53 protein-coding genes (1 of these 53 only partly in view) are annotated in these 56,981 nt (G+C 69.9%); 33 read left to right on the forward strand and 20 right to left on the reverse strand.

Annotation, left to right across the window (positions count from 1 at the left end):
• Window positions 1–128: 128 nt before the first annotated feature.
• From ACFU9P_RS07175 to ACFU9P_RS07215, 9 genes are all read right to left on the reverse strand, one after another.
• Complete coding sequence (locus tag ACFU9P_RS07175) at window positions 129–1,703, reverse strand: hypothetical protein (protein WP_384078141.1); 1,575 nt, start codon at window positions 1,701–1,703, stop codon at window positions 129–131.
• Between the two features lie 474 nt (window positions 1,704–2,177).
• Window positions 2,178–2,816, reverse strand: a complete 639-nt coding sequence (locus tag ACFU9P_RS07180; protein ID WP_376378010.1) for a hypothetical protein — start codon at window positions 2,814–2,816, stop codon at window positions 2,178–2,180.
• Window positions 2,803–4,383: an extracellular solute-binding protein gene (locus tag ACFU9P_RS07185; protein WP_384078376.1), complete on the reverse strand. Its 1,581-nt coding sequence runs from the start codon at window positions 4,381–4,383 to the stop codon at window positions 2,803–2,805. Before ACFU9P_RS07185 ends, ACFU9P_RS07180 begins: the two co-directional genes overlap by 14 nt.
• Window positions 4,384–4,424: 41 nt before the next feature.
• The gene (locus tag ACFU9P_RS07190; RefSeq protein WP_384078142.1) at window positions 4,425–5,618 is read right to left on the reverse strand and encodes a toxic anion resistance protein; all 1,194 of its coding nucleotides are present in this window, start codon (window positions 5,616–5,618) and stop codon (window positions 4,425–4,427) included.
• Between the two features lie 57 nt (window positions 5,619–5,675).
• Window positions 5,676–6,779, reverse strand: a complete 1,104-nt coding sequence (locus ACFU9P_RS07195) for a hypothetical protein (protein ID WP_384078143.1) — start codon at window positions 6,777–6,779, stop codon at window positions 5,676–5,678.
• Between the two features lie 94 nt (window positions 6,780–6,873).
• Window positions 6,874–8,316 carry an aldehyde dehydrogenase gene (locus ACFU9P_RS07200; RefSeq protein ID WP_384078144.1) on the reverse strand — a complete coding sequence of 481 codons (1,443 nt, stop codon included), beginning with the start codon at window positions 8,314–8,316 and terminating at the stop codon, window positions 6,874–6,876.
• Window positions 8,317–8,374: 58 nt separating this feature from the next.
• Window positions 8,375–8,797 carry a hypothetical protein gene (locus tag ACFU9P_RS07205; protein WP_384078145.1) on the reverse strand — a complete coding sequence of 141 codons (423 nt, stop codon included), beginning with the start codon at window positions 8,795–8,797 and terminating at the stop codon, window positions 8,375–8,377.
• 94 nt (window positions 8,798–8,891) lie between these two features.
• The gene (locus tag ACFU9P_RS07210; RefSeq protein ID WP_217306891.1) at window positions 8,892–10,103 is read right to left on the reverse strand and encodes a pyridoxal phosphate-dependent aminotransferase; all 1,212 of its coding nucleotides are present in this window, start codon (window positions 10,101–10,103) and stop codon (window positions 8,892–8,894) included.
• A 193-nt stretch (window positions 10,104–10,296) separates the two neighbouring features.
• Window positions 10,297–11,154, reverse strand: a complete 858-nt coding sequence (locus ACFU9P_RS07215; protein WP_384078146.1) for a helix-turn-helix domain-containing protein — start codon at window positions 11,152–11,154, stop codon at window positions 10,297–10,299.
• Between the two features lie 195 nt (window positions 11,155–11,349).
• Here ACFU9P_RS07215 and ACFU9P_RS07220 point away from each other — a divergent pair, with 195 nt between their 5' ends.
• From ACFU9P_RS07220 to ACFU9P_RS07230, 3 genes are all read left to right on the forward strand, one after another.
• Window positions 11,350–11,697 (forward strand): DoxX family protein, encoded by a 348-nt coding sequence (locus ACFU9P_RS07220; RefSeq protein ID WP_376378027.1) that lies wholly within the window; start codon window positions 11,350–11,352, stop codon window positions 11,695–11,697.
• Between the two features lie 108 nt (window positions 11,698–11,805).
• A complete protein-coding gene (locus ACFU9P_RS07225) occupies window positions 11,806–12,048 on the forward strand; it encodes a type II toxin-antitoxin system Phd/YefM family antitoxin (RefSeq protein ID WP_384078147.1) in 243 nt (80 codons plus the stop codon).
• A complete protein-coding gene (locus ACFU9P_RS07230; RefSeq protein ID WP_384078148.1) occupies window positions 12,036–12,461 on the forward strand; it encodes a PIN domain-containing protein in 426 nt (141 codons plus the stop codon). The genes ACFU9P_RS07225 and ACFU9P_RS07230 overlap by 13 nt, the downstream gene beginning before the upstream one ends.
• A gap of 99 nt (window positions 12,462–12,560) precedes the next feature.
• Here ACFU9P_RS07230 and ACFU9P_RS07235 read toward each other — a convergent pair whose 3' ends face one another.
• Together ACFU9P_RS07235 and ACFU9P_RS07240 are read right to left on the reverse strand one after the other, a co-directional pair.
• Window positions 12,561–14,189 carry an amidohydrolase family protein gene (locus ACFU9P_RS07235; protein ID WP_384078149.1) on the reverse strand — a complete coding sequence of 543 codons (1,629 nt, stop codon included), beginning with the start codon at window positions 14,187–14,189 and terminating at the stop codon, window positions 12,561–12,563.
• A 10-nt stretch (window positions 14,190–14,199) separates the two neighbouring features.
• Window positions 14,200–15,627 (reverse strand): amino acid deaminase, encoded by a 1,428-nt coding sequence (locus ACFU9P_RS07240; RefSeq protein ID WP_384078150.1) that lies wholly within the window; start codon window positions 15,625–15,627, stop codon window positions 14,200–14,202.
• 276 nt (window positions 15,628–15,903) lie between these two features.
• Between ACFU9P_RS07240 and ACFU9P_RS07245 the strand changes: the two genes are divergently transcribed.
• From ACFU9P_RS07245 to ACFU9P_RS07260, 4 genes are all read left to right on the forward strand, one after another.
• Window positions 15,904–16,956: a sugar kinase gene (locus ACFU9P_RS07245; protein WP_384078151.1), complete on the forward strand. Its 1,053-nt coding sequence runs from the start codon at window positions 15,904–15,906 to the stop codon at window positions 16,954–16,956.
• Window positions 16,953–17,720 (forward strand): IclR family transcriptional regulator, encoded by a 768-nt coding sequence (locus tag ACFU9P_RS07250; RefSeq protein ID WP_384078152.1) that lies wholly within the window; start codon window positions 16,953–16,955, stop codon window positions 17,718–17,720. Before ACFU9P_RS07245 ends, ACFU9P_RS07250 begins: the two co-directional genes overlap by 4 nt.
• A 7-nt stretch (window positions 17,721–17,727) precedes the next feature.
• The gene (locus tag ACFU9P_RS07255) at window positions 17,728–18,153 is read left to right on the forward strand and encodes a RidA family protein (protein WP_384078153.1); all 426 of its coding nucleotides are present in this window, start codon (window positions 17,728–17,730) and stop codon (window positions 18,151–18,153) included.
• Window positions 18,154–18,322: 169 nt separating this feature from the next.
• Complete coding sequence (locus tag ACFU9P_RS07260; protein ID WP_384078154.1) at window positions 18,323–19,795, forward strand: GntP family permease; 1,473 nt, start codon at window positions 18,323–18,325, stop codon at window positions 19,793–19,795.
• A 64-nt stretch (window positions 19,796–19,859) separates the two neighbouring features.
• Here ACFU9P_RS07260 and ACFU9P_RS07265 read toward each other — a convergent pair whose 3' ends face one another.
• Window positions 19,860–21,992, reverse strand: a complete 2,133-nt coding sequence (locus tag ACFU9P_RS07265; RefSeq protein WP_384078155.1) for a serine/threonine protein kinase — start codon at window positions 21,990–21,992, stop codon at window positions 19,860–19,862.
• Between the two features lie 265 nt (window positions 21,993–22,257).
• Here ACFU9P_RS07265 and ACFU9P_RS07270 point away from each other — a divergent pair, with 265 nt between their 5' ends.
• Window positions 22,258–23,652: an Nramp family divalent metal transporter gene (locus ACFU9P_RS07270; RefSeq protein WP_384078156.1), complete on the forward strand. Its 1,395-nt coding sequence runs from the start codon at window positions 22,258–22,260 to the stop codon at window positions 23,650–23,652.
• A 115-nt stretch (window positions 23,653–23,767) separates the two neighbouring features.
• On the opposite strand, the gene ACFU9P_RS07275 is transcribed toward ACFU9P_RS07270, so the two are convergent.
• From ACFU9P_RS07275 to ACFU9P_RS07295, 5 genes are all read right to left on the reverse strand, one after another.
• Window positions 23,768–25,483, reverse strand: a complete 1,716-nt coding sequence (locus tag ACFU9P_RS07275) for a chitinase (RefSeq protein ID WP_376378059.1) — start codon at window positions 25,481–25,483, stop codon at window positions 23,768–23,770.
• A 136-nt stretch (window positions 25,484–25,619) separates the two neighbouring features.
• Window positions 25,620–26,063 (reverse strand): hypothetical protein, encoded by a 444-nt coding sequence (locus tag ACFU9P_RS07280; protein ID WP_376378062.1) that lies wholly within the window; start codon window positions 26,061–26,063, stop codon window positions 25,620–25,622.
• Window positions 26,064–26,199: 136 nt separating this feature from the next.
• On the reverse strand, window positions 26,200–26,622 hold the full coding sequence (locus ACFU9P_RS07285) for a DUF3592 domain-containing protein (RefSeq protein WP_376378065.1): 423 nt from the start codon (window positions 26,620–26,622) through the stop codon (window positions 26,200–26,202).
• Between the two features lie 12 nt (window positions 26,623–26,634).
• On the reverse strand, window positions 26,635–27,204 hold the full coding sequence (locus ACFU9P_RS07290; protein WP_384078157.1) for a hypothetical protein: 570 nt from the start codon (window positions 27,202–27,204) through the stop codon (window positions 26,635–26,637).
• Between the two features lie 554 nt (window positions 27,205–27,758).
• Entirely contained in the window at window positions 27,759–28,874 is a 1,116-nt protein-coding gene (locus tag ACFU9P_RS07295) for a hypothetical protein (RefSeq protein ID WP_384078158.1), read from the reverse strand.
• 347 nt (window positions 28,875–29,221) lie between these two features.
• Here ACFU9P_RS07295 and ACFU9P_RS07300 point away from each other — a divergent pair, with 347 nt between their 5' ends.
• The 18 genes from ACFU9P_RS07300 (at window position 29,222) to ACFU9P_RS07385 (ending at window position 45,500) form a co-directional block, all read left to right on the forward strand.
• On the forward strand, window positions 29,222–30,100 hold the full coding sequence (locus ACFU9P_RS07300) for a hypothetical protein (RefSeq protein WP_376378073.1): 879 nt from the start codon (window positions 29,222–29,224) through the stop codon (window positions 30,098–30,100).
• A 211-nt stretch (window positions 30,101–30,311) separates the two neighbouring features.
• Complete coding sequence (cpaB, locus tag ACFU9P_RS07305; protein ID WP_376378076.1) at window positions 30,312–31,022, forward strand: Flp pilus assembly protein CpaB; 711 nt, start codon at window positions 30,312–30,314, stop codon at window positions 31,020–31,022.
• A 38-nt stretch (window positions 31,023–31,060) separates the two neighbouring features.
• Window positions 31,061–32,317, forward strand: a complete 1,257-nt coding sequence (locus ACFU9P_RS07310; protein ID WP_376378079.1) for a CpaE family protein — start codon at window positions 31,061–31,063, stop codon at window positions 32,315–32,317.
• A 35-nt stretch (window positions 32,318–32,352) separates the two neighbouring features.
• The gene (locus ACFU9P_RS07315; RefSeq protein ID WP_384078159.1) at window positions 32,353–32,790 is read left to right on the forward strand and encodes a TadE/TadG family type IV pilus assembly protein; all 438 of its coding nucleotides are present in this window, start codon (window positions 32,353–32,355) and stop codon (window positions 32,788–32,790) included.
• 2 nt (window positions 32,791–32,792) lie between these two features.
• Window positions 32,793–33,194 (forward strand): TadE family protein, encoded by a 402-nt coding sequence (locus ACFU9P_RS07320; RefSeq protein ID WP_376378085.1) that lies wholly within the window; start codon window positions 32,793–32,795, stop codon window positions 33,192–33,194.
• An 87-nt stretch (window positions 33,195–33,281) separates the two neighbouring features.
• Window positions 33,282–34,622: a CpaF family protein gene (locus tag ACFU9P_RS07325; protein WP_376378088.1), complete on the forward strand. Its 1,341-nt coding sequence runs from the start codon at window positions 33,282–33,284 to the stop codon at window positions 34,620–34,622.
• Window positions 34,623–34,715: 93 nt separating this feature from the next.
• A complete protein-coding gene (locus ACFU9P_RS07330) occupies window positions 34,716–35,657 on the forward strand; it encodes a type II secretion system F family protein (protein WP_376378091.1) in 942 nt (313 codons plus the stop codon).
• 16 nt (window positions 35,658–35,673) lie between these two features.
• Window positions 35,674–36,561, forward strand: coding sequence for a DUF5936 domain-containing protein (locus ACFU9P_RS07335; protein WP_376378094.1), 888 nt, complete (start codon window positions 35,674–35,676; stop codon window positions 36,559–36,561).
• An 89-nt stretch (window positions 36,562–36,650) separates the two neighbouring features.
• The gene (locus tag ACFU9P_RS07340; protein ID WP_384078160.1) at window positions 36,651–37,991 is read left to right on the forward strand and encodes a sensor histidine kinase; all 1,341 of its coding nucleotides are present in this window, start codon (window positions 36,651–36,653) and stop codon (window positions 37,989–37,991) included.
• Between the two features lie 86 nt (window positions 37,992–38,077).
• The gene (locus ACFU9P_RS07345; protein ID WP_384078161.1) at window positions 38,078–39,178 is read left to right on the forward strand and encodes a response regulator; all 1,101 of its coding nucleotides are present in this window, start codon (window positions 38,078–38,080) and stop codon (window positions 39,176–39,178) included.
• 194 nt (window positions 39,179–39,372) lie between these two features.
• Window positions 39,373–39,609, forward strand: a complete 237-nt coding sequence (locus ACFU9P_RS07350; protein ID WP_376378103.1) for a hypothetical protein — start codon at window positions 39,373–39,375, stop codon at window positions 39,607–39,609.
• Between the two features lie 5 nt (window positions 39,610–39,614).
• Window positions 39,615–40,304 carry a pilus assembly protein TadG-related protein gene (locus tag ACFU9P_RS07355; RefSeq protein ID WP_384078162.1) on the forward strand — a complete coding sequence of 230 codons (690 nt, stop codon included), beginning with the start codon at window positions 39,615–39,617 and terminating at the stop codon, window positions 40,302–40,304.
• A 30-nt stretch (window positions 40,305–40,334) separates the two neighbouring features.
• A complete protein-coding gene (locus ACFU9P_RS07360; RefSeq protein WP_376378108.1) occupies window positions 40,335–40,922 on the forward strand; it encodes a hypothetical protein in 588 nt (195 codons plus the stop codon).
• Window positions 40,922–41,584, forward strand: coding sequence for an OmpA family protein (locus ACFU9P_RS07365; protein ID WP_376378111.1), 663 nt, complete (start codon window positions 40,922–40,924; stop codon window positions 41,582–41,584). Before ACFU9P_RS07360 ends, ACFU9P_RS07365 begins: the two co-directional genes overlap by 1 nt.
• A 205-nt stretch (window positions 41,585–41,789) precedes the next feature.
• Complete coding sequence (locus tag ACFU9P_RS07370) at window positions 41,790–43,403, forward strand: Hint domain-containing protein (RefSeq protein WP_384078163.1); 1,614 nt, start codon at window positions 41,790–41,792, stop codon at window positions 43,401–43,403.
• 7 nt (window positions 43,404–43,410) lie between these two features.
• Window positions 43,411–44,034, forward strand: coding sequence for a hypothetical protein (locus ACFU9P_RS07375; protein ID WP_384078164.1), 624 nt, complete (start codon window positions 43,411–43,413; stop codon window positions 44,032–44,034).
• 188 nt (window positions 44,035–44,222) lie between these two features.
• On the forward strand, window positions 44,223–44,660 hold the full coding sequence (locus ACFU9P_RS07380) for a hypothetical protein (protein WP_376378119.1): 438 nt from the start codon (window positions 44,223–44,225) through the stop codon (window positions 44,658–44,660).
• A 33-nt stretch (window positions 44,661–44,693) separates the two neighbouring features.
• A complete protein-coding gene (locus tag ACFU9P_RS07385; RefSeq protein WP_384078165.1) occupies window positions 44,694–45,500 on the forward strand; it encodes a hypothetical protein in 807 nt (268 codons plus the stop codon).
• Window positions 45,501–45,503: 3 nt separating this feature from the next.
• Here ACFU9P_RS07385 and ACFU9P_RS07390 read toward each other — a convergent pair whose 3' ends face one another.
• A complete protein-coding gene (locus ACFU9P_RS07390) occupies window positions 45,504–45,935 on the reverse strand; it encodes a DUF192 domain-containing protein (protein ID WP_384078166.1) in 432 nt (143 codons plus the stop codon).
• Window positions 45,936–46,061: 126 nt separating this feature from the next.
• Between ACFU9P_RS07390 and ACFU9P_RS07395 the strand changes: the two genes are divergently transcribed.
• On the forward strand, window positions 46,062–46,988 hold the full coding sequence (locus tag ACFU9P_RS07395; protein WP_384078167.1) for a prepilin peptidase: 927 nt from the start codon (window positions 46,062–46,064) through the stop codon (window positions 46,986–46,988).
• Window positions 46,989–47,357: 369 nt separating this feature from the next.
• Here the strand turns inward: ACFU9P_RS07395 and mgrA are convergent, their stop codons facing one another.
• Window positions 47,358–48,395, reverse strand: a complete 1,038-nt coding sequence (gene mgrA / locus ACFU9P_RS07400) for an L-glyceraldehyde 3-phosphate reductase (RefSeq protein ID WP_384078168.1) — start codon at window positions 48,393–48,395, stop codon at window positions 47,358–47,360.
• A gap of 185 nt (window positions 48,396–48,580) precedes the next feature.
• On the opposite strand from mgrA, the gene ACFU9P_RS07405 reads away from it, so the two are divergent.
• From ACFU9P_RS07405 to ACFU9P_RS07425, 5 genes are all read left to right on the forward strand, one after another.
• Window positions 48,581–49,342 (forward strand): isoprenyl transferase, encoded by a 762-nt coding sequence (locus ACFU9P_RS07405; RefSeq protein WP_376378374.1) that lies wholly within the window; start codon window positions 48,581–48,583, stop codon window positions 49,340–49,342.
• Between the two features lie 395 nt (window positions 49,343–49,737).
• Entirely contained in the window at window positions 49,738–51,063 is a 1,326-nt protein-coding gene (locus ACFU9P_RS07410; RefSeq protein WP_079023754.1) for a PhoH family protein, read from the forward strand.
• Between the two features lie 383 nt (window positions 51,064–51,446).
• Window positions 51,447–52,145 (forward strand): transglycosylase SLT domain-containing protein, encoded by a 699-nt coding sequence (locus tag ACFU9P_RS07415; RefSeq protein WP_046508293.1) that lies wholly within the window; start codon window positions 51,447–51,449, stop codon window positions 52,143–52,145.
• A 163-nt stretch (window positions 52,146–52,308) separates the two neighbouring features.
• Entirely contained in the window at window positions 52,309–53,715 is a 1,407-nt protein-coding gene (locus tag ACFU9P_RS07420; protein ID WP_384078169.1) for an AI-2E family transporter, read from the forward strand.
• Window positions 53,712–54,656: a hypothetical protein gene (locus ACFU9P_RS07425; RefSeq protein WP_384078170.1), complete on the forward strand. Its 945-nt coding sequence runs from the start codon at window positions 53,712–53,714 to the stop codon at window positions 54,654–54,656. Before ACFU9P_RS07420 ends, ACFU9P_RS07425 begins: the two co-directional genes overlap by 4 nt.
• Before the next feature lie 227 nt (window positions 54,657–54,883).
• Here the strand turns inward: ACFU9P_RS07425 and ACFU9P_RS07430 are convergent, their stop codons facing one another.
• Window positions 54,884–55,417 carry an alkyl hydroperoxide reductase gene (locus ACFU9P_RS07430; protein ID WP_384078171.1) on the reverse strand — a complete coding sequence of 178 codons (534 nt, stop codon included), beginning with the start codon at window positions 55,415–55,417 and terminating at the stop codon, window positions 54,884–54,886.
• A gap of 252 nt (window positions 55,418–55,669) precedes the next feature.
• Between ACFU9P_RS07430 and ACFU9P_RS07435 the strand changes: the two genes are divergently transcribed.
• Window positions 55,670–56,981, forward strand: the 5' portion of a protein-coding gene (locus ACFU9P_RS07435) for a transglycosylase domain-containing protein (protein ID WP_384078172.1). The gene runs 932 nt beyond the window's last position; only the first 1,312 of its 2,244 coding nucleotides appear in the window; its start codon is at window positions 55,670–55,672; the stop codon falls past the right edge of the window.

The following is a 56,981-nucleotide window of genomic DNA, read 5'->3' on the forward strand; positions in this document are numbered from 1 at the left end:
TCGTGGGTTGTGGGGGGGGGGGAAAAAGGCGAAGAAGAAGAAAGACGAAAAAAAGGGGAAACGCTCCCCACTTGGGGCCAAAACACCCAACCCCTGGGGCCGGGCTCCTCAAGGAGGTCCCCCGACCGTCAGGTGGGGATGGGCTTCGTCTGGGTGCAGTTCTTCCATTCGACCCAGGGGCGGGTGCCGCCGCTGGTGGGGGCGGTGGCGTAGGTCGGGTCGCCGGTGATGGTCTGGTTCTTGCTTTCGTGGGTGATCTCGATGCCGAAGAGCTTGAAGCCGAGGGAGAACTGTCCGGCGGAGACGCCGTAGCCGATGCCGAGGGAGGCGTTCCACCAGTCGGTGTTGGCCTTGTAGTCCAGCTTGGAGAGCTTTCCCTTGTCGTGCAGGAGGCGTTCGAGGGGGCTGGCGTCGTCGTCCGGCGCTTCGGCGGCGTCCGAGGGGGAGGGCAGCGGGTTCTTGGCGGGGTCGTCGCCTCTGCCGCGCAGCCAGTCCTCGACGCTGGTGCTGTCGGCGTCGTTGTCGAGGATCAGCTCGGCCGTCTCGGTGTGGATCTCCGTGTCGTAGCTGCCGCCGCCACCACCGACATCGATGGTCACGGGACCGGCGTTGGCGCCGACCTCGCCCTTGAAGCCGCCGCCGCCCCCGGATTCCTGGCTGGTCGTGATGACGAGCTTCTCGGGGTGGTGGTCGGCGCCGTCCGCCTCTTCCTGGTCGTACGCGGCGGCGTCGTACGTGACGGCCACCTGCTGCATCCGCTCGCCCGTGGCCTGGCCGCCCGCGCCGGCCGTGCCCTTGACGGTGAAGGTGTAGATGAAGGTGATCTTCCCGGCGTTCATACCGGAGTTGTGGCGCATGACCACGACATCCTCGGTCATCGTGCCGGAGACGATTTCGCCCGAGATCTTGCCGAGGTCCTTGGGGCCGTCGCTCTTCCCGGAGTCCTTGCCGGTTTTGCCGTTGCCCTTGAACTTCCCGCCGAAGCTGGCGCTGCCGGATGCTTCGACGGTGGTCTTGGTGATGTCGACGTCGGGCGCCAGTTCCGGTTCGAGGTCGGGTTTCCTGGAGGCGGCGTCCTGCTGGCAGGCTCCCATGTTCGCGCCGGGGTTGTAGCCGGCCTGGTAGCGGCACCCCTCGTTCTGTTTGAGGTACGCGGCGAACTTCTGCGCGTCCGCGAGGTTGGCCTCCAGGTCCGCCTGGGGGTTGCCGGTCTTGTTCCCGTTGAAGAGCCACTGGCCGCCGCTGCCGCTGCCCGCCAGGTACGTACCGCTCAGCTTGGCGCTGCCGCCCCAGTCCTTCAGACCCGGGATGCCCGCGGAGATGCTCGCGGAGACCCCGCCCGCGTTGTCGTGCACCCGCTCCAGGGTGACCGTACCGTCCGACCACTGCTGGAGCTTGACCGTCTCCGAACTGCTGATCTTGATGAAGACGATCTGGATGACAACGGTGTCCTTGGTCTGATCCTGCGAGAGCAGACACCGCGCGGGCTCGAACGGGTCGTCGCCATTGGGGGTGAAGGTGTCGTCCCCGCCTCCACCGTCACCGCCGTCTCCGCCCCCGCCTCCGCCGTCCGCGTAGTCGCCGGAGGCGCAGGCGTCCGCGCCGCTCAGCGGGTGGAGTATTCGGCAGACCTGGGTCTTCAGCCCGGTCGCGGTGTCGCTGGGGACGCTCAGGCCGACGATCGCGGCCACGACCAGGGACACGACCCCGACCATCGCGGCGTACTCGGCCCCGCTCTGCCCCCGGTCGCTCCGTCGAAGGCCGCTGCGCCGCTGAGCATATCGTTGGGCATGCTCATGCCACGCAGTGCACCTGTCGGCACCCCTCATCGCTCCTCCTCGCCCACGCGCCCCAGTCCCCCGAGCGACAGCAGCCTAGGTACGGTGGCGGGCCCAACCGCAGGGTCCCTGGGCCCAGTTGAGGGCCCAGTTTCCGTAGAGTTTTCGCAGGTCAGAGGCGTTCTATAGGTGCCGGAGGTGGCGTCGGTCCGACGGCCACATGAACCCCGCGAGGCGGTGTGAGGACAGAAGGATTCCTCTGCCGGCCACGCACGCACACGGGCCCGGGGAGTCACGTGCAACTCCCCGGGCCCGCCGACGTGTGCCCGGTCCTTCCCGTGCCACAGCTCGAACCGGACGCGATCGACACCGGACCTGCGGCCGCCCGCCGCCGTCGGCTTACGACCCCGGCGGCCGGTGCCGGTCCTCCAGGTACCGCGTGTGCGTCTCCTGCCGCCGCGACTCCGCCTCCCGCAGCGCCGTCGCCAGCCCGCGCGCCTCGTCGTACAGCACCGTGAGCTGGCGCTCCAGATGGCGCTCCGGGGGTTCCGTGCCCGGCTGGAGGCGGGTCCACCAGCGGGTGCGTACGAAGGTGTCCACCGACTCCGGGACATCCTGCCGGATCGCCCGCGACAGGGTGTGCACACCCTCCGCGTCCATCGCCAGCGCGTCCGCGACCCAGCCGGGTTCCAGCAGCGCGTCCAGGACTTCGGTGAGTTCGGTGAGGCGGCCCGCGGCGGCGGGCGGCAGGTCGACCTCGGCCAGATAGTCGCGGAGCTTGGCGAAGTCGCCGCGCAGCTCGTCCAGTTGCTCCGCCGGGTTGGTGAAGGCCGGGGCGTCCGGGCGTTCCGGCGGGGCGATCAGCGCGCCCGCGCCGTACAGCCCGACCACCACCACCGGCCAGTACGGGCCCGCCACCCCGGTGAAGGTGAGGGCCAGGCCGCCGACGCCCGCCGCGCTGCCCACCAGGTTCTTGCGCGACTCGACGTACGCCAGGGCCTTGTTCCCGAACCCTCTGCCACTCCTACTGGTAGCCACGGATCTCCTCGAAAGCCCCGTCGAGCGACTCCGCGCCGCCCGTCGCGTCGAACAGCTGGCCGCCCGTGAGCTGCGCGATGTGTTCCAGCTCCGCGCGGTCCGAGTCGCCGAACAGGATGGGGAACACCGGGGTCGCGCGCCCGTCCTCCGGCAGCCCCGCGTAGAAGCTGTCGAACTCGGCGGCCTTCGAGCCCGCCGTGTTCTCGCCGTCCGTCATCAGCACAATGGAGGTGAACGCGTCCGAGCCGCCCCCGCCCAGATGCGAGTAGGCCTCCCGCAGGCTGCTGTAGATCGCCGTGTTCCCCGACGCCGACAGCCCCTTCGCGTCCGCCCGTATCCCGTCCAGCGCCGCCCCCCGGTCCGCCGGATCCACCGTATGCGTGCGGACCGCCTTCACATCATCGCCGAACGGCATCAGCGTCACCTCCTCCCGGTCCCGGAAGCGCTCCCCGGTCGCGGACTCGTCCGTACCGGTCAGCCCCGCCAGCGCGTCCTTCAGCCGCGCCAGCCGGTCGCCCTTCATCGAGCCCGAGGTGTCCAGCACGTACACGGTGCGCGAGGGACGCCGGAGCTGGTTCTCGTACGAGTTGAGCAGCCCGTCCGCGACCGATCGCGTGCCGGGGAAGGGCAGTTCGCGCCGCTTGTCCGTGGCCAGGCCCGCCGCGGGCTTCACCGACGGGACGACGGGGCGCCGGAACGTCTGCTCGGTGAGCGCCTGCTGCGCCTCCGGGCCGCGGAGGTACGAGGTGAGCGCCTGGCCCGACTCGCGCGCGTCCTGCGGCGCCGAGGTCAGCAGCGTGAACGGGTAATCCGCGGTCACCACCCCGTCCTTGGGGCGGATCACGGTCAGTCCTGCGTTGCTGTCCCGGTTCATGGAGAGCAGCACCGACTCGTAGTTCACGAGCGCGTCGACGCTGCCGCGCCGGGTGTACGCCGTGGCCAGCCACCCGGACGAACCGGAGGTGAGCTTCTGCCCGGTGAAGAACTCCTTCAGCTTGCCCTTCGCCCGGTTCACATCCGCGTCCGTGAGCGCCGACTGCGCGCCCGAGAGACCCGAGGCGACCGAGATCAGCGCGGAGAAGCCGGAGTTGGAGCGTACGGGGTCGGTCATCCCGTACGTCAGCTTCCCGGCCACCACCGCCTGGTGCACCTGCGACCAGGTGACCTGGTCCGGCTGCCAGCCGAGCCGCTGCACGGTCGCGGCCTTCACCCCGAGGGCGACGGGCGAGGACATGATCGGGGTCTCGTTGGTGATGCGCTCGCCGGCCCCGGGGTCGAGCCGCAGATAGTCGTTGGAGGACAGCCACACCGCGTCGTACTTGCCGTCCGCCTTGCCGGAGGCGATCAGTTCGGCGGCGTCCAGGGTGCCGGTCCAGGTGGGCTGTACCTTCACACCGGTTTTCTGCTCGGCCTGGTCCAGCACGCCCTGCATGTCGGAGAGTTCACTGGAGGCGAGCACACGCAGGGTGCCCTTGTGGTAGGAGGTGTCCGCACCGGAATCGGGATCCTTGGCGGCATCGTCCCCGCCACCGGTGCACGCGGCGACGGCCAGCAGAGCCGCCGCCATGGCCACCCCGGTCAGCCTGCGTCTCACAGTCGGCCCGTGTCTCACTGAAGGCCCCCTTCCAGCGCGCCCGCCGACCGGGTCCGCTCCAAGTACGTGCTGGCGCTCTGGAGTTCCGCCGTCAGTGACTCCACCGTCGACGCCATCGACTCCGTCGCCTGGATCTTGTACGTATCGATCGCGTCCAGCGTCCGGTAGATCTGCTGGAACGCCGACCGCAGCGTCTCCGCCCCCACCGCCGGATCCGCCGCGATGCGCTGGATCTCGCCGCTCTGGGTGGCGAGCATCTCCGCGTTGCCGCGGATCAGGTCCTCGGTCGTCGAGCGCAGCACATTCACCTGCTCGGTCACCTTGCGCTGGTTCTCCAGCGCCGAGGAGAGCATCACCGCGATCCGCAGCGCCGAGACCGTGGTGGTCGCGGCGCGGTCGACGCCCTTGATCAGCTCCTCGTTGTTGCGCCGTACGACATCCATCGCGAGATAGCCCTGCGCGCACACCGCGAGCTGGGTGAGCAGGTCCTGGTGCTTCTGCCGGACCGGGAAGAGGACATCGGCGCGCAGCGCGTCCGCCTGTGTGGGGTCGGTGAATTCGAGCGAGGTGATGCGTTCCTCGATCGCCGTGTCCAGCGCCGAGGTGAGCACCGCGTACTCCTGGAGCTTGCCCATGGTCTCCCACAGGCGCGTCCGCTCGGTGTGCAACGCGGCGTTGTCGCGCCGGAGTTCGTCCTGCCCGCCCCTGAGCGAACTCACGATCTTGTTCAGAGTGCCCTGCGAGGAGGCGTACTTGGCGGCGTGATCGCGCAGCTTGTTGCCGCCGGGCAGCTTCGACAGGAACCGGCGGGCCCCCTTGCCCGGCGTGTCGCGCGGGTCCAGGTCCTCGACCGTACGGCGCAGCTCGACCAGCGAGGACGAGACCCGGGACTGGGCGTCCTCACCGCCGGAGGACAGCGAGTGGATCGTACGGTCCAGCATCCGGTTGGACTGCTGGGCCGCGCTGCGGATCTCGCCGGATCCCAGATTGGCGATCTCGCCGATACGGGTGGTGAATTCGGGCGAGCGGGAGTCGATCGCGGCGAGCGAGCCGACGTACTCCGTGGCGCGCCGCGTCATCTCCTCGCGTACGGAGTTGTCGAGCGGCACCAGTCCGGCGGCCTGCTCGGTACGGACCGGGGCGACTGGCTCGGGTGGGGTGAGGATCAGCTCCGAGCCGGCCGGGCCGGGGCTCTGCTCTGTGGACATTCGGTTTCCCCCTGGGGCTTTGACAAGATCAACTGCTACGGCCGGACCGGCCGGCCGCTACGACCGGGCCCGCTGCGCCATCGCGTGCAGCCACTCGGTGGTGGGCACGGGCGCCTGGCGGACCCCGGCCAGCGTCTGGTTGAGGAAGTCCTGGTACGGCGCGGTGGCCGCGGTGAACTCGGCCGCGGCGCCCTGCGGGCGGAGGCCGTGTCGTACCGCCAGCTCGCGCAGCCGCTTGTCGGTGGTGAGGAGATCGCCGAGCGCCCGGCCGTTCTCGGTGATCGGTACGAGCGTGTGGTCGCTGTTGACGGTGGTGTCCGGGTAGAGCACCACCAGATCCCCGACCTCCTGCTTCTGGAGCAGCACCGAGGCGACCTGCGATTCGTAGACCAGCACCAGCGGATTCCCGACCCCGCTGATGAAGTCGCGGAACGGCGCGTCGGAGCTGGGCTGCTGGGCCCCCTGGACCACGGTGAGCTGCTTGAGCAGCGGAGCCGTCTGGTCGACCGCCTTCTTGTCGGCGACGACCTTGCCGCCGTTGGCGACGAAGGACGCGGCGGCGAGATAGAGCGCGCCCGAGTTGGAGGTCATGGGGTCGGTGCTGGTGATGAAGACCGTCCCGGTCAGCTCGGCATGGCCGGCTGTGCCCTTGAGCTGCTGCCAGGTGCGGTGTTCGGCGGCGGCGTCGAGGTACGGGCCCATCCGCAGGGTGCCACGGGACTTGCCGTCCAGGGTGGCCAGGCCGTTGTCGGCCAGGACCTGGGCGGCGGCGCGATGGGCGACGACCACCAGCGGCGAGTAGAAGGGCCGCAGGGGCGTGCCCGGGACCTTGAACTTGTCGGCCAGCTCCTTGGCCGGGGCCGTGGAGGAGGGGAAGGCGAAGTCGGTTCCTTCGAGCGCGAGTTCCTCCATGGCCCAGGAGCCGGAGGTCTCCGTCTTCACGGTGAAACCGTGCTCGTCCAGCGCCTTGACCACATCGGGGTCGGCGAAGAACTCCGCCTTCTCCGAACCGATGACTCCCCGCACGGTCTTCGTTGCCGTGTCTGATACCTGGCTCTCTCGGCCTGCCACGACGGCTGTTATCACTCCGCCGATCAGCAGCACCGCCAGGACAATTCCCACGATGCGTTTCACGCCCAAAGGGTGCTCGCGGAGACCCACAATCCGGGGTGGGTTGAGTGTACGGAGGGTGAAGTACCCATCCCGGAAAGGAACCGGAGGTAAGCGTTCTGAGTGCTCTCGGTGCTGCGGGTGTTCACATGAAGATCGACTGGAGGCGCTGGTACGAAGCCAGCCCTTCCGTGCCCAGTTCCCGTCCGAGTCCGCTGTTCTTCTCGCCTCCGAACGGGGCGCCCAGATCGGTCCGCTTTCCGTTGACCGAGAACACGCCGGTGCGGACGCGGCGGGCGACCGCGATTCCGCGGTCCGTGTCGCCCGTCCATACGCTGCCGGACAGGCCGTAGGACGAGTCGTTGGCGAGACGTACGGCATCGGCGTCGTCCTCGTACGGGATCACACACAGGACGGGTCCGAAGATCTCCTCCTGGGCGATGGCGGAAGCGTTGTCGACGTCCGCGAAGAGGGTGGGTTCGACGAACCATCCCTTGTCCATGTGCCGGGGGCGACCCCCTCCGGTCACCAGCCGGGCCCCTTCCGCCGCGCCCCCGCGGATGTGGTTCTCCACCCGCGTCCGGTGCTTCTCGCTGACCATGGGGCCGACCTGTGTCCCCGGATCGAAGGGGTCTCCGACGACAAGCCCGTCCATCATGGACGCCATCGCTTCGACGATCTCCGCGTAGCGGGAGCGCGGCGCCAGGATCCGGGTCGACGCCCAGCAGGTCTGACCGCTGTTGAACATCGTCATGGCCGAGAACGCGGGGCTGTTCACCACTGCCCCGACATCGACGTCATCGAGCACGACGCCGGCGGATTTGCCGCCGAGTTCGAGGGTGACGGGCCTGAGCAGGCGCGCGCAGTTCTCGGCGATCAGGCGTCCGACGGCGGTCGACCCCGTGAACCCGATCTTGTCCACGTCCCGGTGGGCGACGAGTGCGGAGCCGGCCTCGGCGCCGCCGTACACGATGTTCATGACCCCGGCCGGGAGGCCCGCTTCCATGGCCGCGTCGGCGAGCAGGACGGAGTCGAGCACGGTCTCCGGTGACGGCTTCAGTACGACCGTGCACCCGGCGGCGAGGGCGGAGGCGTATTTGAACGCGGCCAGTGACTGGGGGAAGTTCCAGGGAGCGATGGCTCCGACCACTCCGACGGGGTCGTGGCGGATCAACGTACTGCCGGTGCTGTCGGCCCGTTCCTGTACGCGTTCGAGCGGCTCCCGCGTGATCAGCCCGGCGGCGTGCCGCAGCAGGAAGGCGGGAGTGCGCCCCTCGACCGACTCCGAGATCGTGATGGGCATACCGCTCTGGGCTGTGACCTGCCGCGCGATCCGGCCGCTGCGTGTTTCCAGCGCGTCGGCGAAACGGTTCAGGGCCTCGGCCCGGCGTGCGGGCTCCCAGTGCGCCCATCCTCCCGGGTCGTCGAACGCGGCACGTGCGGCTGACACCGCTGAGTTGACGTCCGCTTCGTCGGCGTCCGGGACCGATCCGAGGGGCTGCTCGGACGTCGGGGAGATCACCGGGATCCGGGCTGTGGAGTGCGGTGCGGCCCATCCGCCGCCGATGAACAACCGGTCGTGCTCCATCTAGGTGCAAGCACCAACGGCTGTTCCGTTGTTCCCCGACGCCGGTCCCGGGTGGCCGTCAGTGAGTGGCGAGCAGGCGCTCGTCCTGGGGGGCCGGGGGCTCGGCGGCGGGCGGTGCTTCGTCCAGTGCGGCGGTGTGCGCGTCCATGCGCTCGGCCGAGAGGATCGCCGCCGCGGTGTCGGCGCGCGAGGCGGCCACTACCAGCGCGCGGCCCGCGAGAGCGAGGGCGCGGCGGTGCAGGGCGGTCGGGTCGGCGTCGGTGAGGGCGGCCCGGCGGGCCGGCGGGGTGCCGCGCAGCCGTACGATCTGCCCGGCGATGCACTCGGCGGGCTCTTCGAGGCCCAGCTCGTCGGTGACGGCGAGCAGCGCGGAGAGATGTCCCGCGAGCTGGATGTTCAGCTCTTCCTCGCGGCTGCGGTGGGGGAAGTCGGCGCGGTCGGCCATCGTGTGGACCGACTTCGCGCGGATCGGCTCGTACATGAGGATGGCCTCCTGGCATCGTCAGGAGACCATCCTACCTTGGATTCAGTCTAAAGTTGAGTGCAGTCCGGGAGCTTCTGGCCTCCGAGAACTTCTACGGCTGCGCGTACCCGTCCAGGAAGTTCCCGATCCGGGTCACCGCGTCCGTGAGGTCCTGGACGGCGGGCAGGGTGACGATCCGGAAGTGGTCCGGCTCCGGCCAGTTGAACCCCGTACCGTGCACCACCATGATCCGCTCGGCCCGCAGCAGATCGAGCACCATCTGCCGGTCGTCCTTGATCTTGAAGACCTTTGGATCGAGCCGCGGGAAGAGATACAGCGCGCCCTTGGGCTTCACGCAGGTCACGCCGGGGATCCGGGTGAGCAGTTCGTACGCGGTGTTCCGCTGCTCCAGGATCCTGCCCCCCGGCAGCACCAGCTCCTGGATCGACTGCCGGCCGCCGAGCGCGGTGGCGACCGCGTGCTGGGACGGCATATTGGCGCACAGCCGCATGTTCGCCAGGATCGTCAGGCCCTCGATGTACGAGGCGGCGTGCGCCTTGGGGCCGCAGACCGCCAGCCAGCCGGAGCGGAAACCGGCCACCCGGTAGTTTTTCGAGAGCCCGTTGAAGGTGAGGGTCAGCAGATCGGGGGCGACGGCGGCGGTGGGGGTGTGGGTGGCGCCGTCGTACAGGATCCGGTCGTAGATCTCGTCGGAGCAGACGACGAGATGGTGGCGGCGGGCGATCTCGGTGAGGGCGGTGAGCATCTCGTCGCTGTATACCGCGCCGGTGGGGTTGTTCGGATTGATGATCACGAGCGCCTTGGTGCGGTCGGTGATCTTCCGCTCGATGTCGGCGAGGTCCGGCATCCAGTCGGCCTGCTCGTCGCAGCGGTAGTGCACGGCCGTGCCGCCGGCGAGGGAGACGGAGGCGGTCCAGAGGGGGTAGTCGGGGGCCGGTACGAGCACCTCGTCGCCGTCGTCGAGCAGCGCCTGCATCGACATCTGGATCAGCTCGGAGACACCGTTGCCGAGGTAGATGTCCTCGACGTCCAGCTCGATGCCCTTGGTCTGGTAGTGCTGCATCACCGCGCGCCGGGCGGAGAGCAGCCCCTTCGCGTCGCCGTAGCCGTGTGCGTCGCCGAGGTTCCGCAGGACGTCTTCGAGGATCTCGGGCGGGCACTCGAAGCCGAAGGCGGCCGGATTGCCGGTGTTGAGCTTGAGGATGCGCTGGCCCGCCGCCTCCATCCGCGTCGCCTCGTCGAGGACGGGGCCCCGGATCTCGTAACAGACGTTTGCGAGCTTCGTCGACTGGATGACCTGCATGTCCGTGAGCTTACGGCCGCGTAACGGAGGCCGCGTGGTGTTTTGGGACACGTCAGCCGTGCGGGGGATTCCGTGCGGCGGGCGGGGGAGTCCGGGAGGCGGAGGGCGGTGAGGTGTGCGGTGGGGGCGGCCTGTGCGGTGTACGGCCTGTGCCGGCGGCTTGCGCGGCCCGTGTGGCGTACGTGGCCGAAAATCAGCCCGCTACCGCGCGGAGGGCGCCCGGGCGGCGGCCGGTCAGCTTGTCGAGCGCGGCGGCGGTCGCCTCGTCGGCGGGAAGGTGGACGACCAGCCGCTGGCCCTCGGCCTCGGGCAGTTCCAGGGTCTCGTCGAGCAGCCGCAGCTCGCCCGCGCCGGGGTGCAGCAGCCGCCGGGCGGTGGGGCTCGGGGGCATCCGCAGGGTGGCGGCCCAGCGCTCGGCGAAGGGCGCGCCCGCGGTGAGGGTCAGCTCCTCGACAAGACCGTCGAGGTGGTCGTCGGAGACGGAGCCGGTCTTGAGGCGGGCGACGAGGTCGTCGGCTTCGCGCTCCCAGTCGGGGTGGGCGGTACGGGCCCGGGGGTCCGTGAACAGGAACCGTACGAGGCTGGGCGCGGCCGGGTCCAGCAGCCCCAGGGGGCGGGCAAGCTGCTCGTATCCGCTGGTGAAGGCGATCACATCGGTCAGCCGGTTCAGCAGGACGGCGGGGGTGGGCTCCAGCCGGTCGAGCAGGGCGCGCAGGGTGGGTCGTACGGTCCGGTTCGGCGGCACGCCCGCGCCGGGGCAGAGCTTGCGGGTGCCGCTGAGCGACTTGACGGCGTGCATCAGGGCGAAGCGCTCGTCGGGGGTGAGGCGGAGGGCGTCGGCGAGGGCGGTGATGACCTGCGGGGAGGGATTGTGGTCCCGGCCCTGTTCGAGCCGCGCGAGGTACTCGACGCTGATGCCGGCGAGCGTGGCCAGCTCGGAACGGCGCAGCCCGGGGGTACGGCGCCGGCTGCCGTCCGGGAGCCCGACCTCGGCGGGAGTGACGGACTCGCGGCGGGCGCGCAGGAAGAGGCCCAGCTCGTTGTCGCTCACGCCAGGCAATGTACCGGGCGGGCCGGGGGCCGGGGCATGGCCGAGCGTGGCCCTGTCACTACTAGCCTCGGCCGGGTGTTCCTCGGGGCGGCGGATTGCGGCACGTTGAGCCGGGGGCCCGCGACCGGCGGAGCCCCTCTGTGGTCTTGCTGGTCTTTCAGCGGGCCGTCACGTCCACCGTCCGAGGGGTCATCCGTGTTCATCGCCTACGCCGTAGTCGGCATCCTGCTCGCCGCCGTCCTGACGGGCTCCGCCTTCGCCACCTTCACCCGGCAGGAGGCGATCGTCGGCTCGATGACCAAACTGGGCGTCCCGGACGCCTGGCTCCCCCGCCTCGCCACCCTGAAGGCAGCCGGCGCCGTGGGCCTGCTGATCGGCCTCTGGCTGGCCCCGCTCGGAGCGGCGGCGGCGATCGGCGTGACCCTGTACTTCATCGGCGCGGCGATCTACCACCTCCGGGCCAAGGACTACGCGATCGCCCCGGTCGCCGTGATCTTCCTCCTGGCGGTGGCGTCACTGGTACTGCGCCTGGCCTCGGCCTGACCGCGTTGTGCCGCAGGCGCCGGCTGGGCCGGTGCTGGTCAGCTCCCCCCGGCCCAGCCCGTACCCGCCAGAAATCAGAGAATCAGATACCTTGGTTCCATGAAGGTGATGACCGCGACTGAAGCCTCCCGGAACTTCGCCGCCGTTCTGGACATGGCGGAGCACGGCGAGACCGTGATAGTCACGCGCGGCGGCAGACGCCTGGCGATGATCTCGCAGGCCCCGGCGGGCAACGGCGCGGATCTCGCCGATCTCCTCGACCGCTTCGCGGGCACGCTGGACGACGACTTCGAGGACGACGTCATGGGCACCCGTTCGCTGCTGACCACGGAGGATCCGTGGAGCGAGTGATCCTGGACACGGGCGTCCTGATCGCTGCCGAACGCGGCAAGGTCAGCCTCGCGGCGGAGCTGCGCCGGTCCAACGACGACGTCTGCGTCTCCGCGGTGACCGCCGCCGAACTCCTGCTGGGTGTCGAACTCGCCGACGGAAAGCACCGCGAGAGGCGGCAGGCGTTCATCGAGGGCGTCCTGGCGCTGGTGCCGGTTGAGGAATACACGCTGCATGTGGCGCACGCCCATGCCCGTCTGCTCGCCCATGTACGGCGCGAGGGCAGGCCGCGTGGGGCGCACGACCTCATCATCGCCGCCACGGCGGCGGCGACCGCCCGCACCGTGGTGACCCTGGACGCCAAAGCCAGGTTCGGCGACCTGCCCGGCGTGCAGGCGCGCGACCTGGACGGGAGCGCGTCCCCGGCTTTCTGACGCCCGCTCGGCGTCGGGCGCTGTGGTCTGTCCTCCGAGCGCCGGGCGGGTCGCGTCAGCCCGTCCGGCGCTTGCGGACGAAACGGTGCCTGGCCGGGCCTAGCGGTGCGCTGAACGTCGTACCGACCTTCCCGCCAGGACGTCCGTGCGGTGGCCGTCTTTGATGACGGGCCGGCCTGCTATCAGGACGTGCGGGATGCCTTCCGGGCGGGCTCGGGGGGTGTCGAAGGTGGCTGGGGACGAGACCGTTTCGGGGTCGAAGAGGACCAGGTCGGCGTGGTGGCCCGTCGCTACCCGGCCTCGGTCGGGGAGGCGGAGGCGGGCGGCTGGGCGTCCGGTGAGGTGGGACACGCACTCCTCCAGGGAGAGGACGCCCAGGTCACGGACGTACCGGCCCAGGTAGTGCGGGAACGTGCCGTACGCGCGCGGGTGCGGCTTCGCGCCCTGGAGGATGCCGTCGCTGCCGCCCGTGTGCACCCGGTGGCGCATGATCGCGCGGACGTTCTCCTCGTGGCCGACGTGCTGGAGGATCGTCGGGCCCAGCCGGTCCTCGACCAGCAGTCTGCGGGCCGTCGCCCACGGCGCCTCGCCGCGCGCGCGGGCCGACTCCGCGACCGTACGGCCCACATGGTCCGCGAGACCCGGCGCCGAGACACCGGAGATCTCGATCGTGTCCCACTCGATGGGCACACCGTGGCACCCGTCCGAGCCGACGGCCTCCAGATGGTGGCGGATCCTCTCCGCCGTCCCCTCGTCCCGCAGCCGCTCCAGGATCGCCTCCGGGCCGCCCTCGCTCGCCCAGCTCGGCAGCATCGCCACGAGCGTGGTGCAGCCGGGGGTGTACGGATACGTGTCGAGCGAGATGTCCGCGCCCGCCTCCAGCGCCCGGTCCAGCAGCGCCAGCAGCTCCGGCGCCCGGCCCTTGTTCACCCCGAAGTTCATGGTGGCGTGGGCGAGATGGAGGGCGCAGCCCGCCCGGCGCGCGACCGTCACCATCTCCTCGTACGCCTGGAGCGCCCCGGCGCCGTACGAGCGGTGGTGCGGGCAGTAGTAACCGCCGTACTCCGCCACCACCCGGCACAGTTCGGTGAGTTCGGCGTCGTCCGCGTACATCCCGGGTGTGTACGTCAGCCCGGAGGACATCCCGACCGCGCCCTGCTCCAGGGACTCGGCCACCAGCCGTTTCATCAGGGCGAGTTCGGCGTCGGTCGCGGGCCGGTCGTCCCAGCCCACCGCGTGCATACGGACCGTCCCCTGCGGGACCAGATACGCGGCGTTGACCGCGATGCCCCGGCCGTCGAAGCCGTGGTCGAGCCGGTCCAGATACTCGCCGACCGTACGCCAGTCGAAGTCGACGCTCGTGTCGCCCGGCGCCCCGCCGTTCCAGCCGGCGATGGTCTGCCGTACCTGCGCGAGGGTCCGGTCGTCGACCGGCGCGTACGACAGCCCGTCCTGGCCGATGACTTCGAGGGTCACGCCCTGCGCGGCCTTCGCGGAGTGGTCCGGGTCGCGCAGCAGCGCCAGGTCACTGTGCGCGTGCATGTCGATGAAGCCGGGGGAGAGGACGAGGCCGTCGGCGTCCAGGACCCGGGCGCCGCTGAGCCGGCCGCCTCCCGGGGTTTCCTTGTTGATGGCGCTGATACGGCCGTCGGTGATACCCACATCGGCGCGGTACGACGGGCCGCCCGTACCGTCGACGACCCGCGCGTCCCGGATGACGAGATCCATGACCGGCCTCTCAGAAGAAGGTACGGACGAGGTCCGTGACCGTGCCGTCCGCCTCCACCAGCGGGATGAGCTGGCACTTGTCGAACGACGTGCACGGGTGTGAAAGACCCATCCCGACCCAGTCCCCGACTTCGAGATCCGCGTCGGGCGCGGTGGTCAGCCAGCCGTGCTGGTCGGACAGGCCGGTGACCGCGATACCGGCGGCCGGGCGGATCTCGCCGGTGCGACCGTCCCGTACGACCTGCGCCTCGGGCAGATCGAGGTCGTACGCCGCGTCCCGCTTGCCCGCGTTGACGAAGGCCTGGGCGGGGGAGGGGCGGGAGACGACCTGGGCCCAGAGCCGGAACGCGGGCTGGAGGGCGCCCTCTTCGGGGACGCGGTTGAAGGGGGTGAGGTGGCGGTAGTGGCCGTCGTCGTGGGAGATGTACGCGCCGGAGCGGAGGAGTTTCAGTACGGGGCGGGAGAGCGGGGGGATCTCGGCGAAGACATCGGCGACGGCGTCGAACCAGGCGCTGCCGCCGGCGCTGATGACGATTTCCGGGGGCGCGACCTTGGCGTCGGACGTGCCTTCAGCGCTCGCGCTGGTGGTGCCGGCTTCGCCGCTGTCGAACCGGCCCGCCTTGTCGAAGTCGGCCGCCAGCGCCACCAGCCGGCGCAGCCAGGCGCGTACGGTGTCGCCGTCCGCCGCGGGCACCTCGCCCTCGTACCCGGCGACTCCGGCCAGCCGCAGGGTGGGCGCGGCGGCGATGGCGTCGGCGACGGCGGTGCAGTCGGCTTCCGTACGGGCTCCGGTACGGGCACCCTCGCCCGCGCCCAGTTCGACCACGACCTCCACCGGGCGCCGGGCTCCGGCCGCGCGCAGCGCCTCGTCCATCAGCTCGACACCGCGTACGGAGTCGGCGTAACAGATGAAGCGGAAGCCCGGGTCCCGGTCCAGCTCGCCGGCGAGCCAGCGCAGGGCGGCGGCGTCGACCAGCTCGTTCGCGAGGAAGATCCGCTGGATCCCGAACGCCCGGTAGACGCGCACCTGGTGGGGCACAGCGGCGGTGATGCCCCAGGCGCCGTGGTCGAGCTGGCGCGCGAAGAGCTGCGGGGACATGGAGGTCTTGCCGTGCGGCGCGAAGGCGAGGCCGTGGCGGGCGGAGTACGACTCCAGGAGGACGAGATTGTGCTCGACGGACTCGGCGGAGAGCGCGAGAACGGGCGTGGTGAAGCCGCCGGTGAACAGCGAGCGCCGCTGACCGGCGAGCGCGGCGACGGTGAGCCCTTCGGCGTCCGGGGGAAGCCCCTTGAAGCGGTGGTCGACCAGCTCGTTCGCGAGCCGGGGGTCGAGGGGCCGGGGGGCGAGGGCGCGCGCCCCGGGCTCCGCGTCGCCTGTGGGCTCCGGGAGCGAGTCCGTTCCTTGGCCTTGGTGTTCCGTGGCGTGGTCGGCGGGCATCGGGGGCCTCCCCTTGTGCTGGGTCCGGTGTGCTCGGTCCGGCGGTGTCCGGGCGGTCGTTGCGGTCTGAGCGGTCGTTGCGGTCTGAGCGGTCGTTGCGGTCTGGGTGGGCACGGCCTGGGTGGGCGCGGTCTGGGTCGTCATTGCGATACTTGCAACGGCCATTGCGCATTTCGCTCCCCGCTGTCTAACATCCGAGCGGCAGCGGGTCAATGGTGACCCCGTCAACATCACCCGTCAGCCCCGGCGGCGGGACGAGCGACGAGGAGCCCCAGCGTGACCGGAACCGTGCACGCGGACGTCGTCTGCCTCGGTGAGTCCATGGTCACCTTCCTGCCCACCCGGCCGGGCCCGCTCGCGGACGTGCCCGCCTTCGACCGTACGATCGGCGGCGCCGAGTCCAATGTCGCCTGCGCGCTGGCCGCGGCCGGTCACCGGGTGCGCTGGGTCAGCCGGGTCGGCGCCGACGGCTTCGGCGACCATCTCGTGGACGCGGTCGCGTCGTACGGGGTCGACACCTCACGTGTCCGCCGCGACCCGGACCGCCCCACGGGCATCTACTTCCGTACGGCCACGGACCGCGCCACCGACGCGCACGAGGTCGTCTACTACCGGGCCGGTTCCGCCGCCTCCGCGATGTCGCCGGGGAACATGGCGCCCGAGGATCTGTGGTCCGGTTCGGTCCTGCATCTGTCCGGGATCACCGCCGCGCTCTCGGACGACTGCCTGACGCTGATGCGCGAGCTGACCACCCGCGCCTCCGGCCGCCCGCTGGTCTCCTTCGACGTCAACCACCGCCCGGGCCTGTGGCGCAACTCCTCCGCCGGCTCCTCGGGCGCCCGCGTCCTGCTGGACCTGGCGCGCGGCGCCGACCTGGTGTTCGTCGGCGAGGACGAGGCGGCCGAGGCCTGGGACCTGCACGACGCGCAGGCGATCCGCGCGGCGCTGCCCGAGCCGGTGACGCTGGTGGTCAAACACGGCGCGGCAGGCGCGACGGTCTACACGCGCGAGCCGGGCACCGGCAAGGCACCCGACCTCGTCGTCTCCGTGCCCTCCCTCCGCGTCGATGTCGTCGCGCATGTCGGTGCCGGCGATGCCTTCGCCGCCGGGTTCCTGTCCGCCACGCTGCGCGGTCTGCCCCCCGTCGCCCGGCTGCGGCACGGGCATCTCATGGCCGCCGCCGCCCTCACCGTCCCCGGCGATCTCGGGGCGCCGCCCCCGCGCGCGTACGCCGACCGGCTCGCGGGCCTCGACGACGGCGCGTGGGGGAGACTTCGTCTCGGCCCCGGCTGGACGGAGGCCACGGAGCAGGAGGTACGCACCCCATGAGCCAGACCGTCGACCGCGCGCTGAGCATCCTTCCGCTGCTCGCCCAGGGACCCGCCGATCTCGGGCAGGTCGCCGACCGGCTCGGCGTGCACAAGTCGACCGCGCTGCGGCTGCTCCGTACCCTCCACGAGCACGGGCTCGTCCACCGCCAGCAGGACCAGCGCTACCGCCTCGGCGCGCGCCTGTTCGCGCTCGCGCAGGAAGCCGTGGAGAACCTGGACGTACGGGAGATCGCGCACCCGCATCTCACCGCGCTCAACGAGCAGATCGGGCACACCGTCCACCTCGCGGTGTACGAGGAGAACGAGGTCCTCTACATCGACAAGGTCGAGAGCCGCTACCCGGTCCGTATGTACTCACGGATCGGCAAGCCCGTCGCGATCACCGTCGCCGCCGTGGCCAAGCTGCTGCTCGCCGATCTGCCCGAGCCCGAGCGCCGCGCCGTCGCGGAGAAGCTCGACTATCCCGCGTACACGTCCCGTTCGACGCCCAACGCCGGCGCCTTCCTCAAGGAGCTGGCGGCCGTGCGCGAACAGGGCTGGGCCACCGATCTCGGTGGCCACGAGGAGTCCATCAACTGCGTGGGCGCGCCCATCCGCGGCACGGACGGCCGGGTCGTCGCGGCCATGTCGGTGTCCGCGCCGAATGTCGTGGTCACCGCAGAGGAACTCCTCACCCTGCTTCCGCTGGTACGCCGTACCGCGGACGCCATCAGCCGGGAGTACTCCGGCAGTACGCCCGTCAAGGACGCCACCGAAGGATGAGTGCCGTATGACCGAGAAGACCGGTGCCGAGAAGACCGCTCTCACACCCGCCACCCACACCACCCCGCCCGCGAAGTTCTCGCACGGCGTGCGCAAGGGGAACATCCTCCAGGTCGCGGGCCAGGTCGGCTTTCTGCCGGCCGTCGAGGGGCAGCCGCCCACGGTCGCCGGGCCGACCCTGCGCGAGCAGACCCTCCAGACCTTCGCCAATGTCCGGGCGATCCTGGAGGAGGGCGGCGCGAGCTGGGACGACGTGATGATGATGCGCGTCTACCTCACGGACGTGGACCACTTCGCCCAGATGAACGCGATCTACAACGCGTACTTCGAGGAGCAGGGCCTGAAGGAGGCGCCTGCCGCGCGTACGACGGTCTATGTGGGCCTGCCCAAGGGCCTGTTGATCGAGATCGACGCGCTCGCCGTCCTCGGCTGAGAGCCCCTGGGCCTCGCCGAGGCTCACCGAAACCCACCCGAACTCCGGTACGGCGATCGCCCATGCGGCGCCGTACCGCGATCCCCCCTGCCCCCGCACACCCCTGCCCCCGCACACCCTCCGCCGTATGCCCTTATATCTGCTGAACCGTCCGAACAGAGGTCCCCCCATGTTCCTTGCCGCCGACGCACCACCCGAGACCCCGCCCCACACCGGTGGTCTCCTGCTTCTCATCGACGGCACCGCCGGGCTGCTGACCATCGCGGCCCTCGGTATCGCCCTTCTGCTCCTCCTGATCATCAAGGTCAGGCTCCAGCCCTTCGTGGCCCTCCTCGGTGTCTCCATAGCCGTCGGCCTCGGTGCGGGTCTGTCCGTCACCGAACTCTTCGGTACGGTCCAGAAGTCCGCGGCCGTGTCGATGATCGAGACAGGCATGGGCGGCATCCTCGGCCATGTCGCGATCATCATCGGTCTCGGCACCATGCTCGGCGCGATCCTCGAAGTGTCGGGCGGCGCCGAGGTGTTGAGCACCCGGCTGCTGAACCTCTTCGGCGAGAAGCGCGCCCCGCTCGCCATGGGCGTCACCGGTGTCGTCTTCGGTATCCCGGTCTTCTTCGACGTCGGCATCTTCGTCCTCGCGCCGATCGTGTACGCGGCGGCCAAGCGCTCGGGCAAGTCGGTCGTGCTGTACGCGATGCCGCTGCTCGCCGGGCTCTCGATGACCCACGCGTTCCTGCCGCCGCACCCGGGACCGGTCGCCGCGGCCGGGCTGTTCGGGGTGGATCTGGGCTGGGTCATCCTGATGGGCATCGTGGTCGGCGTCCCGTCCGTCATCGCCGCGTGGGTGTACGCGGCGTGGATCGGCAAGCGGCTGTTCGTCGAGGTCCCGCAGGACATGGTCGAGGCCGCCGCCGAGGCCAAGGCCGCCGTCGCCGCCGAGCAGGCGGCCTCCGGAACCACCCCGCGCGAGCGGCCCGTGGCGCTGGGCACGGTCCTCGCGATCATCGGCACCCCGCTGGTGCTGATCCTGCTCGCGACCTTCTCGTCCATCGCGCTCGATCCCTCCACCGGCCGCTCGGTGATCGAGTTCTTCGGCCACCCGTTCGTGGCGCTGACGATCGCGCTGCTCCTCGCGTACTACCTGCTGGGGCTGCGCCGTGGCTGGTCGCGCGGCTCGCTGGAGCGGGTCTCCACCGCGTCCCTCAAGCCGGTCGGCAACATCCTGCTGGTCGTGGGCGCGGGCGGGGTCTTCGGCGCGGTCCTCAAGGGCAGCGGTATCGCGGACGCCCTCGCCGACACCTTCAACGACGTCGGCCTGCCGGTGATCCTGCTGGCCTGGCTGATCTCCGTGGTGCTGCGGGTGGCCCAGGGTTCCGCGACCGTCGCGATCGTCACCACCGCGGGCATCGTCGTACCGCTGGTCGAGGGGCACGGCTACTCGCAGGCGCATCTCGCCCTGGTCATCATGGCGATCTCGGCGGGCTCGATCTTCGCCTCGCATGTCAACGACGGCGGGTTCTGGATGGTCGCGAAGTACTTCGGCATCTCGGAGCGCGACACCCTGAAGTCCTGGACGGTGCTGGAGACGGTGCTGTCGGTGGCGGGCTTCGTGGTGGCGGCGCTGCTGAGCCTGGTGATCTAGCGGGCTTTACGGATGCCGTTGTTGCGGATGCGGCTCTTACGGATGCCGTGCTGCTGGCCGGCGCTCAGGATGTGACCTTCGCGCAGACGTAGTTCTCCTCGTCGTCCACTTCCCACCAGTAGTCCGGGCAGTTGGGGTCACTGCCGTCCGACGGCATCGAGTAGTAGCCGGTGATCTGCATGATGTACGCGTAACCCTTGGGCACCGTGTCGGCGCCGCAGTTCCAGACGGTCTGGAGGCGGCCGGCGCCGACACGGTCGCCCTTCTTCTTGGCGACGAAGCACTGGCCCGGCGCGTACTTGCGGGACAGGCAGAGGGTGGTGGTCACCCCGTCGTCGCCTTCGTTGGTCCAGGTCTGCTGCTCGTCACCGCCGTCGCAGCTCGAAGCGTCCGAGCCGGAGACGGCGAGATCGACCCGGTTGTACGCCTCGGGCGCCGAGCAGACCACCCGCTTCGGCACGGCGTCGCTCCAGCGGTCGAAGCCGTCGTCGTGCGAGCTGACGCAGTCCCCCGTCCGTACGGCACGGAAAGCGAGGTCCGTACCGCTGGGGGCGGGCGTCGATTCGGTGTCGGTGGGGTACGAGGAACTCCCGTCGTACGAACTGCCGCCGCTCGACGAGCCGCCGGACGACGTACTGGACGAGTCGGCCTCCCAGGGGCGCCAGACGAAGACGACGACGAGGGCGACGATCAGGAAGAACACCCCGGTGCCGGAGGACTTCTTGGCGTTGGTCGTGCGGGGTGCCGGAGTGGGTGCGGGGTCGGGTGCGGGCGCCGGCCGGGCCGCTCCGGCGGAGGCGCGCGGCGCGGCTCCCGCGCGCTGCCCGCCACCCGCGCCCTGACCGCCTGCCGGGCGCTGTGCGGCTCCTGGGCGCTGTCCGCCTGCCGGGCGCTGTCCGGCTCCCGATGCCCGCGCGCGGTTGTCGGCCTTAGGCGCCTTCGGTGCCTCCGCCTGCCCGGGCTTGTCCTTCTTCTTTGCGGAGCCGTCCAGTTCGGCCTTCAGCTCGGCCAGTCTGGCCTCGATGCGCTCCTCTTCGGCGCTGCGCCCGGCCTGCTCTCGCTGCGCGCGCTCCCGCGCGGCCCGCTCCCGGTCGGCCTTCTCGCGCTCGGCCCGCGCCGCCTGCTCAGCACGCGCGGCCTGTGCGGCTTGTGCGGCCTGTGCCGCCTGATCGGGTTCCGCGGCCCCGGCGTCGGTGTATTCGCGGGTCCGGTTCGGTGCCCGTACCCCCTTCGTACGCTGGTCCGCCGTCGGCGCCTCCGGGTCCACGCCTGGCCCCGACGACCCCGAGCCCTCGCGCAGCGCCCGCGCCTGCTGGTCGTACTCCTGGATCAGCGCCGTCCAGCGCGGCGGCAGCCACCGGCTCCCGCTGTCCGACACCGGCAGCCCCACCAGCGCCGCCTTGAACTGCGCCAGCACATCGGCCGGCCGGGGCCTGGCCGCTGGATCCGCCGCCAGACAGGGCCTGATGAGCTGGTCCAGCTCGCGCGGCAGCCCGGTCAGATCCAGCTCGCCCCTGGCCACCCGCGCCAGCAGCCCCAGGGTGTCGCCGTCACTGGCGTACGGCGGCCTGCCGACCGCGAGATGGAAGAGCGTCGCGCCCAGCGAGTAGACGTCCGAGGCCGCCGTGGACTTCTCGCCCCTGGCCTGCTCGGGCGAGGTGAACGCGATCGTGCCCAGCGTCAGGCTCGTCCTGGTGATGTCGCTGGCGTGGGAGATCCCGAAGTCGATGACGCGCGGCCCGTCCAGCGGCAGCAGGACGTTCGGCGGCTTGATGTCGCGGTGGACGATGCCCTCGCCGTGCAGCGCGACCAGCGCGGCGGCCACGCCGGCCCCCACCCACCGCACCGCCGAGGCCGGCGGCTGCCCGACCCGCCGTACCAGCTCGGCGAGCGACGGCGCCGCGATGTACTCGATGGCCATCCAGGGCCGCTCCGCGCCGGCGTCGGCGTCCAGCACCCGTGCCGTGTACGTGTTGTCCACGCGCTGGGCCAGCGCCACTTCACGGGCGAACCTGCGCCGGTCGACATCGCTGACGGTCCCCTCGGCGAGCAGGGTCTTGACCGCCACCAACTGCCGCCCGGAGCGCGCCAGATAGATCCGGCCCATCCCGCCCGAGCCGAGTCTGCCGATGATCCGGTACGGGCCCAGAGCCGCCGGATCGTCCGCGCCCAGCCGCTCGATCTTCACCCCGGACATGCCAAGCTCCCCCCACAGATCCCCCGTTGATTCCGGGTGCGCTGCATAACACGCGTGGCGCCGCCGCGCCGTTCCCGCGACGGCCGGGCGAAACACCCGGTCCGGAACACACCACGAATGCTCGTCCGCCCTGGCACAGGCGTCAACCTTCCGTACTGCCAGGCCTGTTGCCGTGATCCGGGCAGGCGCTCTTGCGCGATCACCGTCGCCCCGCTTTGGTGATGTGCGTCACGTACGGGGGGCCGAGCGAGAGGCGACGATACGCATGGCGGACACAGCGGACACAACAGGCGCGGACGCGGCGGGCGGCTCCGGCACAAGCCCGGCCACCGGCTCCGGCGCAGGTCCGGGCACCGGCACCGACTCCAGTGCGACCGGCTCCGGCGGGGCCGTCTCCCGCCCCCGCAAGTCGAGTTGGAAGTACATCGGCCCCGGCATCGTCGTCGCGGCGACCGGCGTCGGCGCGGGCGATCTGGTCGCCACCCTCGTCGCGGGCAGCAAGTTCGGCTACACCCTGCTCTGGGCCGCGGTCATCGGCTGCGTCGTGAAGATCTCCCTCGCCGAGGCCGCGGGCCGCTGGCATCTCGCCACCGGCCGCACCCTGTTCGACGGCTGGCGCAGCCTCGGCAACTGGACCACCGTCTACTTCGCGATCTACGTCGTCGTCTGGGGCTTCGTCTACGGCGCCACGGCCATGTCCTCCAGCGCCCTGCCCATCGTCGCGCTCTTCCCCGACGGTCCCGGGCTCAAGACCTGGGCGGTCATCACCGGGCTGACCGGCCTGGTCTTCGTCTGGTTCAACCGGTATGCCGTCTTCGAGAAGGTCATGACGGTCCTGATCGGCATGAAGTTTCTCGTTGTCATGTATGTCGCGGTCCGCGTCGCACCGGATCTCGGTGAAGCCGTCGCCGGTCTCGCGCCGGTCCTGCCGGACGGCTCGCTGTTCTACACACTCGGTCTGATCGGAGGCGTGGGCGGCACCATCACCATGGCCGCCTACGGCTACTGGGTGAACGCCAAGGGCTGGACCAACTCGGGCTGGATGAAGGTGATGCGCCTCGACAACCGCGTCGCCTACATCACCACCGGCTTCTTCGTCGTCGCCATGCTGATCATCGGCGCCGAGCTGCTGCACTCCTCACAGATCGCCCTCACCTCGGGCGACCGGGGCCTGATCGATCTCGGCACCGTACTGGAGGACCGCTTCGGCGTGATCACGGCGAAGCTCTTCCTGATCGGCTTCTTCGCCACGTCCTTCGGGGCGCTCATGGGCGTGTGGCACGGGGTGAGCCTGATGTTCGCCGACTTCGTCGACCGCTTCGTCCGGGAGCGGACGGGCGCGGCCAGGGAGGACGCGGTGGCGGAGGTCGCGGCCGGGGAGCGCGAGCGCTCGGTGCCGTTCCGCGCGTATCTGCTCTGGCTGACCTTCCCGCCGATCTCGCTGCTGTTCCTGGACCAGCCGTTCGGACTGGTGGTGGTGTACGGGGTGCTCGGCGCGTTCTTCATGCCGTTCCTGGCGCTCACCCTGATCTGGCTGCTCAACTCGTCCCGTACCCCCGCGCAGTGGCGCAACGGTGTGCTGAGCAACGTGATGCTCGCGGCGGGCGGGCTGCTGTTCGTCGTGCTGTGCGTACAGCAGGTACGGGACCTTCCCTGGTAGTTCCCCGCTGGCCCGGCGTTTCCGCCGGTACCGGGGCCGGACACACGGCAGCGCCGTCGGGTGGGGTTCGACGGCGCTGCCGGCCCTGTGGGGGGTCCGGGGTGGTACGGAGGTGCTACGGCAGGGCGTGGACGTGCGGGCCGACCGCGTTGGACCAGGCGTTGCCCGCCGTCGCGTCCCAGTTGGTGGACCAGGTCATGGCGCCACGGATGCCCGGGTACGTCCTGGAGGGCTTGAAGGAACCGCAGTTGGTGCCGCGGGCCAGGCAGTCCAGTGCGTTCTTCACGATCGACGGGTCGACATAGCCGCTGCCCGCGCCCCGCGTCGAGGCGGGCACCCCGAGACCGACCTGCGACGGGTCGAGGCCGCCTTCGAGCTGGATGCAGGCCAGGGCGGTGAGGAAGTCGACCGAGCCCTGCGAGTAGACCTTGCCGTCGCAGCCGAGCATCGAACCGCTGTTGTAGTACTGCATGTTGACGACCGTGAGGATGTCCTTCACGTTCAGCGCCGTCTTGAAGTACTCGCCCGCCGTCGACTGCATGTCGATCGTCTGCGGCGCCATCGTCAGCACCAGACCGCTGCCGGCCTTCGCGGAGAGCTGCCGCAGGGCCTTGGTCAGATACGTCGAGTTGATGCCGTGTTCGAGGTCGATGTCGACGCCGCTGAAGCCGTACTCCTGCATCAGCGCGTAGGTGCTGTCGGCGAAGGCGGTCGCGGAGGCGTCACTGTTGATGGTGACATTGCCCTTCTCACCGCCGACCGAGATGATCACCGACTTGCCTGCGGCCTTCTTGGCGGCGATGTCCGCCTTGAAGTCGGCCACCGATCCGTAGCCGACGGCCGGGTCGAGATTGAAGGTGATCTGGCCGGGCGTGGCCGTCGCGTCGGCGAACGACACCGCGATGATGTCGTACTGCGACTGGACGTCCCGGAGCTTCTGGACCGTCGCGCCGTTGTTGAAGTTCTGCCAGTAGCCGGTCAGCGCGTGCCTCGGCACCGCGGGGCCCGGCGGCGGGTTGCCGCCGCCCTGCGAGGTCCTGCCGGTGACCGTGGCGGAGCGCGGCGACTCGCCGGCCGCGTTGGTCGCGGTGACCTGGAAGTCGTACGAGGTGTTGGCGGCCAGCCCCGTCACGGTCGCCGACGTGCCGGTCGCCGACTGGACCTTCGTACCGGAGCGGTACACGTTGTACCCGGTCGCGCCGGACACCGCGTTCCAGTTGAGCGTCACCGAGGACGAGGTGACGGAGCCGACGGCGAGTCCGCCGGGCGCCCCGGGGATCTGCGGGCCGGGGTCGGTGCCCCCGCCGCCGTCGGGGCCGAAGACCGAGAAGTCGTCGGCGTAGTACGGGGCCTGGCCGTACCAGCCGTGGGTGTAGACGGTCACGGACCGGGTGGCGGCGCCGGTCCTGAAGGTGGTGGTGAGCTGCTTCCAGCCGGAGCTGTCCGGGGTCCACGTCGACACATCGGTCGTACCGGTGCCCTCGGCCCCGAGGTAGACGTACCCGCCCTGCACCCACGCGCTCAGCGTGTACGTGGAGTTGGGCTGTACGGCGACGGCCTGCGCGCACTTGGCGTTGTCCTGCCCGGCGGGCGTGCCGCGCAGCGCGGCCGCGCCGGCGTGGACGGGTGAGCCGACCGTGGCCCCGCTGCCCGCGGAGCAGGTCCAGTTGGCGAGCCCGGACTCGAAGCCCGCGTTCCTGGCCACATTGATGTCGGCGGCCTGCGCGCTCCCGGAGAGCCCGGTCACACTCAGTGCCCCGGCGGCCACCACGGCCACCACGCCGCCGATCCAGGTACGTATGCGACCTCTGCCGCCTGGTGCACGTTCCACTTGCTGCCTCCGTGGGGGTTCGGGGATGGAGGTACCGAGAGGGGGAACGGTGGCCACCGTTGGGCGTTAAGGTGGTCCAGACCAATCAACTTGTCAAGACCTCTGGCAGAAGGTCGTATACGAAAAGGCCCCCGCCTCAGTCTTCTTGGAGCCGGTCCGCCGCGTAGCCCGTTACGCAGCCCACCGCCAGGACCGCGTTGGACATCAGCAGGCCTTCGGCGGCGAGGTCCTGCCACTGGAGGGACATGTTCAGACCCTGGGCCGCGACCGGGACGGTGAAGGCCGCCAGGAAGTGCTGGAGCCAGGAGTCGCGGAAGGGGTCGCGGTGGACCCGGCCGGCCGCCCAGGCGGCCAGGGCTATGCAGACGGCGTTGGGGAGGTGGATCAGCATCAGCCGGCCGCCGAAGGTCTCCAGGTTGTTCTCCGAGGCGAGATGGTCGTAGACCACCGTGGCCTGGAGGTACTCCGCCGAGACCAGGACGACGATGCCGGCCGCCCAGGCGCGTACGAGCGCGAAGACCGGCGCCCCGCGCCCCTCCTCCTGCTGGGCGCGCGCCCCCGGGTAGTCGTACCGCGTCATCGCCCCTCGCCTCCGAACAGATCGCCGTGCATCAGAACTCCGTGCCTCGAATCGCCTTGCTGGGACTGCTGTGGTGGGGAGGGGGCCCGTCTCGGCCGGCCGTGGGCGGTCCGCCCGTACGCCGGTTCGCCGCGTCTCAGATCGCCGTGAACAGGAACACCGCCGTGAACCCCGCCGCCGCCAGACCGCAGCCCGTCGCCAGCAGCCCGTACCGCAGCACCGGCGACCAGCCGCCGGGACCCGCGACCGTCGCGGTGCGCTCCGGGGCGGCCGGGTCGTACGCCACCGTCACCTCGTCGCCGACCTTCACCCCGCGGCCCGCCAGGTCCTCGAACTCGACCGTCCGCCCGTCCGGGGTGCGGAAGGAGAAGACATGCCGCTCCGCGTCGGAGCGGTTGTACGGCTCGGTCTCGATCCGTACGCAGACGCCGGGCGCCCTGCCGCCCGCCCGCAGCGCACGCGCCATCGCCGCCAGCCGGCGTACGCAGTGCACCGCGAGCCAGCCGAACAGCAGCGCCATGGCGAGCGGGAAGAGCAGGTCACCACCGGGAATCTCCATCGTGGGAACCGCCTACTTGACCGTGATGGACTCGATGATCTGCTTCAGTTCGCCCTCGGCGAGCTTCCCTCCGGCCGCGTCGATCCGTACCGCGTAGGACTTCTCGGCGGAGTCGAGGCCGGCAACGATCACTCCCTGGTACCGCGTGCCCTTCTCCGTAAAGGCGAAGTTGACGCGCCGGGCCTCCTCATCGCCGTCCGGTCCGGCGACCGTGATCTGCTCCTGCTTGCCGAGGGTCGAGCCGAGGGCGATGCCCGCCTCGGCGCCGATCGCCGCTTCCTCGACCGAGTCGGCGTTGGTGAAGTCGAGCTGGACGGTGATGATCGCGACGGACTTGCCGCCTTCGGCGAGGGTGGCGGCCGCGGCGTTGTACTTGCTGCGCTCGGAGTCGGTCTGCGGGGTGAAGGCGGGCGGGTACGCGACCGTGACCGCGGGGGTCGTCAATGTCTTCCAGCCGTCGGGTACGGTCCCGGCGCCCGTGTCCGTACCGCACCCGGCCGTCAGCAGGAGGGCCGCGGAGACGGCCGCGGTCAGGACCGGCCGCCTCAGCCGGGCCTTCCGGTTCGCATTGTCGCTGGTCATCACGAGGGTGCTCCTGTCGCCGCCGGGGTCAGTTCGCACAGTAGCTGTACGGGAGGTAGCTGCGGCTGTCCCCATGGGGCGCACCGAGGAACTCCGCCTGGTCAAGGGTCTCTTCCTTCTTCTCGGTGGAGACGGAGAAGCCCAGGCTCAGCCCCAGGTTCAGCTCGAAGCCGTACTCCGCGGCGTCCGTCTCGCCGGTGTAGGTCGTCCGGCTGGACAGGCCCTCGTCGAACAGGAGCTGTCCGAACGGGTCGTCCGCGCCCGGCCGCTTCGTCGGCGCGTGGTCGTCGAACATGTACGTGAAGGGCGCGGCGTTGTCGCCATGGCCGTCCAGCCACGCCTGGGCGATGGCACGCTGCTTGTCGCCGTCGCTGCCCGGCGGGATGACGACGGAGTTGGTGACGACCTCGATCCCGGTGGTCTGGTCGCTGCCCTTCGCACCGCCGCTGCCGCCGCGCTTGTCGTCGCCGCTCTTGCCGTTGTCGCCGCCGAGCTTCGCGCCGTCCTTGGTGGCGCCCTTCTCGACCGTACGGGTCATGTCGATCCGCAGCAGCTCACCGGTCTTCTTGTCGTGCGTGACGGTGATGGTGCCGGTCTGGGTGACCGAGCCGGAGGACTCGCCGCTGAGGGGCCCGGCCTCGTACCCGACCTTGCCGCCGTACTCGACGGCCGCGCTGTACGTGTACGCCTTGGTGCCCTTGAAGTCGTTGTCCGTCCAGGTCACTTCGGGGGAGAACTTGAAGTTGCCGCCGAGGGTGGCGCTCAGCTTCTTCTCGTTCGCCCGCCGACAGCTTGAGCCCGCCGGCCGCGCTGGCCTCCAGGCCGACCTTGCCGTAGCTGATGTGGCGCTTGCCGAGCTTCTCGTCGATGCGCTCGCGGAGCTTCTCCTCCTCGGCCATCGGGCCCTTGCCGAAGAGATAGAGGATGCTGTTGCCGAGGCCGCCGCCGCGGGAGTTGGCGTTGCGGTTGGCCAGCTCGTACGTCTTCAGCGACTCGATGTCGTCACGGAAGGCGGCGGCCTCCTCCTCGCTGTTGAAGACCCAGGTGTCGCCGTTGGTGACCTTGATCCCCGCGCCGAGTTCGACCTTGTCGGCTCCGAACTTGCCGATTTTCGCGCCCGGTTTCCAGTCCTTCTTGGCCGCTACGGAGGCGGCGTCGGTGAAGGTCATCATCACCTGCTGGTCGTTCGCGTCGACCACGCCGTCCTTGTTGACATCGGTGTTGGCCTGGAAGGTCGTCTGCTGGAAGCCGTACTCCTCGCCCCACTCGATGAAGAGGACCTTCGCCTTGGCGCCGGCCTTGTCGGTGACCGAGGAGATCTGGCAGAGCGGCGGCTCGTAATCGGCGTCGGTCTTGGGCTGTGCCTGGTCATCGGTGCCGCCGCCCGTATTGCACGGGCCGCTGAAGCTCACCAGACAGCGCAGATTGGTGGCGAGGGTCTCGTCGATCCCCGTACCGACCATCGCGCCGGCGACCGCCGCCACGACCACGATCACACCGACGTACTCGGTGGCCGTGACACCGCGGTCGCGCCCGCGGCCCCGGATCCGACGCGGGCCCGGGCCCGGCCGCGTACCCGGGCCGGGCCCGCGGTCATGGGCCGGGCCCGGGCCCGTATGCCCGCGCCGATGCCCGAAGAGGCCCGCGGCCCGCTCCGTTTCCCGTCTCATCCCGACCGTCCCCCTCGGTGACCGCGCGCCTTTCGCGCGCGGAATCGGAATGGGAGCGTACGAGCGTGGGCAGAGCCGGGGCGTGGGTCCCTGGGCCCAACCCGGGCCCAAACCAGCGGGTTTGGAGGCGAAATTCCATCGATTCGAATATTCATTGAAACATGAGTGAACAGGTGACTGCTTCGCCCGAGTTTGCCGGTGCTTGCCGCCTCAAAGTTGGGTCACCAGTATCTGAGAGGTGTTCTCCGTGCGGGGAGTCCTGGATAAAGTGCGGGGGCAGAAGCCCGGAGCAGGAGAGAACCGCGGTCGCCGGAACGCCGACGGCCGGTGCTGAACGGGGAACCAGCGTGCCGACCGCGATTGCTGTCACCAGCCCTGATCTGGTGCTGCCACCGACGGACCATCAGACGCCCACCGCGGCGCTGCTACAGTCGCCCGACGCCCAGCCCCTGGACGCGGCGCTCGCCGACATGCAAGTGCTCGTGGAACAGCACGGCTATGTGATCGGTGTCTACCCGGCCTCCATCCCGGCCGCCCATGAACGGCGGCTGCACACGGTCAGGTCGATGCTGGAGAGCGACCGGATCGCCCTGCTCAAGCTGGATCTGCCGCCGCTCGGCGTGGCCGTACTGGTGCGCCAGTTGCGGCAATTGTCGATCTGTGACTTCAGTGCCGGAATCGTGGCCTCCGCGGCCCGGCTGCTCTCGCACTACATCTACTCCGGGGCGCTGCTCAACTCCGTCACCAAGCTCGACCGGGTGCCGGTGAGCCTCAAGTCCCACGCCAAGTCCTGGGTGCCCGGCTCGCAGTTCGGTGTCCTCGCCAACCCGGAACCTCAATTGATCAAGATCGGAAACGGTGAGCTCACCGGTCCGGACTTCGGTACACAACTGATGGTCGGAAAGGGGCAATTGCAGTCGGACTGGGTGACCTCGACACTGGCGCCCGCCTGGCGGGTCCAGGGAATTCAGGAGAGCGCCCTCCCCTCCGATTCGCCTCGCTGGTGGGGGACCTCCAAAATGATCGAGTTCGCAGCCTTCCTGCCGGATATCTCCGTTCTCTATCAGTTGGTTTCCTCCGTACGGCGAGAGGTCTGTTCCTGGTGCGGTATCGAACTGATAGGTGACCGCTGCGGATTCTGCTCGGCGCCCGTCAACCCGCCCGAGAACCAGGGCCGCGCGGCCGGCGTCCAGAACCAGGGAGCGCCTATCCGGCACGGGTCATAACCCCGGGAGCGGGCAGCGGACCCGCGCGGACGCGGCCGGCGGCGGTGCCATCGGTCCGGCCCCGCCGGTCCGGCACCACCCGTACACCGTCCGCCTCACCGGCCCCCGAGCGCATACCCCCGGCGCCGTACTCCCGGCCCCCCGACCCCGTATCCCCTACTCCTGCCCACGCACCCGTACTCATACATCTCCGAACGAGGTTGTTCCGCCCATGAATTCACGGCAACGCCGCGGCGTCATACTCCTTCTGCTCTCGGTGCTCTGCGCCTTCGCCGCCTTCGCCGGTGTCCTCTCGGTGATCAGCGACGTGAATTCGAAGGTCGGCCCCGAGGTCGCCGCGTACCGGCTGAAAGAGGACGTGGCGCCGTACACCGCGCTCCAGGCCAACCAGTTCGAGAAGATCACCATGCCGAAGCGGTGGCTCTCGGACAACGCGGTGACCGACCTGGCCGTCGTCAGCGGCAAGATCGCCGTCACCCAGCTCAAGAAGGGCTCGCTGCTCCAGGACGACATGATCGTCAAGCGGCCCGCGCTCGCCAACGACGAGCAGGAGATCGCCATCATGATCGACGCCGCGACCGGGGTCGCCGGCAAGATCACCCCCGGCGACCTGGTCAATATCTTCGCCACCTTCGCCGCCGAGAACGACGGTGCCCGCGCCCAGTCCCGGATCATCGTCTCCAACGCGAAGGTCATCGACGTGGGCCGGCTCACCGCGCTGGAACCGGACCAGAACGACAGGAACCGCAGCGCGGTCAGGCAGGCCGTGCCGATCACCTTCGCGCTGAAGACCAAGGACGCGCAGCGCGTCGCGTACGCCGAGTCCTTCGCCCAGCACGTACGGCTCGCGCTCCTCGCCGACGGCAGCCCGACAACGCTGCGTCCGGGGGAGAGCACCTACACCCTCGAAGGGGACAAGTGAGGGACCGAAGAACCGAAGAAGGGGACAAGTGAGGACTGATGACCACCCGAATCCTCCCGGTCGTCGGTGACGCCGACGCCGCACGGTCCATCACCACCCTGCTCAGCCAGCTCCCCGACGCGGAGCCGGCCGCGCCGGTCGGTGACTCGACCTCACTGATCGACACCCTGGGACGGCTGGCGGCCGAGTCGATCGACGAACTGCCGGAGGTCGTGCTGGTCCATGAACGGATCGGCCCGGTACCGGCACTCGAACTGATTCGGGAAGTGGCCCTCAGGTTCCCCGCCGTCGGGGTCATCCTGGTGACCAAGGACGCGGGCCCCGGCCTGTTCTCGGCCGCGATGGACGCGGGCGCCCGCGGACTGATCGGGCTCCCGCTGTCGTACGAGGAACTCGCCCAGCGCGTCCAGGCGGCGGCCGGCTGGTCGGTGGGGGTACGGCGCCATCTCGGCCAGGGCGCCGAGGTGTTCAGCGGCCCCGGCGGTACGGTCGTCACGGTGAGCGGCGCCAAGGGCGGGGTCGGTACGACCCTGATCGCGGTGCAGCTCGCCCTGGCCGCCAAGGCGTCGGGCATGACCACCGCGCTCGCCGATCTGGACCTCCAGTCCGGGGACGTCGCCTCGTACCTCGATGTGCAGTTCCGCCGGTCGATCGTGGACCTCTCCACCATCCAGGACATATCGCCCCGGGTGCTCCAGGACGCGGTCTTCATCCACCCGAGCGGCATGGGCCTGCTGCTGGCGCCGGGGGAGGGCGAGCGCGGCGAAGAGGTCAACGAACGCTCCGTACGCCAGATCGTCAGCGCCCTGCGCAACCGGTACGAAGTCGTCGTCATCGACTGCGGCACCCAGATGAACAGCGCGAACGCGGCCGCCATCGAGATGGCCGACACCACTCTGCTGGTGACCACCCCCGATGTGGTGTCGGTCCGTGCCGCGAAGCGCATGGTCCGACTCTGGGACCGGCTCCAGATCCGCAAGGCGGAGGAGACGGTGACGGTCGTCAACCGCTACAACAGGAACACCGAGATCCAGCCGCCCCTCATCGAGCGGATCACCAGCACCCAGGTCTCCCGGGTGGTCATCCCGGCCAACTTCAAGGAACTCCAGTCGGCGGTGGACGCGGGCCGGATGCAGGACCTGGAGGCCAAGTCCATGGTCAAGCAGGCGATGTGGGGCCTGGCCGGCGAACTGGGTCTGGTGAAGGTGCCGGAAGGCGGCGAGAAACAGGGCAAGTTCAGGGGAGACCGCGGATCGGTCGGCGTCCTTCGCGGACGATCGAAGCCACAGGACTGATGAGCCGGTACGAGTCGGAGGGGGCACGTTGAACCATGAGCGTCCACGGAATAGCGGAGCGGTACGGGGAAGGGCCGGAGGCCCGCACAGAGAATGAGCGGTGGCGGGACAGACTCGGTGACCGGGGCCAGGCGGCCGTGGAGTTCACCGGACTCGTCCCGATCATCCTGGGCACGGTCATCCTGCTCTGGCAGGCCGCGCTCGTCGGCTACACGTTCTCGCTCGCCGGGAACGCGGCGGACGAGGCGGTACGGGCGGCCACCGTCGCCGAGCCCGGCACGCGCAACGAGGCGTGCAGGGAGGCCGCGCAGGAGGACCTTCCCGGGTCCTGGACCCTGGCCCGGGTGGACTGCACACCGCCCGACGGGGATCTGGTCACGGCGGACGTCGAAATCAACATCCCCGTACTCTTCCCCGGCTTCGACATCCCCGTCGAGGTCACCGGGCACGCCTCGGCCGTGAGGGAGAGCTGACCATGCCGACCATGCTGATTGTGCGGAAACCCACGGAGCGCGGCGTACGAGGTGCACGCGAGCGGGGCCAGGCCGCCCTCGAATACGTCGGCGTGATCACCCTGCTGCTCTTCATCGCCCTCGCCGCGATCCAGCTCGGGATCGCCGCGTACGCCATCCAGCAGGCCGGTACGGCCTCGCGCGCCGCCGCCCGTGCCGCCTCGTACAACATCGCGACCACCAACTACGAGCAGGCGGGCAGGGCCGCGATGAGCGACTGGCTGGCCGGTCCCGACCAGTCCACATTTGAGAAGACTGAGGCGGGTGACGAGATCAAGGTCACCGCGAAGGTCAGGATCCCGGCCCTGCTGCCCGTCTTCGACTTCGGCGAGGCCAAGAGGAGTGCCACGATGCCGCTCGACTGATCCCCGACCCGCGGCCTTCCGGCCGTACGCACCACACAGCACCGGACCAGCACTCCAGCACACCAGCAGAACCTGGGAGTTGAGGACATGAGCCTGCGGGCGCGCATCAACAGCCCCGAGCCGACGAACGGGCACAGCGAGGAGAGTCTCCTCGTCGGGGTCTATCGCGCCAAGCTCCTGGAGGAGATCGACCTCGCCGAGATGTCCGCGCTCGCCGCGGCGGAGCGCCGGGCCCGCCTGGAGCGGGTCCTCAGCCACATCATCAGCCGGGAGGGGCCCGTCCTCTCCACCGTCGAACGCTCCCAGCTCATCCGCCGGGTCGTCGACGAGGCCCTCGGCCTCGGCATCCTGGAGCCACTGCTCGAAGACGCCTCCATCAGCGAGATCATGGTCAACGGCGCCGAGCAGGTCTTCGTCGAGCGCGGCGGGCGGCTGGAGATGCTGCCGATGCGGTTCACCTCCAACGAGCAGCTCATGCAGACCATCGAGCGCATCGTCTCCACGGTCAACCGCCGGGTGGACGAGGCGAATCCGATGGTCGACGCCCGCCTCCCGTCCGGCGAGCGTGTCAACGTGATCATTCCGCCGCTCTCGCTGACCGGCCCGATCCTCACCATCCGGCGCTTCCCCAGGGCCTTCACCCTCCAGGAGATGATCAGCCTCGGCTCGCTGGACGAGCAGATGATGGTCCTGCTGGCCGGTCTGGTGCGCGCCAAGTTCAATGTGATCGTCTCCGGCGCCACCGGCACCGGCAAGACCACCCTGCTCAACTCCCTGTCCGGGCTGATCCCGGAAGGCGAGCGCATCGTCACCATCGAGGACTCCGCCGAGCTCCAGCTCCAGCAGTCCCATGTGATCACCCTGGAGAGTCGGCCCGCGAACGTCGAGGGCAAGGGCCAGGTCACCATCCGCGACCTGGTCCGCAACTCGCTGCGTATGCGCCCCGACCGCATCATCGTCGGTGAGGTCCGTGGCGGTGAGACCCTCGACATGCTCCAGGCGATGTCCACCGGTCACGACGGCTCGCTCGCCACCGTCCACGCCAACAGCGCCGAGGACGCGCTGATGCGACTCCAGACCCTGGCCTCCATGTCGGAGGTCGAGATCCCGTTCGTGGCGATCAAGGACCAGATCAACAGCGCCGTCGATGTCATCGTGCAGCTCACCCGGCACGCCGACGGCTCCCGCCGGGTCACCGAGATCGCCATCGTCGACTCGCACGGCCGCGAGGAGTACCGGATCGTCTCGGTCTGCCGCTACCGCGCCGAACCGATGGCCGCCGACGGCCGTATCCACGGGAAGTTCGAGTACTACCCGCTGCCCCGCCGGGTCGCCGAACGCCTCTATCTGAAGAGCGAAGCCGTCCCTCCGGCCTTCGGGGTCGCCGAGTCCGACGAGGACCTGGCCGTACGGAGGTCCCTGGCCTGACGCAGCCTCCCCACGGCCGTACGCGACTCGCGCGCCCGGAACCCGTCCGCTCCCCGAACCCCTCCCAGTCCACCGAGAAGGTCCCCGCACGACATGGATAATCTCCCGCTCCTGACGATGGGCGTCACACTGCTCACCTGTGTGCTCGCCGTCATCGGCGTGCACGTCTACTCGTCGGGCAAGGCCCAGCGGCAGGCGCTCGTCCACCGCATGACCCACACCGGCCAGATGGCCGGCGCGACCGGCCGCCGCCAGCGCTTCATCGGCATCGACCGCCGGATCCGTACGACCTCCCTGGGCAAGCGCATCGAGCGCAAGATCGCGGTCACCGGCCTCGATCTCACCCCCGGTGAGTACGTGGTGTACGTGGTGGCCGGGCTGCTCGCGCTGTACTTCGTCATCGGCGCGATATTCGCCCCCTTCTTCGGGGTGCTCGCCGCGCTGATCGGTGTGTGGGGCGGCAACGCCTTCCTCAACTGGCAGCGGACGAAGCGTACGGAGGCCTTCATCAACCAGTTGCCCGAGCTGACCCGCGTCCTCGCCAACGCCACCCAGGCCGGACTCGCCCTGCGCACGGCTCTCGCCATGGCCGCCGACGAACTCGACAACCCCGCTGGCGAGGAGCTGCGCCGGGTCGCCGACGAACTCGCCATCGGCCAGACCATGGACGACGCACTCGGCGAACTCGCCGACCGGCTCCCCTCGCGCGAGCTGGTCGTCCTCGTCACCACCCTGGTGCTCTCCAGCCGGGCCGGCGGCCAGGTCGTCAGCTCCCTGCGCAACCTCACCGAGACGCTGGAGGAGCGCAAGGAGACCCGGCGTGAGGTCACCACGATGCTCTCCCAGATCAAGGTCACCTCACTGGCGGTCCCCCTGCTCGGTCTGGGCTTCCTGCTGATGATCAACGGCATGGCGCCCGGCGCGCTCGACAAGATGACGGGCTCGGTGCTGGGCCAGGCCGGGGTCGTCGTGTCCTTCGGCATGTACGCCGTCGGGTTCTTCCTGATCCGGCGCATGTCCCGGGTCCAGGTCTGAGAAGGGGGGAGAGATCATGAGTCTGCTGCTCGCGGTCGTCTTCGGACTGGCCGTCTACGGCGTCTTCCACGGCGTCCGTCTCTACCGCGCCGACGCCAAGCTCCCCGGAGACCTGGCGATCGCCCTGGAGGTCGGCGCGACCCGTACCACCGCGGTGGGATCGGGCATCGACCGGCTCGGTATGCGCTGGGCACCCAACATCCTGCGGATGATGGGCCCGAAGCGGGTCGACGCGCTGCGCCGCCGGCTCGACATGGCGGGCAACCCCGGCGGTATGACCGTCGACCGCTATGCCGCCCGCCGCGCGGTGTACGGATTCCTGGGCGTGCTGGCCGGGTTCGCCCTGCTGGTACGGGGACAGGCGGTCATCGCCATCGTCGCCCTGGCGTACGGCCTGGTGTGGACCGATGTCATCCTCCGTGCCCATATCCGCAGGCGCAAGGACGACATCGAGCGCACCCTGCCCGACTTCCTCGATGTGCTCGCCGTCGTCGTCTCCGCCGGTCTCGGCTTCCGTCAGGCCCTGGAGCGCGTCGCCGAGAAGTACAAGGGACCGTGGTCCGACGAACTCCGTATCACCCTGCGCCAGATGGACATGGGCATCAGCCGCCGGGACGCCTTCGAGCAGCTCCGCAAGCGCAATGCCTCGGAGCAGGTGTCGATGTTCGTCACCGCGCTCCAGCAGGGCGAGGAGCTGGGCGCGCCCATCGTCGACACCCTGATCCAGATCGCCAACGACATGCGCCGCGCCGACTCGCAGAACGCCCGGCGCAAGGCGGCACAGGCCGTTCCGAAGACCACGCTCGTCGTCACCATGGTCATGCTCCCGGCGACCATGATCCTGATCGTTCTCAGCTTCTACTACGGCTCGGGTGTCGACTTCGGGGACATCCTCGGCCAGTGACCGTCCTCGGCCGGTGACAGACCCGTACGCCCCGCACAGACCGCAGGACCCCGGCAAGACCGTACGACCCGAACAGGAGGTGACCCACCATGGCCCAGCGGCTCGCCACGCTCACCGGAAGCTTTGGCAACGATGTCCCGCGCCCGTCCGACAGCTCCACCCCGACCCGTGTGCCCACTCTGGCGATCCAGGTGAACGCCCTCCAGGCGCTCTGCCGCCAGGTGTTCGCGTTCAGGCTGGCGATGATCGCCCTCGCGGCGCCCTTCGCCCTCGACCGGACGGCCTCGGGGCTCGCGATCTGGCTGGTCGGCTCGGCCGTGGTCGTCACCTTCATGGTGTCGTACGTCCTGCTGCGCGACTGGGAGCGGTTCGGGCCCTTCCTGCTGCGCCACCCCGTGCTGCTCGCCGTCGACATGCTCTTCGGCGCGCTGCTGCTGGCCACGGCCTCCCCGGACTCGACCCTCGCCTATGTCACCATCTGCACCCCGCTGCTCGCGGGCCTGGTGTACGGCTGGCGGGGCGCCGCGTTCTTCGCCGTACTCCAGTCCCTGATCGTGGCCCTGGCCTACGCGGTCAACAGCGAGGCCGAGGCCGGGTTCAACGCGCTGCTGCTGCCGGGGCTGTGTGTCATCGCGGGCGCGATCGGCAGCACCCTGCGCAATCTGATGCTGGGCTTCGGCACCGCCAGCCAGGCCCTCACCGAAGCCCGCGCCCGGCTCGCGGTGCACGGCGCCGTCGAGGAGGAACGGGCCAGGCTCGCCCGGGAGATGCACGACTCCGTGGCCAAGACCCTGCACGGACTCGCCATGGCGGCGGACGGCCTGGCGGGCTCCGCCGACCGGATGGACCCGCTCACCGTCAAGCACCAGGCGGAGCTGGTCGCCCGCTCGGCACGCCGCGCCGCCGCCGAGTCCCGCGAACTGCTCTCCGATCTGCGGCGCGAGTCGGGCCTCGACGGCGGGGTCGACGTACTGACCGAACTCCGTTCCCGTACGGAGGACTTCGCCCGCCGCCATGGCGTCGAGGCGACCTTCGGACGGCTCAGCCCCGTCGCCGTACCGCCCGTCCCGCACGCCGTGGCCCGGCACGCGCTGACCATCGCCACCGAGGCCATGGAGAACGCCCAGCGCCACGCCCGCCCCAGCTTTGTGACGGTCTCGGCCGGGGCCGTCGGCGATGTGCTCCGTATCAGCGTGTACGACGACGGCAGGGGCCTGCCGCCGGGCACGACCCTCGAAAACCTGCGCCGGGCCGGCCACTTCGGCCTGGTCGGCATGGTCGAGCGGGCCGCGTCCATCGGGGCCCGTATCCGTATCGGCCGGGGCCGCGCCGCCAAGGGCACGGAAGTACGGCTGGAACTGCCGCTCACCGCCCTGCGACCTACACATGAAGGCCAGTGGGCCAACCAGCCCGCGCCACAGCTCAATTGACACCGACCGGCTACCCGAGAAACCGGAACCATCCGCACTCCCGCACCGCAGCCACCCGTCCCCACACCTGAGAGGAGGCCGCAGCCATGCCGGACGACATCTCCAGCAGTTCCGGGCAGCACTGGACGCAGCAGTCCCATGTATCGCAGCACACGTCCTCGCACGCCACACCGCTCAGTTCGGAACACACCGCCGGAGTCCCCACCGCCGCGCCGCCGGCGGCATCCGGAGAACTCCCCGAGGACTTCCCCCTGAAACCGCCCGCCGCGCCGCCGATGCGTGTCGTGGTCGCCGACGACAACCCGGTGGTACGGGCGGGTCTCACCGTCCTGCTCTCCGGGCGCGACGACATCGAAGTGGTCGCGGAGGCCTCGGACGGCCGCCAGGCGTACGAACAGGCCGTCCAGCACCGCCCCGACGTCATCCTGCTGGACGTCAGGATGCCGGGCGTGGACGGGATCTCCGCGCTGCCGCATCTCGTACGGCTGGCGCCGGTCATGATGATGACGTACAGCCGCGAGAGCGAGATCGTCCACGAGGCGCTGCGGCTGGGCGCGGGCGGCTATCTCGTGCACGGCGAGTTCACGGCCGACCAACTGGTGCACGCGGTACGGGATGTGAAGCAGGGCCGGGCCCACTTCACCTACTCGGCGTCCAGCGCGCTGCTGGCGACGGTACGGGGCGGGGCCGCCGCTTCGGGGCCCGGCTCCGGCGAACGGGGCGCGCACCTCCCCGAGGGCCTGGGAACCGCCTTCACCGGCCCCGGCTATCTGCCCGCGGTACCGGACCAGTCATCTGCACAAGCACACGCCCCGGCCCAGGGGCATCCGCCTCACCTTCCGCCAACGTATATGCAGGCGAGGCAGGTTGACCGAGGATCGGGTACGCAACAATCCTCTTCAGAGTCTTTGCTTTCGCAAGCGAATGTGGGACATTCTCTTCAGGGGCAGCAGAGCGGGCCCGTGGAGGGCCTGTACTCCGAACTGAGCCAGCGGGAGGTGGAGATCATGGACCTGATCGCGTCGGGCATGACCAATCAGCAGATCGCCGCCGCCTGCTTCATCAGCCAGAAGACCGTGAAGAACCACATCAACCGCATCTTCGCCAAGCTCAACGCGGGCAGCCGCGGCGAGGCGATAGCCCTGTGGCACGGACTTGCCCGAGGGGGGGCCGGTGGCCATGTCTGAGTACGCGCGTCGGGCCCAATCCCCGCGTTGGGCCCGTAGTTGGGCCCTGAGGCCCATGGCGAGGGGTATCTCCCCGGCGTACGTTTCTCATGTCGACAGCGACACCGGCCGGGAGGAAGCCGGGGACGCGAACGACATCACAGACTCGTACGAGTCGGCCGGCAGACGGCCGGCCGACACCGGAGGAGAACACCATGTCGAACATCACGCTGAAGGCCGCCACCGCCGCCAAGGTCTACGTCGGCACCTGGGCGAACACGACCGTCACGGCCATGAAGGCCCGTCGGGACAAGGGTCAGGGCGCTGTCGAGTACGTCGGTGTGATCGTTCTGGTCGCGCTGATCATCGTGGCGATCGTGGGCACGGGTGTGGCCGAGGACATCGCGACCGGTCTGTCGGACAAGGTCAGCGAGATCCTCGACGCCAGCTGATCCGGATGACCGCAAGCGATACTCGCGAGTCAGGGCAGGCCGCTCCCATCTACATCACGATGGTGGCGGGCCTGCTCTTTCTCGCGCTCGCGTTCTTCGCGGTCGGTCAGGCCGGTGCCACCCACAACGGTGCCCAGTCGGCGGCGGACGCCGCCGCTCTGGCGGCGGCCCAGGAGTCCCGGGACCAGTTCCGTGAGGACCTGCTGGGAGGCCTGCTGGACCCCGGTTTTCTGGACGACATCTTCAACGGCAATCCGCTGGGCACGTTCAACGGCTGCCAGGAGGCCGGGCGCTTCGCCGACCGGAACGGCGCCGATCTGAAGCCACAGGACGGATCGGCCGGATGCGACTGGGCGACGGGCGGCCGGTGGGGCTTCACGGTCCGTGTCATCACCCAGAAGCCGATGGGCGAGAACATCCTGCCGGGTACCGCCGACGAGAAGGCCGAGGCCAGTGCCACGGCGGTCGTCGAATCCCGGTGCCACTTCGAGCCCGCCGAAGAAGAGTCGGAGTCACCGGGTGACGGCGAGTCACCCGAAGACGGGGAAGAGCCGGCGGACCCGGTCGAGGACGAGCCGGTCTCACCGGGCGCACTCGACTGCGACGGCGGCTTGGATTGGCTCATCGATCCGGAGAATCTCGACCTCCTCCCGGACATGGCCGATCTATTCTCCGTCCGACTGGCGCAGGACTGACCGCGAGCGAACGCAAAGGAAACTGGATCAATGAGTCTGTGGCATGGGGCGAAGGCCCGTAGGGCGGCAGGGGCCGCTCTCGCTGTGGTGGCGCTGAGCGTCTCCCTGAGCGCCTGCGGGGGAGGCGACGGCGGTACGAAGGAGGGCGCCGCCTCGTCGTCCTCCGCTCCGGGCGACGACAAGCCCAAGGAAGAGAGCGGTCCCACCGTCCCCGACACCAGCACGACCTTGGCAACGGTCAACGGCAGCAACGGCTTCCAGGTCCTCGTTCACACGGCTGTCCGGGACGAGGGCGGGTTCCTGACCGTCACCGGTACGGTCAAGAACACCTCAAGCAGCAACCAGTCGGTGCCGATCCAGTGGAACGGGCTGGAGTCGCAGATCAAGGCCAAGGGGCGGTCGTTCGGCGGCATGACGCTCGTCGACAAGGTGGAGAAGAAGCGCTACTACGTTCTGCGGGACACCGACGGGAACCCCCTGACCACGACCGGTATCACCCGGCTGGACGGCGGGGCCAGCGCCACGTTCTTCGCTCAGTTCCCCGCTCCGCCCGAGTCCACTTCGCAGGTCGACCTCCAGTTGCCGCTGATGCCCTCCGCGACGATTGAGATCTCCTGATGGGTGCCACCACGTCCCGCGTGCGCAGGGTCTCCAAGCGTCCGGCGGCGACCGCCATCGCCGCCGCCGTGCTCTTCACCAGTGTCCAGTTCACCATGGCCGCCGGCGCCCGCGCCGACGAGACTCCGAGTACCCCGCCAGGCACGGAGTCGACCTCGCCACCACCCGAGGTGGACGGCAACGCCCCGGGCCTCAAGCTGAGCAGCGGTGCCACACTCGCCCCCGCCAAGGTGCTCGACATCATCTCGGTCGTCGAGTCCGAGGGTGGTGAGGAGCGGCGCGAGGACACCAATGAGAACGTGAAGTTCGCGCTCCAGGCCGAAGTCCTCTTCGGCAAGGACAGCGCCAGGCTGTCCTCGGCCGCGAACTCCCGTATCGCCGCCATCGCCGACGAGATCAAGAAGCAGGGCGCGGCGAAGGTCCGGGTCTTCGGCTTCACGGACAACCTCGGCTCGGCCGCCCACGGAGATGTCCTCTCCAAGCAGCGCGCCGAGGCCGTGCACGGCGTTCTCGACAAGGAGCTGGCCTCGGCCGGCATCACGTACGAGATCCGCGGTTACGGCGAGCAGTACCCGATCGCCGACAACAGCACCGAGGAAGGCCGCAAGAAGAACCGGCGGGTCGAGGTCTCCTTCCCGCGCGGCGAGAACTCCCAGAACTGATATACGCAGAATTGACGCTCCGTCAGATTTCTTGCTGAGAAGCGCAAGCCGGGCCCGGGGCCCGGTCCGTGGCGAAAGCGGCGGACCGGGCCCCTTGCCTGTTTGAGTCCCGGATTGGGTCCCAGGGCCCACGACTGTCCGTTAATGCGCGCATAACCTCGCTTTCATGTCGCCACTGGGGGTAGTGCGTCGTTTTCGTCGTCGCGTGCGGCGGGTCGTGCCGCGTACGGATACGCGATTGCTGGGGCTGCGCAGAGCGCAGCGGGGCCAGGGGACCATCGAGTACGTCGGGCTTGTGGTGGTCGTGGCCGCGATCGTCGGCGCGCTGGTGGCGACCGGGGCCGGGCCGACCATCGCCGAGGGTCTCAGTACGCAGGTGTGCCGGATCACCGGCGGGAGCAACTGCGGCGGCGGAGGCGGCGACAACACCGAAGCCTCGGACGACGAACAGGGCGCCGACGAGGGCGACGAGCAGGGCGACCCCTCAGACTTCGCAGACCCCGGTGACCCGGCCGACCCCGTCTCCGACGACCCGGCCACCGACCCGGCCGAGCCCGGCGAGAAGTCCCAGACCCAGATCGACTACGAAGCCGCCCTCAAGGAACTCCAGGACGCCCAGGCCGCCGAACAGGCCGACTCCGACAAGGCCAAGGAAGCCGCCAAGGAACTCGCGAAGATCCTCGCCGACGAGCTGGGCATCACCGACGCCCTCGACTGCGTCACCAAGGGCGACATGGGCGCCTGCACCGAGACCCTCATCAATGTGCTGCTCAGCCTGGTCGGCGGCGCCGTCGGCAAGCTCGCCGCCAAGTACGGCGCGCCATGGAAGTGGAAGAAGGCCGTCGCACTCGTCAAGGCCCTCAAGAAGCACGGCGGTGACCTGTACGACGGCATCAAGGGCCTGATCAAGAACCGCAAGCGCGTCAGCGAGGCCGAGGACAAACTCGCTGACGCGAAACGCAAGCTCGACGCCGACAAACCCAAGGATCCCGACGACCCGAAGGACCCCAAGGACCAGGAAAAACCGGACAAGCAGCCCACCACCTGCCCCGTCCGCCACAGCTTCCTGCCCGGCACCCCGGTGCTTCTCGCCGACGGCCGCCGTATGGCCATCGACCGGGTCCCCGTGGGCGCCCGCGTCCTCGCCACCGACCCGGTGACCGGTGTGACCGCGGCGCGGCCCGTCGTACGGACCATCACCACCCACGACGACAAGGACTTCACCCGCCTCACCGTCGCGACCCCCTCGGGCCCCGCGACCATCACGGCCACCGACACCCACCCGTTCTGGCTCACCGGCCGCGACCGCTGGGCGGACGCCGCCGACATCCGCCCCGGCGACGACCTCCGTACGCCCTCGGGCGCGCCAATGCGGGTCGTGACGACCGGCCACTTCACCGAGCGCCGGACCACCCATGACCTCACGGTCGCGGGCATCCACTCGTACTACGTCTTCGCCGGCTCCGTCCCCGCCCTGGTGCACAACCAGGACATCTGCGAGCCGCTGACCCGCGAACAGCTCGACGAGGCGTACAAGGCCAACAACTCCCAGAAGGTCCTCGACCATGTCTTCAACAAGGCCGACCACGGCTTCGACGACCTGGTCCGCAAGTCGGGCGGCCGCGAGCAGGCGCTGAAGAAGATCATCGACAGTCTGGGCGACGGCCCCATGACCCAGAAGCCGGGTGGCCAGCCGGGCGAATTCGAACTCAGCCGGGTCGTCGACGGCGAAACCGTCACCATCCGCGGGCGTATGGTCAACGGGATCGCCCGGATCAGCACCGCGTTCATCCCCGCGAAGCACCCGGGAAACAGGTGAGACGTCCATGAATCAGGTGGATATGGATCAGGTGGGCCAGGAGTACGCCGAGGTCAAGAGGCTTGCCCAGGAAGAGGGTTCGACCGCCCGGCTCCTCGACTACGTACAGGTCGTCTTCGGCCTGGAGTGGTTCGACGAGGAGAGCGCGGCGGTCGCCACCGTCATCCGCGTCGCCGCCGAGCACCCCGAAGAACCCCGCGCCGCCCTGCTCTTCTCGCACAGCGCCCTGCACATCCAGCTCGACGAGGACGCGGTCCGCCGCGGCGGCGAGCTGCTGTCACGGATCGCGGAGGACTCTCCGTACTGGCCCGTGGCCGCCGTCCAGTTGGCCGCCGTCAACGAGTGGAACGGCGTGGACCGCAGTGACCGGGAACTTACGTTCCGGCTCATCGCGGAGTCGGTGGCGCGCGCCCCCGAGCTGACCTCCAACACCTCCTGGCTCGGCCGCCTGTACGCGCGGCGCGGCGATACGGCACAGGCGCGGCGGTATCTGGAGCGGGCCAGGGCGAACATCCTGGGGGAGCGCGAACGGGCCGCCCTGTCGCTGGTCGAGCGCGCCTGGCACGAGTGCTTCACCGGCCGCCTCGCCTCCCCGGTCGGCATCGAGATGGATCTCGCCGCCCTCCCCTGACCCTGCCCGGGCGCAGCGGCCCCCGGCGGCGGACCTAACGGACGAGTGAGCCCCGGGGTGGGTCCTGGGGCCCATGACCGGGCCGGGCGCGGGGCGTAGCGTCGCGTTTCCGATGGGGTTGTTGTGTACGTCCGTGACTCATCCACACGCTTCCGCGCACGCCGGAGCCGTTGACGGGGGAACGTACCGTGATCTGCAATTTCCTGCTCACCAGACCTCTGGAGCCGGCCGAGCTCACCGAGGTCCTCGCCGCCGTCGTACGGGTGCCGCACCGCCAGGTGGACGTCCGCGCCGGCCGTGACGCACTCGGGGAGCGCGACTGGGACGCGTTCGTCCTCTGTACGTACCACCCGGCGCGCGGCGATGTGGCGATGAGCCTCGACATCCAGGTCCAGCCCGCCACGGCCGTGTACGGCGCGCCCGCCACCGAGCCGGAACTGGCCGCCGCCTTCGCCGGAGCCACCGGGGTCCCCGTGCTCCACCCCGACGACCGTATCGACCCGGACACCTACTGGCTCACGGCCCCGACGGGCACGGTCACCAGGGCACGCCTCCTCGCCTCGGACGACGAGCCGACGACGTACACCGTGAACCCGGACGGGCTGCTCAGCCCGTGCGGCGCCTGAAGACCCCGAGAAACCTGAGAAAGGGGAGCAGCCATGATGACCACGCGCACCGCGGGTATGCCGGGCAGTTCACGGCGCGTCGTCCTGGCCGCGACGGCGGCAGCGCTGGCCCTGGGCCTCACCGGCGCCTGCGGCGGCGAGGGCGCCCCGGGGAAGGACGGCAGCCCCAAGGCCCAGGCAACGGCCACGGGCCCGGCCACGGATCCGGCCGCCGCCGGGAAGCCGTCCCAGGAGCCCACGCCCCGCCCCGGTCTCACCGGTATCGGCGCGAGCGACGGAAGGGTGCTCGGCCAGGGTGAACTGGACCGGGCGGTGCTCGCCACCGGCGATGTGTCCGGCTTCACCGCCGAACCGATGGCCGGCCCGCCGCCGCGGGGCGAGACCGCGGAGAAGGCCGAGTGCCGGCCCCTCACCGCCGTCATCAACGGCAGGCCGGAGCCGCTGGCCAAGGCCGTCGCGTTCCGGCAACTCGTCGGCCCGGAGGAACGCGGCCCGGCCGTGTCAGAGTTTCTGTCCGCCCATGGCGAGCAGGGCGCGACCGCCTTGCTGAGCCGTCTCCGTACCGCCGTCACGGCCTGCGCCGAAGGCTTCACCGCGACCGGCGGCGACGGCCCATCCACCTACACCGGGGTGAAGCCGCTGCCTCCCGTGAAGGCCGGTGACGACGCGCTCGCCTACCAGGTGACGGGCGACTTCGAGGGCGAACCGGTCCCGCTGGTGTTCCATCTCGTACGGGTCGGCGGCACCGTGGCCACGTTCTACACGGCCAACTTCGAGGACGGCAGAACCCCGAACCTGCCCCCGGCCCTGCTCACCGCCCAGGTGACCAAGCTCGGCTGAGGCCTAATCAGGCGCCTGGTCAGGGAGCGCCACGCTCACCCGTGTGCCCGGGCGCAGGCCCCAGCGTGCCATCGCGCCCGCCTCCGCCTCCAGTACATGGCGGGCCTTCCAGCGCGGCATGGCGAGCCGTCCGGGCCGCAGCGTGTGGACGTCGACAACCGTCAACTCCTTGTCCAGGTACGCCACATCGATGGCGAACCGCATCCGGAAGCTGTGCACGCTGTTGCACGGGGTGATCAGCAGCGCGCCGTCGATCCCGTCGCGCCCCAGCAGCCCGCGCCGCCGTGTCCCGTACGAGGCGGCGATCTCCAGCTCGACCGATCCGTCCTGTGTACCGTCCGCCGACCCGTCCTGCGGCCCGCCCTGCGATCCGTCCCGCGTTCCGTTCTGCGCCGGGACCGTCAGCCGCCCCTTGCCGTTCCGCCAAGTGCCCATGGCCGTAGACCGTAGCGCCCGCCGTCCGCCCCGCAACCCCTGCCCGCCCCTTCTGGGTCCTGGAGCGCCCGCGGTGGGCCCCTGGACCCATGACCGGGCCCGGTGGAGCGCCCTAGGGTCGGTGCTGTGTACGCCACGCTGATCGTCGTCGCCGTTCTCTGGGGCGGAACCACCGGACTGCTGCTGCCGCGTGCCGTGTACCGGCTCTCGGTCGCGCCGGAGGAGACCTGGCGCGCGGACTGCCCTGCCGGGCACCCGATCACGGGCCCGGCCCGTGGCTGGCTCGGCGGTACGCGCTGCGCGAGCTGCGAAGCGGGCGTCCCCGCCCGTACGGCCCCCGCACCCGCCGCCGAGGCCGAGGCCGACGACCGCGGCGCCACCGCCCGTACGGACACCGGCGCCGACACCGGCACGAGCACCGCCGGCGCGGACAGCGGTACGAGCACCGCCAACACCGGTACGAGCACCACCGACGAGGCGACCGGCAGCGCGCCCTCACCCGCCGTCCCCTACGCCCCCTCGGTCCTCCTCCCGCTTCTCACCGCCCTCGCCTGCGCGGCCCTCGCCGCCGCGACCGGGCCGCGCCCCGAACTCGCCGTCTGGCTCCTGCTCACGCCGTTCGCCGTGGTCCTCGCGCTGGTGGACCGTCATGTCCACCGTCTGCCCGACCACTTGACGCTTCCGCTCGCCGCGGCGGCGGCCGTCCTGCTCGGCGCCGCCGCGCTGCTCCCCGGTGCGGGCGGCTCGTGGACGGTGGCGCTGCTCGGCGGACTCGCCCTCGGCGCCTGCTACTTCCTGCTGTTCCTGATCAATCCGAACGGCATGGGCTTCGGCGATGTGAAGCTCGCGCTCTCCCTCGGGGTCGCCCTCGGCTGGTACGGCTGGCCGGTCCTCTTCGTCGGCGCCTTCGCCGGATTCCTGCTGGGCGCGGTGTACGGGCTCGGGCTGGTCCTGCTGCGCAGGGCGGGCCGCAAGTCGGCGATCCCGTTCGGCCCCTTCATGATCACCGGAGCCCTGATCGGCCTCCTCCTCGGCGGCCTCGCCGCCGCGTAAGGCTCGTACCGTACGACCCCGTGCCCCAGCACTCCGTCGCTCCGCGTCAAGGCGCGGCCCCTGCCCATCGCTCCTGAGGGTTACGGCGCGGAGTGGCCACTACTCGCCACGCCCGGCCCCGGAACCCGTGTGGGGCCCGGAATCCCGGGCCCCACAGGGTCTGCCGCCGCTTTCGGAGCGTCATCACGGCTCGTCGTGGCGCGCATCAGCCCTTACGAAGGGTTATGGTGGAAACCCCCCCTCGGGCCGGTCCGTATCCCCCCACGGACCGGCCCGTTTTCCATCTGTTCACAGACGCACGGCCGCGCCGTCAGGCACAGCGGCCGGAGCGCAGCCGTGGCGGCCCGGTCGGACAGCCGGGCCGGACCGTCAGCCCCGGCCGGCCCAGATGTTCGTCCCCGCGGTGTCCACCGCGAAGTCGTCGATCTCCTTCAGCTCATCGGCCGTGAGCGGCGCCCCGGCCAGCGCCGCGACATTCTCCTCAAGCTGCTTCACACTCGACGCCCCGATCAGCGCGGACGTCATCCGCGGATCGCGCAGCACCCAGTTCAGCGCGAGCTGCGCCAGCGACTGGTCCCTGCGGCGCGCGATGTCGTTCAGCCCGTTCAGCCGCCGTACGACCTCGTCCGACAGCAGATCCGGGTCGAGGGACTTGCCCTGCGTGGCCCGGGAGCCCTCCGGAATGCCCTTCAGATACTTGTTGGTCAGCAGCCCCTGTGCCAGCGGTACGAAGGAGATGCAGCCCATCCCGGCCGTCTCCAGCGTGTCCAGCAGCGAGTCGTCCTCGATCCAGCGGTTGATCATCGAGTAGGACGGCTGGTGGATGAGCGCCGGGACACCCATCTCCTTCAGCAGCCGCGCCGCCTCCGCGGTCTGCTCCGCGGTGTACGACGAGACACCTACGTACAGCGCCTTGCCCTGCTGCACGGCGGAGGCCAGCGCCCCCATCGTCTCCTCAAGAGGGGTGTCCGGGTCGAAGCGGTGCGAGTAGAAGATGTCGACGTAATCGAGGCCCATGCGCGACAGCGACGCGTCGAGCGAGGACAGCAGGTACTTGCGCGAACCCCACTCACCGTAAGGTCCGGGATGCATCAGATATCCGGCCTTGGAGGAAATGATGAGTTCGTCCCGGTAGGCCGAGAAGTCCTGCGCGAAGAGCTTGCCGAAATTCAGCTCCGCGGAACCCGCCGGCGGGCCGTAGTTGTTCGCAAGGTCGAAGTGCGTGACGCCGAGATCGAAGGCGCGGCGCAGGATCGCGCGCTGCGAATCGAGCGTCCTGTCGTCGCCGAAGTTGTGCCAGAGGCCGAGCGAGACCGCGGGCAGTTTCAGGCCACTGCGCCCGCTGCGCCGGTACTCCATGGAGTCGTACCGGCCGTCGGCGGCGAGGTAAGAGGGAAAATCAGTCATGCTTCATTCCTTATCACGGACTTGTGACAGACCGGGTTGGGTGACCATGGGGCCCGCGCAGTAGTGTGACGGCTCCGGGGTCCCTGGACCGGCCCCCAGTTCCCGTCCGGCGGATGTGCCGTCCCGCCGGCGGATGCGCCGGTCCCCATGGAATCGAGCCCCATGGAATCGAGAGGGTGGACTCAGTGAACTTGCGCGACCTGGTGTACAGGCTCTACGCACGCCGGGTGGAAGGCCGTCTCGACCATTCCCAGGTGCCCAAGCACATCGGAGTCATCCTCGACGGCAACCGCCGCTGGGCCAGGGCCTCCGGCGGTACGGCGGAGCAGGGGCACAAGGCCGGAGCCAGCAAGATCCAGGAGCTGCTCGGCTGGTGCTCCGAGACCAATGTCGAGGTCGTCACCCTCTGGCTGCTGTCCACCGACAACCTCGACCGCCCCGAGGACGAGCTGATCCCCCTGCTCGGCATCATCGAGAACGCCGTCCGGGATCTGGCCGCCGACGGCCGCTGGCGGGTCCACCATGTCGGCACGCTCGACCTGCTGCCCGGCCGTACGCAGACCGTCCTCAAGGAAGCGGAACAGGCCACCATCGGCAACGAGGGCATACTCGTCAATGTCGCCGTGGGCTACGGCGGCCGGCAGGAGATCGCGGACGCCGTCCGCTCCCTGCTGACGGACCACGCGAACAAGGGCACCACCTTCGAGGAGCTGGCCGAGATCGTCGACACCGACCTGATCTCGTCCCACCTCTACACCCGCGGCCAGCCCGACCCCGATCTGGTCATCCGCACCAGCGGCGAGCAGCGTCTCTCCGGCTTCATGCTCTGGCAGAGCGCCCATTCGGAGTACTACTTCTGCGAGGTCTTCTGGCCCGCCTTCCGCAAGGTCGACTTCCTGCGCGCCCTGCGTGACTACGCGGCGCGCCACCGCCGCTACGGGGCCTGACCCCTGCTCCGGGCGGCCCGGGCACGGCCGCGCAAGGCCGGAACAAGCCCTCGGAAGCGTTTCGTAAGCGCCCGGTGACACCCCCGTACAGCCCTTCCGCACCCCCTTCACCTGTGGTTCATCCACCGTCCGTCATATGCCATGGCATGGCGGCGCGTGTTCGAGGGAATACCTCCCCCAGGTCGATGTCCAAAAGCCAGGTCAGCGGACATCGCATCTCAGCGGACGGCATGGGGCCGTCCGCCCGGGAGGCCCTTTGCACCAGGACGACCGTGCGGTTGAACGTACGGGCGACATGGAGGGCCGGAGTCCGGCCCGCGCATGGGGTCCGAGTCCGGCCCACCCGCCCGCGACGCCGTCGCACCCCGACCTCATTCGAGGGGGTACGTCCTTCCGTGGTGACCAGCACAAAGCGCCGCATGCCCGACCGGCGCACCTACGTTCTCGACACCAGCGTCCTGCTGGCCGATCCGAACGCCATGTCCCGCTTCGACGAGCACGAGGTAGTGCTGCCGATCGTGGTGATCACGGAGTTGGAGGCCAAGAGGCACCATCCGGAGCTGGGCTATTTCGCCCGGCAGGTCCTTCGCCTGCTCGATGACTTCCGGGTCAGGTACGGCCGCCTCGACGCCCCGATCCCGCTGGGCGAGCTGGGCGGCACGATGCGTGTCGAGCTCAACCACTCCGATCCCGGGATCCTGCCCGCCGGCTTCCGGCTGGGCGACAACGACTCGCGGATCCTCGCGGTCGCACGGAACCTCCAGGCCGAGGGGTACGACGTGACGGTCGTCTCCAAGGACCTGCCGCTGCGGATCAAGGCGTCGTCGGTCGGTCTCCTCGCCGAGGAGTACCGCGCCGAGCTGGCCATCACGGACTCCTCGGGCTGGACGGGGATGAGTGAGCTGACGCTCGGCGCGGACCAGGTCGACCTCCTCTTCACCGAGGAGTCGCTCTATGTCCCCGAGGCGAGCGAACTGCCCGTGCACACCGGGCTGGTCCTCCAGTCCGAGCGCGGCAAGGCGCTCGGGCGGGTCACCGCGGAGGGCAATGTACGGCTCGTCCGCGGCGACCGGGAGGCCTTCGGGATCCACGGCCGCAGCGCCGAGCAGCGCATCGCCCTCGATCTCCTCCTCGACCCCGACATCGGCATCGTGTCGATGGGCGGCCGGGCCGGCACCGGCAAGTCGGCGCTGGCCCTGTGCGCGGGCCTGGAGGCGGTCCTGGAGCGCCGGCAGCACCAGAAGGTGATGGTGTTCCGGCCGCTGTACGCGGTGGGCGGGCAGGAGCTGGGCTATCTGCCCGGCACCGAGGCCGAGAAGATGAGCCCCTGGGCGCAGGCGGTCTTCGACACGCTCTCCGCGGTCGCGGGCCGCGAGGTGATCGAGGAGGTGCTGGGCCGCGGCATGCTCGAAGTGCTGCCGCTCACCCATATCCGCGGGCGGTCGCTGCACGACGCGTTTGTGATCGTCGACGAGGCGCAGTCGCTGGAGCGGAATGTCCTGCTGACCGTTCTGTCCCGGATCGGGGCGAACTCCCGGGTGGTGCTGACCCATGATGTCGCGCAGCGCGACAACTTGAGGGTGGGGCGGTACGACGGAATTGTCGCTGTCGTGGAGAAACTCAAGGGTCATCCGCTTTTCGCGCATGTCACCCTGACCCGCTCCGAGCGCTCGCAGATCGCCGCGCTGGTGACCGAAATGTTGGAGGACGGTCAGATCTAGGGGTAATCGCCGCACTTGGCCGCCCGGTATGAGCGCAGCAGCTTAGCCGGGCGGCGTTGTGTGCCGCGGCTCTTTCCCTTTTCTCCCGGGCCAAACGGGGTGTGAGCTATCCCACGCAACGAAGAATTGCCCTACGGTGTTGGCTTCCGGCAGAGTCTTGCTTCCGTCAGGCCCCGCATGCGGCACACGCGCACCCCCAGTGGTGCGGCACCACACAACTCAACAACTGCCGCCGTATGCCGCCCGCGCACCATGCGGCAGTCCCCGTAAGGGGGTTGTCCACCGGGCCCGTGTCTCCCGTGACCCAGTAGTGCGGAGGCCAGTGCCAGGGGCACGATCGCGTCCGCGGGGTCACCATGCGGGCGTTGCTGGAAGGACACCGTGTGAGCCGGATCTCGGTCCGGGGGTTCGCTGTGGCTTCGGCCACCGCGGTCACCACCGTCGGCGCAGTCGTGGGTGTTGCCTCGGGCGACCCCCAGGTCTCGGACAACGACTTCGAGACAGCAGCAGCCGACCTGACGCTCCTCGCGGACATCCCCGCGGGCCAGCAGGCGCAGGTGCAGACCGCGTCGCTGACCCAGCAGGCCGATGTGATGGCCGCGGAGGCCGACGCGAGCGCCAAGAAGTCCGCGGAGGAAGCGGCCCGTATCCAGGCCGCCAAGGACGCCAAGGCGAAGAAGGAAGCCGCCGAGGAGAAGGCCGAGCGCGAGCGGGAGGCCAAGGAGGCCGCCGAGCGCGCCAGCCGTGACGAGGTGCGGTCCGCCTCCTCCTTCGCTGCGCAGAGTTCGTACACCGTGTCCCAGGTCCAGGCGATCGCACGGCAGATGATCCCCGCCGACCAGTTCCAGTGCTTCAGCAACATCGTGGACCACGAGTCGGGCTGGAACTACCAGGCGCAGAACCCGTCCTCCGGTGCGTACGGACTGGTCCAGGCGCTGCCCGGCTCCAAGATGTCCTCGGCGGGCGCCGACTGGCAGACCAACCCGGCCACCCAGATCAAGTGGGGCCTCAACTACATGAACGACCGCTACGACAGCCCCTGTGGCGCCTGGTCGTTCTGGCAGGCCAACAACTGGTACTAGAGAGTGCCCGGCCCCGGTCGCCGCTGAGATACGCAGGCTCCCGGCGCTCAACCTTCCGAAGCCCCCCGCCGTCCCTACGGTGGGGGGCTTCACCCGTGTACGGTCGATTCGAACAGTTCCGGGGGAGTGAGTGCGGAGAAGGACGGGGGAAAGAGGAACCATCATGTCGAGAGTGCCGGCGTGGCTCAGCCAGATGGGTACGGGGCTGACCCGGATGGGAGAGCGGCTGGACCGGCGCAGGGCCCAGGCGGAGGCGGACGAGCCTCCCGTGCCCGTCAGGGTGGCCGCGCCCGATTCCGTACCACCGCCGCCCTCGTACGCACCCGACTCATCCGCACCCGCATCCGTGCCCGCCGTCCCCGGCAGGCCCGACCCTGTCACCGCGATCCCCTGGGGGATGCGGGTCGCGGGCGAGGCCGCCTGGCGGCTGCTTGTCCTCGCCGGGATGCTCTGGGTCCTGATGCGGGTCATCAGCGCCGTACAGCTCGTTGTCATGGCCTTTGTCGCGGCCCTGCTGATCACGGCCCTGCTCGAACCCACGGTCGCCTGGCTCAAGCGGGTCGGAGTGCCGCGCGGAGTGGCCACGGCCCTCACCGCTATCTCCGGATTCGTCCTGATGGGACTGGTCGGCTGGTTCGTGGTGTGGCAGGTCGTGGAGAACATCGACGATCTGTCCAACCGGGTCACCGACGGCATCAACGAGCTGAAGCGCTGGCTGCTCAACAGCCCGTTCCATGTGACCGAGGACCAGATCAACGACCTCGCGAAGAGCCTGAGCGACGCGGTCGGCTCCAACACCGAGGAGATCACCTCGGCCGGGATCCAGGGCGTGACGGTGATCGTCGAGCTGCTGACCGGGATCTTCCTCGCGATGTTCTCGACGCTCTTCCTGCTGTACGACGGCAAGAAGGTCTGGCAATGGTCGCTCAAGCTGGTCCCGGCGCAGGCCCGTGAGGGTGTCGCGGGGGCCGGGCCGCGCGCCTGGCACACCCTGACCGCCTATGTGCGCGGGACGGTGCTGGTGGCGCTGATCGACGCGCTGTTCATCGGGCTCGGGCTGTACTTCCTCGAAGTGCCGCTGGCCGTGCCGCTCGCCGTGATCATCTTCCTCGGCGCGTTCATCCCGCTGGTGGGGGCGGTGATCTCCGGCGCGCTGGCGGTGGTGGTGGCGCTGGTCACGCAGGATGTGTTCACCGCGCTGATGGTCCTGATCATCGTGCTCGGCGTGCAGCAGATCGAGGGGCATGTCCTCCAGCCGTTCATCCTGGGGCGCGCGGTACGGGTGCATCCGCTGGCCGTGGTCCTGGCGGTGGCCGCCGGGGGACTGGTGGCGGGGATCGCGGGGGCGGTGGTGGCGGTGCCGCTGGTGGCGGTCACCAATACGGTCGTCGGCTACCTCCGCGCGTACAGCCTGGAACGCGATCTGAGGCATGTGCGGCCGTCGTCGCCGGGCGCGGGCGCCGCGGCGGCCCCGTTGCCGGAGCCCGTGCCGGTCCCGGCGCCCGCTGCGGCTCCCACGTCTCCGGCCGCCGCGCCGGCGGTTGCCGAGGGCGGGGACGGCCGGGAGTGATATCCGAGCCGGAACTGGAGGGGGAGGGTACGGGGGAGGGACCGCCCGAGGGGGCGTCCGGCATCCCGGCTCCCCGGGCCGGGGCCGGCGAGGGGGAGAGATTCACGGATTCCGGGGTGGCCGTCGGCTCCGGGTCCGGGCCGGCCGCCGGTTTCCAGGCGTCCGGCGGCTCCGGGGCGGTCGCCGGGGCGCACGGGACCGCCGGATCCGAGGCGCCTGCCGGAGTGCGGCCGGTCGCCGATGACGGGCCGGTCGCCGGATCCGAGACCATCGCCGGTACGAGGCCGCTCCGGCTGCCCGCGGGGCGCGGGCCCTGGCTGTGGGCGCTCGGCGGGGCGGTCGTCGCCTCCGCGATATGGGCCGGCGGACTGTACGCGTACGGCGAGACGGAGCCGGATCTGGGCGGCTACCGGGTCAGCTCGAACCTCTGCCTCGACGCCGAACTGCCCGCCCTCAGCGGCCTTCTCGGCAAGCGGCAGTCACCGATGGCGGCCGCGGACGAGCAGCTCGCGATCGACCGGGCGTACTGCAACCTCACCCTGATGCCTGGCCGCCCGAACGAGGTCAAGAACGACAGCCGCCCCCGCTCGTACGCCGCGGTCAATATCCTCTACAGCCTGCACAAACAGACCGACCCGGGCCCGGAGTTCGACGCCACGGTGACCGATCTCGCCCCTGAAGGCTCGCTGGAGCGCCGTGTTCTGCGTATCCCGGATCTGGGCGAGCGCGCCTATCTGGTGACGGATCCCTCGGGCGACTCCCCGCAGCTGAAGGTCCTCGACGGCCGGGCCGTGATCAGCATCTCGGTGGGCCGTATGGCGGACTACATCGCGGACCCGGTGACGGGCGAGTACCAGGAGTCGGCGCCGCTCGACTTCTCCGGTGTCGAATCCGCGATGGTCGAGGACATGAAGGACCTGATGACCGCGCTCAAGCGCTGAGTCCGGCGACCGGAAGGGCCCTGGGGCCGGAAGGGTCCTGGGCCGGAAGGGTCCTGGGCCGGAAGGGTCCTGGGCCGGAAGGGGCTCCGGGGGCGCCCCACATGTGCGTGGGACCCATGTGCGTGGGACCCATATGCGCGGACCCCATCTCGCTCGCGTCTGTGTGGACGGCGCCCATGTGGTGGGCCCATGTGTGCGGCCCGCACATATGGGCCGCACGCACGCCCCTACTCTTCGAGGACCGCCTCCGCGTCCAGCGTCGTACCGACCGCCTGGATCACCGAGGCGATCCTGAACGCCTCCTGGATCGTCTCCCGGTCCACGCCCGCCCTGCGCAGCACCTGCTCATGCGAGTCCAGGCACGCACCGCAGCCGTTGATCGCGGAGACCGCGAGCGACCACAGTTCGAAGTCGATCTTCTCGACGCCCGGGTTGCCGATGACATTCATCCGCAGACCCGCGCGGAGCGTCCCGTACTCGGGGTCCGACAGCAGATGCCGGGTCCGGAAGAAGACATTGTTCACGGCCATGACCGCTGCGGCCGTCTTAGCGGCGGTGTACGCCTCGGGGCTCAGCTCCGCCTTGGCCCGCGGCGCCAGCGCGGCGAGCACCGCCCGCGAGCGCGAGGCGATCGCACAGACCAGCACGGTGCCCCAGAGCTGCTGCCGCGACAGCTTGCTGTCGCCGATGACGGAACCGAGGTTCAGCCGCAGATCCTTGGCATAGTCCGGAATGGCCGACTTCAGCTTGTCGAGTCCCATCGCTCTCCTGGTCGGGGCCGGATGTCCCATGGTCGCACAGGCCGAATTCAAGCCTGTCCGGCGATTGAGGACACAACCTCCTGGCCCGCCCGGCTCGGGCCTTCGCAACCCTTTTGCTCCCCCATGAGTCAGTTCCACTGACACAGGTGCGGATTGTCACGTCCGGAAAGTCCGGATCGATAGCTCTTTGTCACAGCCAGCGGTGTTAGCTTGCTGAGCTGATTCCGGACCTGAGAGCGGAGCGACACGGCGATGGGCCGAGCTGAAGCCAGACGGGCGCGGCAGCGCGGGGCGCGCCGGGCCGGGAAGAACGGCGGCCACGGCGGCATACGGCGCCTCTTCACGCCCAAGAAACTGCTCGGCGCCTTCTTCGGGCTCTGCCTCCTCGGCATGGGCGCGTTCTTCGTGATCTACATGCTCGTCCCCGTCCCCAGCGCCAACGCGCAGGCCGAGATGCAGAGCAACGTCTACAAGTACAGCGACGGCACCATCCTCGCCCGTACCGGCGAGATCAACCGCGAGATCGTCGGCCTCGAACAGATACCCAAAGAGGTCCAGCGCACGTTCGTCGCCGCCGAGAACAAGAGCTTCTACCAGGACTCCGGAGTCGACATCAAGGGCACGGCCCGCGGCCTGATCAACACCCTCTCCGGCAAGGGCAAGCAGGGCGGCTCGACCATCACGCAGCAGTACGTCAAGAACTACTACCTGAACCAGGACCAGACGGTCACCCGCAAGCTCAAGGAGCTGGTGATCTCCCTGAAGGTGGACCGGAAGAAGGACAAGAACGAGATCCTCGCCGGGTACATCAACACCAGCTACTACGGCCGCGGCGCGTACGGAATCCAGGCCGCGGCCCAGGCGTACTACGGCATCGACGCGTCCCGGCTCAATGTCTCCCAGGGCGCCTATCTCGCCGCGCTGCTCCAGGCGCCCAGCCAGTACGACTGGTCCGCGGCCGGCGACACCGGCAAGCGGCTGGTCACCGAGCGCTGGAACTACGTACTCGACAACATGGTCGAGATGAAGTGGCTGGACGCCTCGGTCCGCGCCGGCCTGAAGTTCCCCGTACCGCACGCCCCCAAGGCCGCCCCCGGCATGGAGGGCCAGACCGGCTATCTGGTCGAGGCCGCCAATGACGAACTCGCCCGCGAGGGCGTCGACAAGGCGGACATCGACGCGGGCGGCTGGACGATCACGCTCAATATCGACAAGAAGCGCCAGCGCCAGCTGGAGGAGTCGGTCGACAAGGAGCTGGAGAGCAAGCTCGACCGCAAGAAGAACCCGACCGACGCGACCGTCCAGGCCGGCGCGACCTCCGTAGATCCCAAGACCGGGCGGGTCGTCGCGCTGTACGGCGGCAGAAGCGCCACCGAGCACTGGATCTCCAACGCCACCCGCGACGACTACCAGCCCGCCTCCACCTTCAAGCCGGTCGTCCTCGCCTCCGCCCTGGAGAACGGCGCCGAGACCCAGGACGGCGAGAAGATCGGTGTCAACACGCGGTACGACGGCACCAGCAAGCGGCCGGTCGAGGGCAGCGACACCCCCTTCGCCCCGGAGA

It is taken from the genome of Streptomyces sp. NPDC057617 (assembly GCF_042800555.1).
Lineage (GTDB): Bacteria > Actinomycetota > Actinomycetes > Streptomycetales > Streptomycetaceae > Streptomyces.

Bases quoted from the DNA above. Each gene is read 5' to 3' on its own strand.
- ACFU9P_RS07270 (WP_384078156.1), top strand. From the start codon at position 22,258: ATGGCGGACACAGCGGACACAACAGGCGCGGACGCGGCGGGCGGCTCC.
- ACFU9P_RS07235 (WP_384078149.1), bottom strand. From the start codon at position 14,189: ATGGATCTCGTCATCCGGGACGCGCGGGTCGTCGACGGTACGGGCGGC.
- ACFU9P_RS07355 (WP_384078162.1), top strand. From the start codon at position 39,615: ATGACCGCAAGCGATACTCGCGAGTCAGGGCAGGCCGCTCCCATCTAC.
- ACFU9P_RS07350 (WP_376378103.1), top strand. From the start codon at position 39,373: ATGTCGAACATCACGCTGAAGGCCGCCACCGCCGCCAAGGTCTACGTC.
- ACFU9P_RS07345 (WP_384078161.1), top strand. From the start codon at position 38,078: ATGCCGGACGACATCTCCAGCAGTTCCGGGCAGCACTGGACGCAGCAG.
- ACFU9P_RS07430 (WP_384078171.1), bottom strand. From the start codon at position 55,417: ATGGGACTCGACAAGCTGAAGTCGGCCATTCCGGACTATGCCAAGGAT.
- ACFU9P_RS07205 (WP_384078145.1), bottom strand. From the start codon at position 8,797: ATGTACGAGCCGATCCGCGCGAAGTCGGTCCACACGATGGCCGACCGC.
- ACFU9P_RS07330 (WP_376378091.1), top strand. From the start codon at position 34,716: ATGGATAATCTCCCGCTCCTGACGATGGGCGTCACACTGCTCACCTGT.
- ACFU9P_RS07420 (WP_384078169.1), top strand. From the start codon at position 52,309: ATGTCGAGAGTGCCGGCGTGGCTCAGCCAGATGGGTACGGGGCTGACC.
- ACFU9P_RS07390 (WP_384078166.1), bottom strand. From the start codon at position 45,935: ATGGGCACTTGGCGGAACGGCAAGGGGCGGCTGACGGTCCCGGCGCAG.
- ACFU9P_RS07310 (WP_376378079.1), top strand. From the start codon at position 31,061: ATGACCACCCGAATCCTCCCGGTCGTCGGTGACGCCGACGCCGCACGG.
- ACFU9P_RS07250 (WP_384078152.1), top strand. From the start codon at position 16,953: ATGAGCCAGACCGTCGACCGCGCGCTGAGCATCCTTCCGCTGCTCGCC.
- ACFU9P_RS07320 (WP_376378085.1), top strand. From the start codon at position 32,793: ATGCCGACCATGCTGATTGTGCGGAAACCCACGGAGCGCGGCGTACGA.
- ACFU9P_RS07315 (WP_384078159.1), top strand. From the start codon at position 32,353: ATGAGCGTCCACGGAATAGCGGAGCGGTACGGGGAAGGGCCGGAGGCC.
- ACFU9P_RS07360 (WP_376378108.1), top strand. From the start codon at position 40,335: ATGAGTCTGTGGCATGGGGCGAAGGCCCGTAGGGCGGCAGGGGCCGCT.
- ACFU9P_RS07385 (WP_384078165.1), top strand. From the start codon at position 44,694: ATGATGACCACGCGCACCGCGGGTATGCCGGGCAGTTCACGGCGCGTC.
- ACFU9P_RS07280 (WP_376378062.1), bottom strand. From the start codon at position 26,063: ATGACGCGGTACGACTACCCGGGGGCGCGCGCCCAGCAGGAGGAGGGG.
- ACFU9P_RS07225 (WP_384078147.1), top strand. From the start codon at position 11,806: ATGACCGCGACTGAAGCCTCCCGGAACTTCGCCGCCGTTCTGGACATG.
- ACFU9P_RS07240 (WP_384078150.1), bottom strand. From the start codon at position 15,627: ATGCCCGCCGACCACGCCACGGAACACCAAGGCCAAGGAACGGACTCG.
- ACFU9P_RS07185 (WP_384078376.1), bottom strand. From the start codon at position 4,383: ATGGCGGCGGCTCTGCTGGCCGTCGCCGCGTGCACCGGTGGCGGGGAC.
- ACFU9P_RS07255 (WP_384078153.1), top strand. From the start codon at position 17,728: ATGACCGAGAAGACCGGTGCCGAGAAGACCGCTCTCACACCCGCCACC.
- ACFU9P_RS07340 (WP_384078160.1), top strand. From the start codon at position 36,651: ATGGCCCAGCGGCTCGCCACGCTCACCGGAAGCTTTGGCAACGATGTC.
- ACFU9P_RS07290 (WP_384078157.1), bottom strand. From the start codon at position 27,204: ATGACCAGCGACAATGCGAACCGGAAGGCCCGGCTGAGGCGGCCGGTC.
- ACFU9P_RS07200 (WP_384078144.1), bottom strand. From the start codon at position 8,316: ATGGAGCACGACCGGTTGTTCATCGGCGGCGGATGGGCCGCACCGCAC.
- ACFU9P_RS07285 (WP_376378065.1), bottom strand. From the start codon at position 26,622: ATGGAGATTCCCGGTGGTGACCTGCTCTTCCCGCTCGCCATGGCGCTG.
- ACFU9P_RS07295 (WP_384078158.1), bottom strand. From the start codon at position 28,874: ATGAGACGGGAAACGGAGCGGGCCGCGGGCCTCTTCGGGCATCGGCGC.
- ACFU9P_RS07335 (WP_376378094.1), top strand. From the start codon at position 35,674: ATGAGTCTGCTGCTCGCGGTCGTCTTCGGACTGGCCGTCTACGGCGTC.
- ACFU9P_RS07325 (WP_376378088.1), top strand. From the start codon at position 33,282: ATGAGCCTGCGGGCGCGCATCAACAGCCCCGAGCCGACGAACGGGCAC.
- cpaB (WP_376378076.1), top strand. From the start codon at position 30,312: ATGAATTCACGGCAACGCCGCGGCGTCATACTCCTTCTGCTCTCGGTG.
- ACFU9P_RS07375 (WP_384078164.1), top strand. From the start codon at position 43,411: ATGAATCAGGTGGATATGGATCAGGTGGGCCAGGAGTACGCCGAGGTC.
- ACFU9P_RS07365 (WP_376378111.1), top strand. From the start codon at position 40,922: ATGGGTGCCACCACGTCCCGCGTGCGCAGGGTCTCCAAGCGTCCGGCG.
- ACFU9P_RS07210 (WP_217306891.1), bottom strand. From the start codon at position 10,103: ATGCAGGTCATCCAGTCGACGAAGCTCGCAAACGTCTGTTACGAGATC.
- ACFU9P_RS07190 (WP_384078142.1), bottom strand. From the start codon at position 5,618: ATGTCCACAGAGCAGAGCCCCGGCCCGGCCGGCTCGGAGCTGATCCTC.
- ACFU9P_RS07265 (WP_384078155.1), bottom strand. From the start codon at position 21,992: ATGTCCGGGGTGAAGATCGAGCGGCTGGGCGCGGACGATCCGGCGGCT.
- mgrA (WP_384078168.1), bottom strand. From the start codon at position 48,395: ATGACTGATTTTCCCTCTTACCTCGCCGCCGACGGCCGGTACGACTCC.
- ACFU9P_RS07260 (WP_384078154.1), top strand. From the start codon at position 18,323: ATGTTCCTTGCCGCCGACGCACCACCCGAGACCCCGCCCCACACCGGT.